Origin of the sequence: Flavobacterium sp., from assembly GCF_031381455.1 — a bacterium.
Classification (GTDB): Bacteria; Bacteroidota; Bacteroidia; order Flavobacteriales; family Flavobacteriaceae; genus Flavobacterium.
The window spans coordinates 1-46,315 of sequence record NZ_JANMXZ010000009.1; the positions used below are offsets into that span (position 1 = coordinate 1).

46 protein-coding genes, 4 tRNA genes, 1 rRNA gene and 1 riboswitch are annotated in these 46,315 nt (G+C 34.4%); of the genes, 24 read left to right on the forward strand and 27 right to left on the reverse strand.

Annotated features, from left to right (window positions below; genetic code table 11):
* Positions 1 to 27 precede the first annotated feature (27 nt).
* Positions 28 to 137 (forward strand): 5S ribosomal RNA (gene rrf, locus RMN97_RS02870).
* A 200-nt stretch (positions 138 to 337) separates the two neighbouring features.
* Here rrf and RMN97_RS02875 read toward each other — a convergent pair.
* A complete protein-coding gene (locus tag RMN97_RS02875; RefSeq protein ID WP_309613023.1) occupies positions 338 to 1,033 on the reverse strand; it encodes a hypothetical protein in 696 nt (231 codons plus the stop codon).
* A 526-nt stretch (positions 1,034 to 1,559) separates the two neighbouring features.
* Complete coding sequence (locus RMN97_RS02880; protein ID WP_309613024.1) at positions 1,560 to 1,778, reverse strand: helix-turn-helix transcriptional regulator; 219 nt, start codon at positions 1,776 to 1,778, stop codon at positions 1,560 to 1,562.
* Between the two features lie 98 nt (positions 1,779 to 1,876).
* Between RMN97_RS02880 and RMN97_RS02885 the strand changes: the two genes are divergently transcribed.
* The 3 genes from RMN97_RS02885 to RMN97_RS02895 all read left to right on the forward strand — a co-directional run bounded on the left by RMN97_RS02885 (position 1,877) and on the right by RMN97_RS02895 (position 4,432).
* Positions 1,877 to 2,152 (forward strand): hypothetical protein, encoded by a 276-nt coding sequence (locus tag RMN97_RS02885; RefSeq protein ID WP_309613025.1) that lies wholly within the window; start codon positions 1,877 to 1,879, stop codon positions 2,150 to 2,152.
* Positions 2,153 to 2,328: 176 nt separating this feature from the next.
* Positions 2,329 to 2,526, forward strand: coding sequence for a hypothetical protein (locus RMN97_RS02890; protein WP_309613026.1), 198 nt, complete (start codon positions 2,329 to 2,331; stop codon positions 2,524 to 2,526).
* 529 nt (positions 2,527 to 3,055) lie between these two features.
* Entirely contained in the window at positions 3,056 to 4,432 is a 1,377-nt protein-coding gene (locus RMN97_RS02895) for an agmatine deiminase family protein (protein ID WP_309613027.1), read from the forward strand.
* Positions 4,433 to 4,746: 314 nt separating this feature from the next.
* Here RMN97_RS02895 and RMN97_RS02900 read toward each other — a convergent pair whose 3' ends face one another.
* Both RMN97_RS02900 and purL read right to left on the reverse strand, forming a co-directional pair.
* Positions 4,747 to 5,187: a hypothetical protein gene (locus RMN97_RS02900; protein ID WP_309613028.1), complete on the reverse strand. Its 441-nt coding sequence runs from the start codon at positions 5,185 to 5,187 to the stop codon at positions 4,747 to 4,749.
* A 10-nt stretch (positions 5,188 to 5,197) separates the two neighbouring features.
* Complete coding sequence (purL, locus tag RMN97_RS02905) at positions 5,198 to 8,863, reverse strand: phosphoribosylformylglycinamidine synthase (RefSeq protein ID WP_309613029.1); 3,666 nt, start codon at positions 8,861 to 8,863, stop codon at positions 5,198 to 5,200.
* A gap of 198 nt (positions 8,864 to 9,061) precedes the next feature.
* On the opposite strand from purL, the gene RMN97_RS02910 reads away from it, so the two are divergent.
* Complete coding sequence (locus tag RMN97_RS02910; protein WP_309613030.1) at positions 9,062 to 11,593, forward strand: T9SS type A sorting domain-containing protein; 2,532 nt, start codon at positions 9,062 to 9,064, stop codon at positions 11,591 to 11,593.
* A gap of 62 nt (positions 11,594 to 11,655) precedes the next feature.
* On the opposite strand, the gene RMN97_RS02915 is transcribed toward RMN97_RS02910, so the two are convergent.
* A complete protein-coding gene (locus RMN97_RS02915; protein WP_309613031.1) occupies positions 11,656 to 13,209 on the reverse strand; it encodes a hypothetical protein in 1,554 nt (517 codons plus the stop codon).
* 158 nt (positions 13,210 to 13,367) lie between these two features.
* Between RMN97_RS02915 and RMN97_RS02920 the strand changes: the two genes are divergently transcribed.
* From RMN97_RS02920 to RMN97_RS02935, 4 genes are all read left to right on the forward strand, one after another.
* Complete coding sequence (locus RMN97_RS02920) at positions 13,368 to 13,790, forward strand: PaaI family thioesterase (RefSeq protein ID WP_309613032.1); 423 nt, start codon at positions 13,368 to 13,370, stop codon at positions 13,788 to 13,790.
* Positions 13,790 to 14,872: a chorismate-binding protein gene (locus tag RMN97_RS02925; RefSeq protein ID WP_309613033.1), complete on the forward strand. Its 1,083-nt coding sequence runs from the start codon at positions 13,790 to 13,792 to the stop codon at positions 14,870 to 14,872. The genes RMN97_RS02920 and RMN97_RS02925 overlap by 1 nt, the downstream gene beginning before the upstream one ends.
* An 80-nt stretch (positions 14,873 to 14,952) precedes the next feature.
* Positions 14,953 to 15,669, forward strand: coding sequence for a bacillithiol biosynthesis deacetylase BshB1 (bshB1, locus tag RMN97_RS02930; protein WP_309613034.1), 717 nt, complete (start codon positions 14,953 to 14,955; stop codon positions 15,667 to 15,669).
* Positions 15,670 to 15,731: 62 nt separating this feature from the next.
* Positions 15,732 to 15,805 (forward strand) — tRNA-His (locus RMN97_RS02935).
* Between the two features lie 45 nt (positions 15,806 to 15,850).
* Here RMN97_RS02935 and RMN97_RS02940 read toward each other — a convergent pair.
* A complete protein-coding gene (locus RMN97_RS02940; RefSeq protein WP_309613035.1) occupies positions 15,851 to 16,885 on the reverse strand; it encodes a M28 family peptidase in 1,035 nt (344 codons plus the stop codon).
* An 8-nt stretch (positions 16,886 to 16,893) separates the two neighbouring features.
* Positions 16,894 to 17,952: a DUF3667 domain-containing protein gene (locus tag RMN97_RS02945; protein WP_309613036.1), complete on the reverse strand. Its 1,059-nt coding sequence runs from the start codon at positions 17,950 to 17,952 to the stop codon at positions 16,894 to 16,896.
* A 73-nt stretch (positions 17,953 to 18,025) separates the two neighbouring features.
* On the opposite strand from RMN97_RS02945, the gene RMN97_RS02950 reads away from it, so the two are divergent.
* The 3 genes from RMN97_RS02950 to RMN97_RS02960 are packed head-to-tail and all read left to right on the forward strand — an operon-like array spanning position 18,026 to position 19,951.
* Positions 18,026 to 18,490 (forward strand): DUF1801 domain-containing protein, encoded by a 465-nt coding sequence (locus RMN97_RS02950; RefSeq protein WP_309613066.1) that lies wholly within the window; start codon positions 18,026 to 18,028, stop codon positions 18,488 to 18,490.
* Positions 18,487 to 18,984, forward strand: coding sequence for a GNAT family N-acetyltransferase (locus RMN97_RS02955; RefSeq protein ID WP_309613037.1), 498 nt, complete (start codon positions 18,487 to 18,489; stop codon positions 18,982 to 18,984). The genes RMN97_RS02950 and RMN97_RS02955 overlap by 4 nt, the downstream gene beginning before the upstream one ends.
* Positions 18,985 to 18,994: 10 nt before the next feature.
* Entirely contained in the window at positions 18,995 to 19,951 is a 957-nt protein-coding gene (locus RMN97_RS02960) for an ion channel (RefSeq protein ID WP_309613038.1), read from the forward strand.
* Between the two features lie 20 nt (positions 19,952 to 19,971).
* Here the strand turns inward: RMN97_RS02960 and RMN97_RS02965 are convergent, their stop codons facing one another.
* Positions 19,972 to 20,613: a YceI family protein gene (locus tag RMN97_RS02965; RefSeq protein WP_309613039.1), complete on the reverse strand. Its 642-nt coding sequence runs from the start codon at positions 20,611 to 20,613 to the stop codon at positions 19,972 to 19,974.
* Positions 20,597 to 20,965: a hypothetical protein gene (locus tag RMN97_RS02970; protein ID WP_309613040.1), complete on the reverse strand. Its 369-nt coding sequence runs from the start codon at positions 20,963 to 20,965 to the stop codon at positions 20,597 to 20,599. Before RMN97_RS02970 ends, RMN97_RS02965 begins: the two co-directional genes overlap by 17 nt.
* Before the next feature lie 76 nt (positions 20,966 to 21,041).
* On the opposite strand from RMN97_RS02970, the gene RMN97_RS02975 reads away from it, so the two are divergent.
* On the forward strand, positions 21,042 to 21,428 hold the full coding sequence (locus RMN97_RS02975) for an OB-fold protein (RefSeq protein WP_309613041.1): 387 nt from the start codon (positions 21,042 to 21,044) through the stop codon (positions 21,426 to 21,428).
* A gap of 34 nt (positions 21,429 to 21,462) precedes the next feature.
* The gene (locus tag RMN97_RS02980; protein WP_309613042.1) at positions 21,463 to 22,302 is read left to right on the forward strand and encodes a DUF5777 family beta-barrel protein; all 840 of its coding nucleotides are present in this window, start codon (positions 21,463 to 21,465) and stop codon (positions 22,300 to 22,302) included.
* A gap of 75 nt (positions 22,303 to 22,377) precedes the next feature.
* Here the strand turns inward: RMN97_RS02980 and RMN97_RS02985 are convergent, their stop codons facing one another.
* The 3 genes from RMN97_RS02985 to rmuC form a co-directional block, all read right to left on the reverse strand.
* A complete protein-coding gene (locus tag RMN97_RS02985; protein WP_309613043.1) occupies positions 22,378 to 24,417 on the reverse strand; it encodes an FG-GAP-like repeat-containing protein in 2,040 nt (679 codons plus the stop codon).
* A 28-nt stretch (positions 24,418 to 24,445) separates the two neighbouring features.
* Entirely contained in the window at positions 24,446 to 25,540 is a 1,095-nt protein-coding gene (locus RMN97_RS02990; RefSeq protein WP_309613044.1) for a hypothetical protein, read from the reverse strand.
* A gap of 120 nt (positions 25,541 to 25,660) precedes the next feature.
* Positions 25,661 to 26,989: a DNA recombination protein RmuC gene (gene rmuC, locus RMN97_RS02995; protein ID WP_309613045.1), complete on the reverse strand. Its 1,329-nt coding sequence runs from the start codon at positions 26,987 to 26,989 to the stop codon at positions 25,661 to 25,663.
* A gap of 83 nt (positions 26,990 to 27,072) precedes the next feature.
* Here rmuC and RMN97_RS03000 point away from each other — a divergent pair, with 83 nt between their 5' ends.
* Together RMN97_RS03000 and RMN97_RS03005 are read left to right on the forward strand one after the other, a co-directional pair.
* Complete coding sequence (locus RMN97_RS03000) at positions 27,073 to 27,639, forward strand: pseudouridine synthase (protein WP_309613067.1); 567 nt, start codon at positions 27,073 to 27,075, stop codon at positions 27,637 to 27,639.
* Between the two features lie 132 nt (positions 27,640 to 27,771).
* Entirely contained in the window at positions 27,772 to 28,236 is a 465-nt protein-coding gene (locus RMN97_RS03005) for a tRNA (cytidine(34)-2'-O)-methyltransferase (protein ID WP_309613046.1), read from the forward strand.
* A gap of 146 nt (positions 28,237 to 28,382) precedes the next feature.
* Here the strand turns inward: RMN97_RS03005 and RMN97_RS03010 are convergent, their stop codons facing one another.
* Genes RMN97_RS03010 through RMN97_RS03020 form a run of 3 tightly spaced genes read right to left on the reverse strand, consistent with a single transcriptional unit; the run spans position 28,383 to position 31,361 of the window.
* Positions 28,383 to 29,168: an ABC transporter ATP-binding protein gene (locus tag RMN97_RS03010; RefSeq protein ID WP_309613047.1), complete on the reverse strand. Its 786-nt coding sequence runs from the start codon at positions 29,166 to 29,168 to the stop codon at positions 28,383 to 28,385.
* Positions 29,168 to 30,196 (reverse strand): iron ABC transporter permease, encoded by a 1,029-nt coding sequence (locus RMN97_RS03015; protein WP_309613048.1) that lies wholly within the window; start codon positions 30,194 to 30,196, stop codon positions 29,168 to 29,170. Before RMN97_RS03015 ends, RMN97_RS03010 begins: the two co-directional genes overlap by 1 nt.
* 28 nt (positions 30,197 to 30,224) lie before the next feature.
* Positions 30,225 to 31,361 (reverse strand): ABC transporter substrate-binding protein, encoded by a 1,137-nt coding sequence (locus RMN97_RS03020; RefSeq protein WP_309613049.1) that lies wholly within the window; start codon positions 31,359 to 31,361, stop codon positions 30,225 to 30,227.
* Between the two features lie 48 nt (positions 31,362 to 31,409).
* A riboswitch (cobalamin riboswitch) is annotated at positions 31,410 to 31,742 on the forward strand.
* 80 nt (positions 31,743 to 31,822) lie between these two features.
* On the opposite strand from RMN97_RS03020, the gene RMN97_RS03025 reads away from it, so the two are divergent.
* Complete coding sequence (locus tag RMN97_RS03025; protein WP_309613050.1) at positions 31,823 to 33,763, forward strand: TonB-dependent receptor plug domain-containing protein; 1,941 nt, start codon at positions 31,823 to 31,825, stop codon at positions 33,761 to 33,763.
* Positions 33,764 to 33,884: 121 nt separating this feature from the next.
* On the forward strand, positions 33,885 to 34,043 hold the full coding sequence (locus tag RMN97_RS03030; protein ID WP_309613051.1) for a hypothetical protein: 159 nt from the start codon (positions 33,885 to 33,887) through the stop codon (positions 34,041 to 34,043).
* Positions 34,044 to 34,121: 78 nt separating this feature from the next.
* Here the strand turns inward: RMN97_RS03030 and RMN97_RS03035 are convergent, their stop codons facing one another.
* A complete protein-coding gene (locus RMN97_RS03035; protein ID WP_309613052.1) occupies positions 34,122 to 35,537 on the reverse strand; it encodes a S41 family peptidase in 1,416 nt (471 codons plus the stop codon).
* 121 nt (positions 35,538 to 35,658) lie between these two features.
* Here RMN97_RS03035 and RMN97_RS03040 point away from each other — a divergent pair, with 121 nt between their 5' ends.
* Genes RMN97_RS03040 through RMN97_RS03055 form a run of 4 tightly spaced genes read left to right on the forward strand, consistent with a single transcriptional unit; the run spans position 35,659 to position 37,703 of the window.
* Positions 35,659 to 36,168 carry a sigma-70 family RNA polymerase sigma factor gene (locus RMN97_RS03040; RefSeq protein WP_309613053.1) on the forward strand — a complete coding sequence of 170 codons (510 nt, stop codon included), beginning with the start codon at positions 35,659 to 35,661 and terminating at the stop codon, positions 36,166 to 36,168.
* Positions 36,155 to 36,616, forward strand: coding sequence for a hypothetical protein (locus RMN97_RS03045; RefSeq protein WP_309613054.1), 462 nt, complete (start codon positions 36,155 to 36,157; stop codon positions 36,614 to 36,616). Before RMN97_RS03040 ends, RMN97_RS03045 begins: the two co-directional genes overlap by 14 nt.
* A gap of 13 nt (positions 36,617 to 36,629) precedes the next feature.
* The gene (locus tag RMN97_RS03050) at positions 36,630 to 37,160 is read left to right on the forward strand and encodes a DUF4252 domain-containing protein (RefSeq protein ID WP_309613055.1); all 531 of its coding nucleotides are present in this window, start codon (positions 36,630 to 36,632) and stop codon (positions 37,158 to 37,160) included.
* Between the two features lie 6 nt (positions 37,161 to 37,166).
* Positions 37,167 to 37,703: a DUF4252 domain-containing protein gene (locus tag RMN97_RS03055; RefSeq protein ID WP_309613056.1), complete on the forward strand. Its 537-nt coding sequence runs from the start codon at positions 37,167 to 37,169 to the stop codon at positions 37,701 to 37,703.
* A gap of 47 nt (positions 37,704 to 37,750) precedes the next feature.
* On the opposite strand, the gene RMN97_RS03060 is transcribed toward RMN97_RS03055, so the two are convergent.
* From RMN97_RS03060 to RMN97_RS03090, 7 genes are all read right to left on the reverse strand, one after another.
* Entirely contained in the window at positions 37,751 to 38,194 is a 444-nt protein-coding gene (locus RMN97_RS03060) for a sterol desaturase family protein (RefSeq protein ID WP_309613057.1), read from the reverse strand.
* A gap of 4 nt (positions 38,195 to 38,198) precedes the next feature.
* The gene (locus RMN97_RS03065; RefSeq protein WP_309613058.1) at positions 38,199 to 39,038 is read right to left on the reverse strand and encodes a phytoene/squalene synthase family protein; all 840 of its coding nucleotides are present in this window, start codon (positions 39,036 to 39,038) and stop codon (positions 38,199 to 38,201) included.
* A gap of 13 nt (positions 39,039 to 39,051) precedes the next feature.
* Positions 39,052 to 40,512, reverse strand: a complete 1,461-nt coding sequence (locus RMN97_RS03070; protein ID WP_309613059.1) for a phytoene desaturase family protein — start codon at positions 40,510 to 40,512, stop codon at positions 39,052 to 39,054.
* Between the two features lie 52 nt (positions 40,513 to 40,564).
* On the reverse strand, positions 40,565 to 41,461 hold the full coding sequence (locus tag RMN97_RS03075) for a MerR family transcriptional regulator (RefSeq protein ID WP_309613060.1): 897 nt from the start codon (positions 41,459 to 41,461) through the stop codon (positions 40,565 to 40,567).
* Positions 41,462 to 41,844: 383 nt separating this feature from the next.
* Positions 41,845 to 41,927: transfer RNA gene (locus tag RMN97_RS03080), tRNA-Leu, on the reverse strand.
* A gap of 41 nt (positions 41,928 to 41,968) precedes the next feature.
* Positions 41,969 to 42,041 (reverse strand) — tRNA-Lys (locus tag RMN97_RS03085).
* A 25-nt stretch (positions 42,042 to 42,066) separates the two neighbouring features.
* Positions 42,067 to 42,139 (reverse strand) — tRNA-Lys (locus RMN97_RS03090).
* 181 nt (positions 42,140 to 42,320) lie between these two features.
* Between RMN97_RS03090 and RMN97_RS03095 the strand changes: the two genes are divergently transcribed.
* On the forward strand, positions 42,321 to 42,839 hold the full coding sequence (locus tag RMN97_RS03095) for a shikimate kinase (protein WP_309613061.1): 519 nt from the start codon (positions 42,321 to 42,323) through the stop codon (positions 42,837 to 42,839).
* Here the strand turns inward: RMN97_RS03095 and RMN97_RS03100 are convergent.
* Positions 42,831 to 43,328, reverse strand: coding sequence for a phosphoribosyltransferase family protein (locus RMN97_RS03100; RefSeq protein WP_309613062.1), 498 nt, complete (start codon positions 43,326 to 43,328; stop codon positions 42,831 to 42,833). The genes RMN97_RS03095 and RMN97_RS03100 overlap by 9 nt on opposite strands.
* A gap of 94 nt (positions 43,329 to 43,422) precedes the next feature.
* Positions 43,423 to 43,806: a S4 domain-containing protein gene (locus tag RMN97_RS03105; protein ID WP_309613063.1), complete on the reverse strand. Its 384-nt coding sequence runs from the start codon at positions 43,804 to 43,806 to the stop codon at positions 43,423 to 43,425.
* A gap of 79 nt (positions 43,807 to 43,885) precedes the next feature.
* On the opposite strand from RMN97_RS03105, the gene RMN97_RS03110 reads away from it, so the two are divergent.
* Positions 43,886 to 44,944 (forward strand): FKBP-type peptidylprolyl isomerase, encoded by a 1,059-nt coding sequence (locus tag RMN97_RS03110; protein WP_309613064.1) that lies wholly within the window; start codon positions 43,886 to 43,888, stop codon positions 44,942 to 44,944.
* Positions 44,945 to 45,005: 61 nt separating this feature from the next.
* On the opposite strand, the gene RMN97_RS03115 is transcribed toward RMN97_RS03110, so the two are convergent.
* Entirely contained in the window at positions 45,006 to 45,833 is an 828-nt protein-coding gene (locus tag RMN97_RS03115; RefSeq protein WP_309613068.1) for an IS3 family transposase, read from the reverse strand.
* Positions 45,830 to 46,153 carry a helix-turn-helix domain-containing protein gene (locus RMN97_RS03120; protein ID WP_309613065.1) on the reverse strand — a complete coding sequence of 108 codons (324 nt, stop codon included), beginning with the start codon at positions 46,151 to 46,153 and terminating at the stop codon, positions 45,830 to 45,832. The genes RMN97_RS03115 and RMN97_RS03120 overlap by 4 nt, the downstream gene beginning before the upstream one ends.
* Positions 46,154 to 46,315: the final 162 nt, after the last annotated feature.

The following is a 46,315-nucleotide window of genomic DNA, read 5'->3' on the forward strand; positions in this document are numbered from 1 at the left end:
ATAGTTGCTGAAGCAATTATAACCTCTTAAGGTGGTTATTGCGTCGGGGCTCACCTCTTCCCATTCCGAACAGAGAAGTTAAGCCCGACTGCGCAGATGGTACTGCAGTTATGTGGGAGAGTATGTCGCTGCCTTTTTTTATGGAATCCTCATCATTTATTTGATGGGGATTTTTTGTTTTGTAAGTAATTCAGACAGATTGAATTAACCACCCCGCCCTTCGGGCACCCCTCAAGAGGGGAATACTCAGTAGTTAATAAGTCAAAAGCATAGAAAAGAAAAACCCTCTCTCCCGAAGCTTCGGGACTGAAAGGGTTTTTGTTTTAATTGTAAAATTTTACGCTGCCGAAGGCGGTGCCGGTGTTTCATCTTCACCACTAATAGTGTTATATAACACATAGTCATTAAACTTCGCTAAATCGGTAGTTTCCCAGATAGACTGCCCTGTGGTGGTGTATTTTACCAAGGTAGTGTAGATGGCGTTACCTGCTTCTACACGGTCTTCCTGTTCTATATCACGTCTGCCGATTTCCATTTTCATTTCTACTATAAGATCGGTGAATTCGTCGGCTAAAATACTAAGAGCATCTAACATTGCTGTTGTTAAACCGTTAACCGAAACCTCGGGCATGAATTCGTTACCTACACGTACCACTCTTTTTGCGGTAATTAACAAATCAGAATCGGTTTGTTCCGATAAGGTATCGGTACCAAACTTTTTATACTTTGGAGTTCCAAAGGCATATACCAAAACTACTCTTGACATTATACTTCTAATTGTGGTGCGAATTTCTTCGGCTTTTGCATCTTTATTTGCCGTTACATTGGTTTGGTCACCCAATGCCTCTATATCGGTAAGACGTTGTGAAAACGCAAGGAGGCTGTTTTTTAAATCGTCTACCAATCTTGTGGTTATGCCATAATCCTCAAACTGAGGTTTATCTCTTAGCATGTAAGCCACTTTTTCTAACCCTTTCGTCACTAGGGTTCCATCCGAAAAATTGTAAATTCGAATTACGTCATTTTTTCTCAAGTTTTCTAATTTTTAAATGATTACTAATGAGAAGGGCAAGCCAAGTTTTATGCCAACAATACTTATAAAATTCTTGAGGTTTGATTAAGATTAATTGTATAAATTGTGAGATATCTATTTGTAAGGTATTGATGCAATCAATTAACTGTCAGATGAATTGTAATTGTGTTCCGATGTAGTAAAACAGACCTTAGAAGATAGGTTAAGGTTTTACGATAAAGAAGTGAAGGCTTCAGAAGTAAGAATCGAATAATCAGAAGACCGTTCCGAAGAGTCCGAAGCTCGTTCCGAGGCTCGGAGGGCTTGGAAATGCTGTAAAGTTGATTTTGGAGGCACGGATTGCAAATCCGCGCTATCTGGGGTTATAGTATTAGCAAGGTAGGCTATTCAAATGGTGAGAAAAGCTATAGTATTGGTGATTGAAGTTATTCAATCATTATGGCTATTTTAATGGGAGACTTTACACAGTTAATTAAACATTGACACTTTGTGCAGCTGGAGTGTTCTATCATTACTCTTTTTTATTTTAAAGTAATTCTTTTATTTCTATTTTAAGAGCTTTACAAATTTTATGAAGCGTTATGATTGAAGTGTTAATTTCTCCTCGCTCTATTCTTCCAATTTGATTTCTTGGGATATTTGCATCAAATGATAGAATTTCTTGAGACAGGTTAAGTTCAATTCTTTTCTGTCTAAGTTTTTCTCCTACGGATTTTAATAAGTTTATTTCTTCATTTTCTATCACGTTTTAAAATTGCACCTATCTCTTAAAATAATACGACACATATTTGTGTCATTTAAATATTTTTATAATATTTGTAAAAATTATAAACTTACTTATTTATGAAAAAAATTTCAATCTTATTTATTTTAGTTATACTATGTTCTTGTGGAGCAGTAAATAGACAAATTATGGGTAACACAGAAAAAGATTTAATAAAACAAGTTTCAATTGAAACAGGATGCTCATCTGAAAAAATCATAATTATTGAAAAAATTAAAAATTTTGGTAATGCCACTTATGCTTTAGATGTTTGTGGTAAACGAGTGGTTTATAAACAAGTTGGTTCTGTGTTTATGACAGCTCTAGAAGCTGACAAAATAATGAAGAAAGGTTAATAGTTATGCCTAAACAACCAAAATTCAGAATCCAGATTATTTATAGAGATTCAATTTCAGGTAAAATTGTTAGTGAAGAGTATGCCAAAACGAACCCAAAAACAACTGTGAAAGAAACCCGTAAGATACCTATTTAGGGGTAATGTTTTTTACTTATAAATCTAATAACTATAATTATGACACCAAAACAATATGAAGAACTCAATGCTTTAGTTTCTGCTAATGTGAATAATACTAATTTATTAGGTAAAGATGTAAAAGAACTTGATAGAAAATCGCAATTTTTAATATCACAAAATAAAATCATCATAGACTATCAGACTATTTTAGATGCTAAACTTAATAGTTTGTTGAATCAGGATTTCAATAAGTGATTTAATCCATCAGTTCGGATTAAGTTGTCTCTAGTATTTTTGAAATTTGAGAATAGCCCTCTCCTTTAAGTTTTACTTTTATTTCTATTGTTGTTTCTGCTAAGTCGTCTTTTTCTATGGTTTCTTTAAGTTGTTTACTACGGTCACTAGGGGACTTTGTCCTTTGGGTTGTTCATCTTGTTACCGATATGTCATCCCTACGGGATTTCACCTTCTATACTTGAAAATATTTCTACTATATACCGTCCCTAAAGGGACTTTTTCTTTTGGGCTGATTATTTTGCTTCCCATATTACATCCCTACGGGATTGTAAAAAGAAACCTTCGCTGCAAACAGAGGGTTTTGTTTTAAATAGGATGAGATTCTTCTCTCGTTCCAAAAGACGAGACGGAATGACAAAAAGAGGAGTTGTTTTTTATCATATAATGCGCTATAGGTATTGACAATCAAATTAATAACAAAAAAACAGTCTCGTTTGTGGCTGCTATTAATTAGATTTCGTTTATTTTAGCGTTAAAATACAACCTTATGAAACATTGTTGTCTAATTTGTATACTACTTTTTGTGACAGTCACTATTAAGGCACAAACCTATACTTTTCCTGATGAGACTGAGACGCACGAAGGTACTTGGTTGCAATGGCCACATCAGTATGAATATGGCAACGCCTATAGAAATGAAAACGACGCTACTTGGGTAGCTATGACGAGTACTTTACAAGCCAATGAAAAAGTACACATCATTACTTACAATACTACAGAGCAAACCCGTATTACTTCTTTATTGACCACAGCGGGTGTGCCTTTAACCAATGTGAATTTTAAAATTGCCCAAACCAATGATGTTTGGGTTAGAGACAATGGACCTATATATGTGAGAAACAACAGCGGTAATCTGGTAATTGAAGATTATGGTTTTAACGGGTGGGGTGGCGATTATGGCTATGCCAAAGACAACGTAATTCCGGCTAGTATTGCGACTGCCAATAGTACTACTATACTAAACCTAAATAGTGTCCTAACGATAGAAGGTGGTGCATGGGAAATGGATAATGGCGGTACTTTTTTGGCTACCAAAACTTCTATACTAGCGCAAAGCAATCCCACTACTCCAACAGGAATTATGGCAGTTAGGAATTTAGGAAAAACCCAGGCGCAAGTAGAGGCAATCTTAACACAATATCTTGGTGTAACAAAATTTATATGGTTAGATGGTTGGTATAGTCAAGAGGACATTACCGATGCGCACATTGATGGCTTTGCTAAGTTTGTACCAGGCAATAATTTGGTAACGATGAACAACGCCGATTTATTGTATTGGGGAGCCTCGCAAACAGACATCAATACTTTATATACCGCAACCAATACTGCTAATGTTGTTTACACCAAAGTGTATTTGCCCCTTACTCAAAACAATGTATCAAAAACCAACGGACAAAATTTAGGATATAAAGGAAGTTATATCAATTATTATGTTGCCAATAATAGAGTGTTGGTTCCAAGCTATAATGATCCGAATGATGCTGTTGCCAATGCTATCATTGCCGGATTGTATCCTGGCAGAACGGTTGTGGGTATTGATGTTAGGAATTTATATAGTAATGGTGGTATGGTGCATTGTGTTACACAGCAACAGCCGTTGGCGAGTGTTCTGGGAACTAATACTTTTGAGTCTAACAAACCAAAAACAATACTATACCCAAATCCGGCTAAGACAAATATTGCCCTGCAAACCAATGAAACCATTAGTAGCATAACCGTTTATAACGAAATAGGTCAAAAAATAAATGTTGCCATTCTTGATAATAATACCTTAGCGATTGAACAACTATCAAGTGGTACTTATTTCATAAAAATTGTTTATACTAATAATCAAACGGAAGCATTAAAGTTTGTAAAAGAATAAGATAAGCTTATTTGTTTTGTTCCACCGCTAGCGCGAGCCTCCTGCTCGTGCCAACAAAAATAGAAGTACGAGCGTGACGCTTGCATCAACAAAGGATAATATAGTTACCTAACCGCACTTTGTCAGGAACGATAAAGAAGATGTAGGCATTTTGGTTATACCGTCTCTAGCGGGACTTTTTTATATTGGATTGGTTATTTTGCTACCGATATGTCATCTCTATGAGATGTAAATAAAAATCCTTGTTATAAAAGTGAGGATTTTGTTTTAAGTTGATGAGATTACTCCTTCGTCGGAATGACAAAAGAGGTGTTCTATTTTTCTACTGGCTCAGTGTAGTCTTTACTTCGTTCTCCTTGAATGAACATTTTTAAAGTATTGAAATGAATAGTAAATTCTACAGCAATCCAATTCATATCGTCATCATCAGATTCTAATTTTGTTGTATATTGATACCAAAGGGTATAGGCTGCGCTATCAAATCCTTTGTTGAATTTTGGTAGTCCAGCTTCGTCACATTCCATTCCCCAAATCATTGCTCTTTTGGGTTGCTCGTGTAACTGATAAAAACCGCTTCCGCCGGCATTTAATTCAACTACAGGTTCAGCTCCCTGAAATGTATATGTTCCAGTTATTGGGTAATCAATAGTGTTTGTGATGTAATGAATTCCGTCTTTGTCTTCAATTTTAGTTTGTGTGAAGCTGTTTGATACAAATAATAATAAAGTAACAAGGAGTAAATTTCTTGATTTCATAATTTTGATTTTATACATTATCAATCCATAATCTAGCATTCACAAACGCCTCAATCCATGGTGAAACTTCATCTTTTTTATCCGTTGGATAGTAAGCCCAATTCCATGGGAAAGTCGAACGCTCAATATGCGGCATCATAACGAGGTGACGACCTGTTTTGTCACACATCATTGCGGTATTATAGCCCGAACCATTTGGATTGGCAGGATAACCTTCATAGGCATATTTGGCCACAATGTTGTATTGGTTTTCCGCTTCCGGAAGCTGGAATTTTCCTTCGCCATGCGAAACCCAAACCCCAAGAGTGCTTCCTGCGAGGGTTTTTAGCATCACTGAATTGTTTTCAGCAACTTTCACTGATGTGAAAATACTTTCGTGTTTATGGCTGTCGTTATGAAGCATTTTTCCGTGTACTTTATGCTCAGGGTGAATCACTTCCAATTCCATGAACAGCTGGCAGCCATTGCAAATTCCGACTGAAAGCGTGTCTTCTCTTTTAAAGAACTTCTTCAATGCAATATTAGCTTTTTCATTGTATTTAAAAGCCCCGGCCCAACCCTTAGCTGAACCTAAAACGTCAGAATTAGAGAATCCACCAACGGCACCAATAAATTGAACATCTTCCAGATTTTCTCTTCCCGAAATCAAATCGGTCATGTGAATGTCTTTAACATCAAACCCTGCTAAATACAATGCATTTGCCATTTCACGTTCCGAATTACTTCCTTTTTCACGAATAATAGCAGCACGCGGTCTAGGTTTAGAATTGTCTATTTCAGGTTTTTTTCCTGTGAAATGAGCTGGGAATTTATATTCTAATTTTTGATTTGAATAGTTGTCAAATCGTTCTTTCGCTTTATTGTTTTTAGATTGTTTTTGGTCGAGTAGAAAAGAGGTTTTAAACCAAATATCTCGAAAACTCGCAATATCCAAATTAAAATTACCAAATTCCAAAGATTCTGAAGAAGTAACTTCTCCTATTTTGAAGAACTCAATTCCTTCTAATGCTTTTTCAAATATTACATCGTCTTTGGCCTGAAGCACCAATCCAATGTTTTCCGAAAATAAAATTTTTACCAAATCTTTTTCGGCAAATGAATTGAAGTCGATTTTAGCACCTAGATTAACATCTGCAAAACACATTTCCAATAAAGTTGTTATCAAACCGCCTGAACCAATATCATGTCCGGCAACAATCTGCCTGTCTTTGATTAAATCCTGAATAGTATTGAAAGCTTTGCTGAAGAAATCAGCATTTTTAATTGTTGGTGTGTCGTTTCCGATTTTATTCAATACTTGGGCAAACGAGCTTCCGCCTAATTTAAATTCATCCTGAGAAAGATTGATATAATATATTGAGCCACCGTTTTTCTGCAAAACAGGTTCCACTACTTTGGTAATATTGGAGCAATTTCCGGCAGCTGAAATGATAACGGTTCCCGGCGCAATCACTTCATCATTTGGATATTTCTGTTTCATCGAAAGCGAATCTTTCCCGGTCGGAATGTTGATTCCAAGTTCAATTGCAAAGTCAGCACACGCTTTTACGGCTTTGTATAAACGGGCATCTTCGCCTTCATTTTTACACGCCCACATCCAGTTGGCAGAAAGTGAAACGCTTTTTAAACCATCTTTTAATGGAGCAAAAACAATATTTGACAACGCTTCCCCAATAGAATTCCGCGAGCCTGCACCTGGATTTATCAAGGCTGAAACCGGAGAATGCCCAATACTAGTAGCGATTCCTTCTTTTCCATTAAAATCTAGAGCCATGACGCCCACGTTGTTCAACGGTAATTGTAACGGTCCGGCGCATTGTTGTTTGGCTACTTTTCCACCTACGCAACGGTCGACTTTATTGGTTAGCCAATCTTTACAAGCGACCGCTTCGAGCTGCAAAACCTGTTCAAGATATTCCTGGATCTTATCTTGGCTGTACTCTATTTCATTATAATTTATTTGAGAACTTGTGTCGGTCATTACCACTTTTGGAGAACTTCCAAACATGTCTTCCAAAGCAAAATCCATTGGTTTGTTCCCAGTTGTTTTGCTCTCAAAAGTAAAGCGGTGATTGTCGGTTACTTCACCCACTTCATACATCGGGGCACGTTCGCGATCTGCAATTTTTCGTAACGTTTCGATATCGTCTTTACCAATAATCAATCCCATTCTCTCTTGTGATTCGTTACCAATAATTTCTTTGGCAGAAAGTGTTGGGTCACCAACTGGTAATTTATCTAAATCAATCAAACCACCGGTTTCTTCAACCAATTCAGAAAGGCAATTCAAATGTCCTCCAGCACCATGATCGTGAATTGAAACAATCGGGTTTACATCGCTTTCCACCATTGCTCTGATAGCATTGGCAGCACGTTTTTGCATTTCGGGATTCGAACGCTGAATCGCATTTAATTCAATTCCGGAACCAAAAGCACCTGTATCTGCAGACGAAACTGCTGCGCCACCCATTCCGATTCTATAATTTTCACCACCAAGGACAACAATTTTATCGCCTTTTTTGGGTGTGTGTTTTTTGGCTTGTTCTTCTTTTCCATAACCAATTCCACCCGCCAGCATAATTACTTTATCAAAACCTAGTTTTCTGCTTGTCCCACTGAGCTTGTCTAAGTGTTCATGTTCGAAGGTTAAAACAGAACCTAAAATTAAAGGTTGCCCGAATTTGTTTCCAAAATCAGAAGCGCCATTTGATGCTTTTATCAAAATATCCATTGGCGTTTGGTACAACCATTTTCTTTCGGTCATTCCGTTTTCCCATGGACGATTTTCGGTTAATCTTGAATAGGAAGTCATGTAAACCGCTGTTCCTGCTAATGGCAATGAACCTTGTCCACCAGCCAAACGGTCACGAATTTCTCCTCCGGAACCTGTAGCCGCGCCATTAAATGGTTCCACCGTTGTTGGGAAATTATGTGTTTCGGCTTTTATTGAAATTACGGAATTGAATTCTTTTTCCTGATAGAAATCAGCTTTGTCTCCGGTTTTTGGAGCGAATTGCGTCACTTTTGGGCCTTTGATAAAGGCTACATTATCTTTATAAGCCGAAACAATATCATTCGGATTTAGTTCTGAAGTTTTCTTTATCATTTTGAATAAAGACATTTCCTTTTCTATACCATCAATTATAAATGTTCCGTTAAAAATTTTGTGTCGACAGTGTTCTGAATTGACTTGTGAGAAACCAAATACTTCTGAATCTGTTAGTTTTCTATTGAGTTTTTTGGAAAGGTTTTCTAAGTAAATGACTTCTTCATCGCTCAACGCCAAGCCTTCCTGTTTGTTGTAAGTTGCAATATTCTCAATTTCCAGAATGGGTTCTGGTTTGATATTGATAGTAAAAATATCCTGATTTAGTTCATTATATTTCTGCGAAAGCATTGGATCAAAATCGGTAAAACCATCAGCAACTTTTCGGAATTCTTCAATTCTGATGATGCCTTCGATACCCATATTTTGGGTAATCTCTACGGCGTTGGTACTCCAGGGCGTAATCATAGCGGCACGTGGGCCAATAAAAAAATCCGTCAGGACGGATTTTTCTATTTTATGGGCGTCAGCGAATAACCAATTAAGTTTTGAGATAGTTTCTGCCGAAAGCTCGTTTTGCGATTGCACGGCAAAAACGGTAGCACTTTCGTTTCCGAAGAAATGAATCATTGTGTTGTTGTTTAATTCCGCTGCGCTCCATTCAGTTCGGCTCGCCTCGGGGTGTTGTTGTTGTGCTGCAAATTTAATATAAATTGAAAGATAAAAAAATGCGTTCTTTAGATACTTTTAAAGGAGTTTTCAACTTTATCTGATACGAGAAGTTTATTTTAAAAATTTGTATACTTTTGGTAAGTTAATATAAATGAAATGAGAAAAATTTATCTTTTTGCTTTCCTCCTGTGTGTTGGATTTTCAACCACTGCACAGATAATTAATTTTGCGGATCCTAATTTTAAATATCGATTGACAGGGTATGGCTATGCAAAAGATGTGAATGGTAATAATATAGAGGTTGACTTGAATCATAATGGCGAGATTGAAGTTAGCGAAACTTCGAATGTGTATCAAATTATTATTTATCAAAACACCAATCTTCCTTATTTGATTTCACTTAGCGGTGTCGAATATTTTACTAATCTAAAAAAATTAGCTTGTAGGGATCAACACTTATCTCAGGTTGACTGCAGTCAATTAGTTAATCTGGAAGAAATTGATTTTGGAAATAATCAATTAGTAAGCCTTAATTTAACGGGGCTAATTCATTTAAAAAAAATTAATTGTTTTTATAACGTTATGACTTCCTTAAATACAAGTGATTTAGTTAGTTTAGAATATTTAGACTGCAGCGGTAATCAGATTCCGGGTCTTAATCTTTCAAATTCCGTAAATCTTCAGAAATTATTCTGTCTTTATAATAATTTAAGTAGTTTAAACATAGCAGGATTAACGCATCTGACAGAAGTTAATTGTGAAACCAATCATCTTCCGACATTAAACTTAACCGGTTTAACGGGCCTGACTGATTTCAGATGCGGTTCCAATGAAATGACAAGTTTAAGTCTTCCCGATTCCAACAATTTAACGGTGTTGTTTTGTGGAGCTAATCAGCTAACTTCGTTAACCTTATCCAACTTGCCTTTGTTAAATTATTTGTCATGTAGTTCTAATTTACTGTCATCTGTTGACTTATCGAATCAGGTAAATTTAGTGACACTTTACTGCAGTAATAACCTGCTGACTCAATTAGATGTTTCTAATACAAATTTGTATGAGTTGAATTGTGCTGACAATAGTCTTGAAAGCATTGATATTTCAAACTGTAGAAATTTATTTCGTTTTACCTGTAATGATAATCCTAATTTGACTTATCTCAATTTAAAAAACGGCTATATAGAAACTTATTATTACTATATGAATAATATTCCAAACATTGCCTATGTGTGTGTTGATGAAGATGAGTATTACTCAATTTACGCTAAGATACAAAACTATTCGGGCAGTTCATATTTTGAAATAAATTCCTATTGTTCCTTTACACCAGGAGGGCCTTTCTATACTATTCATGGCAACCAGAAAATAGATGCTAACAATGATGGATGCGATGTGGATGATTTGGCTTATCCTAATTTAAAGTTTTTAATAACTGATGGTACTCATGTTGGAAATTTTATTTCCAATTCATCCGGAAATTATGTTATTCCTGTTTTTGCTGCAACCCATACCATTACACCGGTTTTGGAAAACCCAACTTATTACACTATTTCACCGGCTAATATTTCTGTTACTTTCCCAACAGAAGTCAGTCCTTATATGCAGGATTTTTGCATGACGCCAAATGGAGTCCACCAGGATTTGGAAACATGGATTATTCCATTAACAGCCGCCAGGCCAGGCTTTGATGCAAGGTACAAGATTATGTACAGGAATAAGGGAAATGTTCCAATGTCAGGCAATGTGACTTTTGCCTTTTATGATGAGTCTATGGACTTTATTTCTGCAATACCTACACAAAACAATCAAAGTTTTAGTTTGTTGAGTTGGAATTATGCCGATTTAAACCCATTTGAAATTCGGGAAATTGAAGTAAAGTTTAATATAAATTCACCGGTAGAAACCCCAGCAGTGAATATAGGCGATGTTCTAAAGTTCGCGTCTACTATTTTTCCACTTGCCGGAGATGAAAACTCAAGTGATAATTCGAATGATTTAAGGCAGGTTGTCGTTGGTTCTATTGATCCTAATGACAAAGTTTGTGTTGAAGGAAACATTGTTGACCCGGAAATGATTGGAGAATACGTTCACTATGTTATTCGTTTTGAAAATACCGGAACTTTTGCAGCAGAGAATATTGTAGTTAAAGATATAATTGATACCAATAAGTTTGATATTTCAACTTTGATTCCGTTGCATGCTAGCCATAGTTATGTAACCAAAATTACTAATGCGAATAAGGTGGAGTTTATCTTTGAGAATATTAATTTGCCTTTTGACGATGCAAATAATGACGGGTATATATCATTTAAGATCAAAATAAAACCTACGCTGGTTGTTGGAGACACCTTCAGTAATAATGCCAGTATTTATTTTGATTATAACTTTCCCATTGTAACCAATACCTACACATCAGTTTTTCAGGAATTGGGTATCCGCGATTTTGATTTTGTAGATTATCTTAGCTTGTATCCGAATCCAGCCAATACTGTTTTAAATATAAAAGCTGTAAATGATATTGCATTGAAATCTATTTCAGTTTATAATACTTTAGGTCAGTTGGTTTTAGCTTTTCCTAATTTAAATCAAATAGATATGATTGATGTTTCCGATTTAAAAACAGGAAGTTACCTCATCAGGTTTGTTACTGATAGAGGAATTACAAGCAGCAAGTTTATCAAGAAATAAAAAACAGGTATAAAAAAAGCTTCCTTTTGGGAAGCTTTTTTTATATCTATCGGATATAAAAATTAATTTGACGGGAAAATAATCGAATTATAAGCACCCAAATCAAAAACACTATTTCTTGGATTTCCTAAAATATCTAATGGAACTCCAACGTCTACTCCAAATCCTTTGGCCGCTGAAAGTTCACCAATAAACAATTTATTTTTACTAATATCTTGAAAATCTACATTTCCGTTTTTAATAATTTCGGTAGCATCATTAAGAAAAGCATACTCTGGAAGATCAGTAAATTGGTTGTTGGTATTGTTAAATCTAATTTGACATTTGCTGAACAATTTATTGAATTGTTTACTGGTGTCCGTACTTTTATTAACAAGCAATTCCACTTGATTAGAACCAAAAATTATACAGTTTTTGAAATCGGCTTTTATCAAATCAAACGCCACTTGTTGGTTAGTCGTTGTGTCCTTATAATAATTATCAACTGTTACAGCAACTTGTTTTGAGCTTGACCAATTGTTATTGAATGTGCAATGTTTAAATTCATAACTTCCGCCCAATGTACAAGCTAATGAAGCTACGCCAGCGGTATTAATGACTATGTTTTTTCCTTTTATGTTTGCCGCTCTTCCCAATAAACCTACATTAGAACAATCATAAATTTGAGTATTTTCAATTTCCATTGGTAAGCCCGCGTTATTTTCTACAAGTAAACCTATAACAGCATTTTTGACAGTTAAATTTTTGATTCTATGATTATACGTTCCACTTCCTTGTCTGAGATAAACGGTTCCCCATTGTCCTGGAACATCAGAGAAATCAGGTTCTAAACGATCGCCTTCAAAAATAACTTCGTTTTCTAATGCCGCAGTTGTTGATGTTGAACCCGTAATGTGTAAAGTTCCACCTTCCTGAACGACCAAACCAGATTCAGCATGAAAATGAACTCTAGCACCGCCAGGTATTGTTAATGTTTCTCCGTTGGGGACACTCGCATAGCCGTAGACGACGTAGGGTTTATCTGTTTTGAATAAGTATTCATTGCCATTATCAGGATGCGAATGACTTAAATTTCGACCATTAGTTTCCAACACAGTTCCGTCTTCATTAAAGCCAATTGGGATTTGACCAATAACACCATTGGTATTATTTGGAAAAATAAAGTAAGCATCTTGTATTAGTGTTACCAATTCTACTTTTTGCAAATTAGCGCCACTATCAAATTCTATCTGATCGGTATAAAGGAAATCCGAAGGATTAGCATCGCCAATTCCCGCTGTGGTTTCTATAAAAATATACATGCTGTCTTTGGCCAACAATTCCACGTCATGGAAAATCCTGTTTTCGTCGCCTGTCATTCCGTCAACCGTAATCCTGTATTTTGTTCCCACGCCTTTAGCTAAACTGATTGTTGGGATTTTGATGTCCTTGCTGCTTTTGTTATAGACTTTCAATGTATACGTACTAGAACCAATATTGGTAAAAACAGTATCTAAATAAATAGTGTCTTTAGAAAAAACTAAATCACCTGTACTAGGTTCAAAAACAAAGTCCTGGCGACATGAACTAACGGTAATAGCTAAACCAACAAAAACAAGAATAATGAGTTTACGCATCTGCAGTATGAATTTTGGTAAATGTAAGTATTAATTTGAAAATTTAAAAATCCTAACATTATAACGTTAAAAATCTCATTTTATTGTTATCACATTCAATTCAGCATGTTTGATTTTTAGATTCTTATAAATAAGTATTATTTTTACAAAAAAAAGCTATGTCATTTGATAAAGATAAAATCCTCCAACTTTGTAATGATTGGTCCAAAAACACGTTGATGGAAACTTTAGAAATAGAGTATATCGATGCTGGAGAAGATTTCTTAACAGCAAAAATGCCTGTCAATTCCAAAGTGCATCAACCAATGGGAATACTTCATGGTGGCGCAACGGTGGCTTTAGCAGAAAGTGTTGGAAGTGCTGCTTCGATGCTGTTTATCAATCCTGAAAAACAAGAAGCTCGTGGCATTGAAATTTCGGCAAATCATTTAAAAAGTAAACGGGAAGGAACTGTTTTTTGTACCGCAAAAATTATTCATCAGGGCAGAAGCATTCATCTTTGGGAAATAAAAATCACCGATGAAGAAGGAAAATTGATTTCGCTTTGTAAACTGTCTAACTTGATTTTACCACGAAGATAATGACGGATTTATTTATAAAAGTCAAAATCCAACAAGGACAAAACTTGCCGTTTGTACTATTTTGCAAGCCCGATTCAGATAAGGTTGTCGGTGTATTTCAGAAGAACGACCACATTTATTTTTTAGAAACCTTCGAGGAAAAAGGCTTTGCTTTTGCACCGTTCGATGCAGAGGAAGTTCCATATATTCCATTGGAGCATTCAGACGTATACGTTGAAACGGTACATAGCAAGAATTATTATTTTGAACCTAAAACTTCCAATCCTAATGGTGTTATAGGCAAGGATTTTTTTGAGGAAATGGTTAGCAAGGCTGTGGAGGCTATAAATGACAAACAATTCCTGAAAGTCGTCCTATCGAGAAAAGAGGAAGTAGCTGTTCCTGATTTTGACATACAAACAACCATGCGGAAGATGATTTATCAGTATCCAAATGCATTTAAATATTGTTTTTCACATCCAAAAATTGGAACTTGGCTTGGAGCAACTCCTGAACAGTTTCTTAATACCAATGGCAATGCTTTAAAAACAGTTGCATTGGCAGGAACTCAGTTGGCGACAAGTTCTAAAAATATTATTTGGCAGGGCAAAGAGGAAATAGAACAGCAGTTAGTAACTGATTTTATTGTAGATAGTTTAGAAGACTTGGTCAAAGAAATCACAATTTCAAGCCCTTATTCAGTTAAAGCGGGAAATTTGTGGCATATCAAAACAGATATTTTAGCAAGATTAAAATCGAAGAAATCATTAAAAAAAATAATAACCGCATTGCATCCTTCTTCAGCGGTTTGCGGATTACCAAAACAAGCAGCAAAGGAATTCATATTGGAAAATGAAGGCTACAACCGAGAATATTATTCGGGTTTTTTAGGAGAATTGAATATTGATTTCGTTACGTTTAGAACGTTGCAAACCGATTTATTTGTCAATTTGCGATGTATGAAAATCATAATTGCTTCAAAGTTCGCAATGACAAAGGCACAACTATTCATTGGTTGCGGCATTACAAAAGATAGTAATCCTGTGGATGAATATATTGAAACGGTCAATAAATCGATGACGATGAAAAAGATTTTGGAATAGAATATAGAATAAAGAGTAAAGAGTAAAGAGTAAAGAGTAAAGAGTAAAGAGGACACTGTTAATTAATAACTTTTAGAGATATGAAACTAGATATATTGGCGTTTGGCGCGCATCCGGACGATGTTGAATTAGGTTGCAGCGGTACCATCGCCAAAGAAATTTCGTTGGGGAAAAAGATTGGCATTATCGATTTAACACGTGGTGAATTGGGAACTCGCGGTTCTGTAGAAATCAGAGATTCTGAATCGGCACTGGCTGCTGAGATTTTAGGAATTTCCGTTCGTGAAAATTTAAATATGCGTGATGGGTTTTTTATAAATGATGAAGAACATCAACTTCAAATCATAAAAATGATTCGGAAATATAAGCCGGAAATTGTGCTTTGCAACGCTATTCGCGACCGACATATTGATCACGGCAAAGGAAGCAAACTCGTTTCGGATGCTTGTTTTCTTTCAGGTTTGAGAAGAATAGAAACTACTTTCGATGGTAAAAATCAAGAAGACTGGCGACCAAAAGTGGTCTATCACTATATTCAATGGGAAAACCTATATCCTGATTTTGTGGTAGATATCACTGGATTTACTGATAAAAAAGCAGCTTCGATTTTGGCGTATGCTTCACAGTTTTATTCTGAAAATTCGAATGAACCGGTAACGCCAATTGCGACTAAAAACTTCTTGGAAAGCATACATTATCGCTCGCAGGATTTTGGGCGATTAGTAGGCGTAGAACACGCTGAAGGTTTCACGGTTGAAAGATATTTGGCTGTCAATAGCTTAAGCGATTTAAAGTAACTTTTTAATTTTTTTTCTTGACAAAAGAAAAGAATTATATATATTTGCACTCGTTAAAAATGGTGGTTGTAGCTCAGCTGGTTAGAGTATTGGTTTGTGGTGCCGAGGGTCGCCGGTTCGAACCCGGTCAGCCACCCTTAACTAAAAAGTCCTGATGATTCAGGACTTTTTTTGTTTTGTATTAATTGGTTTCTGCTTTATCTACCACTAATTTTTGTTCCCTATTTGCAATTTCCCAGGCAATCGCAAAAGCATATTTCGTTCTCACAGTCAAGGCATCAAATTCTATTTTGCTTACTTCATCAGTTGCTCTGTGGTAATCGGCATGTTCGCCGTTATAAAGAAAAACTACCGGAATTCCCTTTTTGGCAAAATTATAATGGTCCGAACGGTAATAATAGCGGTTTGGGTCGCTTTTATCATTGTATTTATAATCAATAGTTAAGAAGTTATTTTTCTTATTCACTTCTTCACATACATTGTATAAATCAGTTGAGAGGTAATCAGAACCAATCAAATAGACATAATTGTTAGTGTTTTCATGAAACGAATCGCGTCGTCCAATCATATCAATATTCACATCGGCAACTGTATTAGCTAAAGGGAATAATGGATTTTGTGTGTAATAACGCGAACCATGCAAACCGTGTTCTTCGCCCGTCATGTGAATAATTAATATGGAACGTTTTGGACCATTACCTTCATTTTTAGCTTTTTGAAAAGCAGCGGCAATTTCCATAATAGCAACTGTTCCTGAACCATCATCATCAGCGCCGTTATAAATTTGCCCATTTTTCATTTTAAGATGGTCATAGTGTGCGGAAACAACCACAATTTCATCGGGCTTTTCTGAACCTTCAATAAAAGCCCAAATATTCTCTGAATCAGGGAGATTTTCATTGTATTTTGCATTTAAAAACGCAGCCGGAATATGTTGGTAATAATCATTGGCTCCTTTTGGGAAACCAACGCCATGCTTTTTGTAGAAATCAATTATATAGCGACCTGCTTTTTTCTGACCTTCGCTTCCGGTGTCGCGACCTTCCATTTCATCCGAAGCAATGATTTCGAGATTTTGCTGTAAGCTTTCTCTAGAAATAACATCAATATAATTATTTTTTGAATGGTTAACAGGTTTTACTCCAACAACAACTTTCTTGCTTGAGCAGTTTATAAATAGAAATATAATAAGTAATAATAGGATTGGCTTCTTCATGTTGATTTTTAATGGATGTTGATAAAGGTATATACGATAAATACTAAAAGCAAGATGCTCATTAAAATAATATTGATAATAAGCATAACGATGCTTTTAAGGAATGAAATGGTTCTGGTTTCGCCATAGAAACGATGATGTGCCGGGAAGAAATAATAGAACATCCAAATATAACCAAAAGCATTGCCAAAACCGGTAATGAAAGTGTTAAACGAATTTTCGACAAAACAGCCCATTATTTTTTTGAAAAAGAAAATAAATAATGCGATAAGTAATAGAAACGAAAAATAGTGTAATGTGAAAATGCCATGATCAAAATAATACCAACGCTTTTTATTATGAAAAAGCCATAGTACTAAAGCAAATAAAGGCATATAGATAAATAATACTTTTGGAGAGTTGCGTTGTGCTTGTTCCAAAAATTTCACCATCATTTCTTTCTTGGTGTTTTTGGCTAATACTATCAATGATTTCTTGACAATAGAATATTCGAAATCAGTTAATCTATCTTCTACTGGACCATATTTTTGTAAGGAATCCAACTCTTTGACATTTTTGTAACCAAAATTAAGAAACCCTTCGTTTTGTTGTTCATTGGTAAGATGCTTCATTTTTTGATCTTCCTCATCGGCTTTTATAATATCAGAAAGCTTAATTTTTTTTGATGCAATGACACTGTCTTTGACAACACCGTTTTTGTCTTTTACGGGGACAGTTGTCGTTTGATCTGAGTTTACCAAATCATCAGGATTAGTTGGGAATATTGCAATCAGAAAGAACGTCACAAAGCTGATGAAAATATACAATCTAACAGGAGCCAAATAAGAAAGACGTTTGCCCGAAAGGTATTCTTTAGTCAGCGAAGCAGGTTTAAGGAATAAGTTTTTTATGGTTTTCCAAAAAGCATTTTCATAATGCGTTAAATCTTCGAAAAAATGAACAAATAAATGATGAAAAGTTTTTCGGGTATCGGTGTTTTCCTGCCCGCAATTGGGACAAAATCTATTTTCTACAACATAATTACAATTCAGGCACGTTTTGTCTTTTCTTAACGGACTTTTAGACATAGGAAATAGTTATAAAAATCAAAATGTAAATCTATTAAAATTATTTCTATTTTTGAAACACAAATACAAAACCATGCAATCAAAGGCTACAACTCCAGAACAATACTTTTCTGAATTACCTGAAGACAGAAAACAAGCTATGCTAAAACTTCGAAATGCCATTAAAGAAAATTTGCCCAAAGGTTATGAGGAAGTCATAAGTTATGGCATGATAGGTTATGTTGTGCCACATTCTATTTATCCCGCTGGGTATCATTGTACGCCAAAATTGCCGCTGCCTTTTATTAATTTGGCTTCGCAGAAGAATTTTATTGCGGTATATCATATGGGAATTTATGGCAATAAAAATTTGTTAGATTGGTTTGTTGCCGAATATCCAAAACATGCTAAAACCAAAATCGATATGGGAAAAGGATGTCTTCGGTTCAAGAAAATGGATGATATTCCATTTGAATTAATTGGTGAATTGGCAACCAAAATCTCAGTGAAAGATTGGATTACTATCTATGAACAAAACTGGAGATCAAGAGTTAAATGATTTTAATACAAAATAATACTGACGAAAATTTTACCGATATTAGAGTTATTGCCGCTGAAGTTTGGCCAATAGCTTATGGTGCCATTTTAAGTCAGGCACAGTTAGATTATATGATGGAAATGATGTACAGCGTTTCGTCATTGCAACTGCAGTCCAATTCCAAAAAGCATCGTTTTATTTTGGCAAAAGAAGGTGAAACAGTTATGGGTTTTGCTTCTTATGAATTTAATTACAATAAAAAACCTAAAACTAAAATTCATAAAATATATATTTTTTCCAATCACCAAGGGAAAGGCATTGGAAAAAAACTCATTAATTTTATAGTCAATGAATCCAAATTGCGTCATCAAAAAGGGTTGATTTTGAATGTGAATAAAAAAAACATAGCTATTCGTTTTTATGAAAGAATTGGTTTTGAAATCAGTTATGAAGAAGTTATCGATATAGGTAATGGTTATGTAATGGATGATTATGTGATGGAAAAATCAATTTAAAAAGCAACCAATGAAGTTTCTAAAAAAAATAAACAGCAAAGCAAAATCAGATGCAAACACCGGTTTTGGAACAAATGCTTCCAGTTATGGTGGTCGATTTATCACTAAAAGCGGAAATGCCAATGTGAAAAAATCAGGAATTGGTCTTTTTGAAAGCATTAGTTGGTATCACACGATGCTGAATATTCCGCGATGGAAATTTTTAGTAATTATAGGCGTATTTTATTTTTTGGTCAATTTTATTTTTGCCAGCTTGTATTATGCCGTTGGTGTCGAACATTTAAATGGAATAACTGCCATAACAACTTTGGATAAATTTGGGCAGGCATTTTTCTTTAGCATTCAAACTTTTACCACAGTTGGTTACGGACATATCAGTCCAAGCGGATTTGCGACTAGTCTTGTGGCTGCAGTTGAAGCTTTATTCGGATTGTTGAGTTTTGCCATTGCTACAGGTTTGTTTTACGGAAGATTTAGCAAACCCAAAGCGCATATTAAATTTTCAGAAAACGCCTTGATTGCACCTTATAAAGATGGAACCGCTTTGATGCTTAGATTATCACCATTTAAAAATACTAATTTGACTGATGCTGAAGCCAAAGTAACGCTTGGAATGAAACTAGATGAAAAAGGTATTTTAGTAAATAAGTTCTATTCTTTGGATTTAGAATTATCAAAAATAAATGCCTTGAATTTGAGTTGGACATTGGTTCATCCTATAACAGAAATTAGTCCGTTATATAATTTGACCAAAGAAGATTACGAAAACATTGACGGTGAATTTCTCGTATTCCTAAAGGTTTTTGATGACATGTTTAGTACGACAGTAGTTAAACGAGCGTCATATTCGTTTGATGAGATTGTTTTTGGAGCCAAATTTTTGCCGATGTTTTCACGAAGTGAGAATCAAAATAAAACGGTTCTTCACATTGATAAACTAAATTTGTATGAAAAAATAAAGCTGTAAAATAATTTACAGCTTCTTTTTTATTTTAGAGTAGCATCTAATTTTACCGCTACTTTCTTGGAGACTTTTTTGCTGACAACACTTGGGATTTCAATACCATAATCATCAGTGTTCAGGCTAAAATCAGAATCAATTTCAATGCCATTACTTGATTTTTTTATACTTGCCGTAATGCTAATGTCTTTTGATTTTCCGTGCATTTCCATTTTTCCTTTTATGGTATAGGCTTTGGCAGTTTCGGTAAGTTTTGAAACATCGAAGTTATCGATTTTGCCTTTAAATGTCGCTTTTGGATACGAATCGCTTTCCATATAATTTTCGTTGAAATGTTCTTCCATCAAAGCTACTTTGAAGCGAAACCCTTTTATTAATACAAGGCTGGCAAATTCTCCAGTACTCGGATTTAGTACACAAGTTACAGATTCGTTTTTTGCTTTTACTTCTTCAAAAGCCGGAACAGAAGCTTCAAATGTTATTTTACCTGTTTTGGTAAGCATTTTGGTTTGTGCAAAACTGCTCAAACTGATTACTATAAGAAGACTTAATAATTTAATTTTGCTCATGGGTTTACTATTTTTTTTTGTTATTGCTTCACCAGTTCGCATTCGCTCGTGTAGTGAATCTTCGATTTCATAATATTTTATTTTATTCTTGTAATCCATTTTGTGCCCATTCAAAAATTTGATCAATTTTAGCTTGTGGTAATCTGGTACCGCCATTTGGCATCATTCCAGGTGAGCCTTGCGCTCTTGAAATTCGATCTAATAATCCTCTTGTTTGAACCGCATTCTTAACAAATTCGTATGTAGTTAAAGACATAGGCGCACCATTTACGGGAACAGTGGCGTGACATGGAATACAATTGTTATCAATTATTGATTTTATTGTATTGGTATAAGTGATTTCGTCAAATTGGCTTATATCAATTAAATCAGAACTGGAATCGTTTGTGCAGCCTATGACAAATACAATACCAAAGGAAATTAGAAGTGGAAAATATAATATCTTTTTCATTTTGGTTTTATTTTAAGTAGTATTTTTAAGTAAATTTACGTAAATATCTACTAAGCAGTTTAATTAATTTTCGATTATGAGAAAAAAGTTGTTTTATATTTTACTATTATTGATTGTAGTAATTTTTGGAGTTTATAAATACATGTATAAAAGTCACAGGGATATTGCTTCTGAAGATGCTGCTTTTTCTAAAACAGTGTCAGAAGTCTTTCAAGCATTTACTGCTAATGATAGTTTGGCAAACAAAACTTATTTAGACAAGACAATTTCTGTAAAAGGGAAAGTAACCAATATTGATTTAGCCAATAAAATTATTACGGTTGACGAAAAGCTGTCAGCTCGATTTACAGATAAGATTCCGGACAATATAAAACTACAAGATTCTATAACTTTAAAAGGACGATTGGTTGGTTTTGACGATTTATTAGAAGAAATTCAAATGGATCAATGCGCTATTGAATAAATTATTTATAACAAAATACAAAAAAAAACATTCTATGAAAAAGATTATTTTATTGCTATTATTACCAATTACCATGATCGCCCAAGAAGATTTACTCATTGGAGTAGACTCGACGTCAATTCAAAAAAGTAAAGTTGAATCCGCCTTCAAAGGATTAAAAATTGTAAATATTGAGTCAACAAAACTAGCCGCCAAAGGCGATTTATATTTTATTGTGGCGCATAGATTTGGCTCTGTAAAAGATGGATTTGAAGGCGCATACGGACTTGATAATGCTGTGACTCAATTGAAATTTCTTTACGGTGTTACCGATTGGTTAACGATTAGTGGAGCAAGAAGTGAATTGGCTTATGATTTTTCGGGGAAATATTTATTGCAATCTCAAGAAACAAATGGTTTTCCGGTCGCTATCGTAGGTTTTACCAGTTTGGCGATTAATAATACATTGAAAGAAAGTAATTATCCAAAAATGAAATTTGAGAACAGACTGATATATGTGGCGCAACTTCTTGTTTCTAGAAAATTCAACAAAAATTTATCGTTAGAGTTGGCTCCGACTTTTTTTCATGAGAACTTTGTAATTGATGATAACCAAGATAATAGCCAATATGCTATTGGAGTTGGAGGTAGATATAAATTTGCAAAACGTTGGTCTTTAAATGTTGATTATGCGGCTCATTTAAATAGATCAAGCACTTCACAGTTTAAAGACCCACTTTCGATTGGAGTTGATTTAGAAACTGGAGGTCATGTATTTCAAATGCATTTTAGTAGTTCACAAGGAATACATGAAGCCGGATTTTTGGGAAATACTACTGGAGATTGGGGTAAAGGAGATATTTTCTTTGGATTTAATCTCTTGAGAGTTTTTTAAGAAAATAAATTATATAAAAAAAGCGTCCCGATTCTTAGAGAGAATTGGGACGTTTTTTTTTAGTTTTGATGCTTGTTATTCTTTAATGAATTTTTGAATGTAATTTCTATCTTGTGTATCAGAAATAGATAAAATATAAGTACCTGTTGCTAATTTCTCAACATTAATTGGTTGATTTAAATCATTAGTCTGCAACACTAATTTACCGGTTAAATCATAAACAAAAGCTGATTTAAGCGTAACATTTAGATTATCTTTAAACTGAATGTTAACCACATTTTTTGTAGGATTTGGATAAACAGAGAAAACAGTATTGTTAAATGAATTTACAGCTAATGTTGCTCCTTCAATTACCGAAATACTTTGATTTGGATTTACACTGTTAATAGTGTCAATGATTCCAGAAGGCCATTTTATAACTACTTGATCAATAGTTGTAGCCTGTCCAAGTCCAAAATGAGCAGTTATGGTACTCATGTTTTGGAATCCAGTACCGCTTTGAACATATCTAATTTGTTGTCCCCATGAACCATAAATTTCAACTCTGGCTCCAATCCCGTTTCTGTTACTCTGAATTCCACGTAAATTAACATTTAACCATTTATTAGTATTACCATTATTAAATAATACATTAGTACCGTTTTGAATGTCTAAAAACCCATCATTATTTAAATCGCCAATTGGTCTGTCAACAGTAGATAAATTGTACGTATTTGGATTAGGGGTGAAGTGAAAATTACCATCACCAAACATAATATTATTGCCAGAACCTAATACGTCCAGAAACCCGTCATTGTCAAAATCTTGAGCTACATATTCTCTACCCAAAGAAGTATTTGTGTCGTAACCTGAACCAGCGGTTACACTTGTAAATGTTCCATTACCGTTATTTCTTTTTACATTCGAATATCCATTAGATGCTGAGTTTACCCCAACGATAACATCCATCCATCCATCGTTATTAAAATCACCGCAAGCTCCAGACCATGTTTGTTCCGGATTTGCCATATTAGCTTCTGTAGCTACATTTGTAAAAGTTCCATTCCCATTATTTCTATGCAGCTGATCAATATTTCCTCCAGTGCCAGAGCCACCTTGACCACATTTTGCTAGATACATATCAATATCACCATCGTTATCATAATCAAACCAATTGGAAGCGTAATTTCCGCCAGATGCAAAATCACCAATCCCGCCTTGAATATGATTTAAATTGACACCATCGTTCATATAATATCGATTTGGAGCATTATCATCACAAGCAAAAGCATCAAGTTTACCATCATTATTAATATCCACAAAGTTTGTTCTTTGTACCAAATAATTTTGTGTTTTTCTGTCAGTTGTATATCCTGTTCCATCGCTGTTTGCTTTTAAAAATACTACACCACTTCCAGAACCATAAACCAAGTCATTGTATCCATTATTGTCATAATCGCCCGCAGCAATACTCCATGAAGGAAGTACAGTTGTATTTGGAACTGTATAAGTTGTGGTAGAAAAAGTTCCTCCAACTTGCTGATAGGTTATGGCTAGTTGAGTTGCAGAAACTGCAGAAACAATATCATCTAGATAGTCTCCATTCATATCAGCAACACAATTGTTATAACCTCCGACTATACCGGTTACAATCTGACTTGTAAATGATAATCTATCAGGACCTGCTGGGGCAGTTTCCATAACTGTAAAATCAAAGCCAGCCGAACTAAATTTATTATCAAAAGCAAATATATAGGTTGTTCCTAGTATCGCCGCAAAAGCTACTTGCGAAGAATTAGTACCATTATAATCATCATTTGAGCCAACGCAAAACAATGCGCTGCAATCTCCTGAATAGACGATTAGACGAGTATCACTATTATTGTTTTGAGCTAAAAGAGTAGAAACCGTTATATTGATATTTTGGGTTGCAGTATACTTGTACCATTTCCCTTTTGATGCTGTTCCATTTCCCATGCTACACAATTGTGTTGGAGCTGCCCCATTTTCACCGCTAAATGCCGGTGCAGTCGTAGTAGAATTTAGCGCAACGCTCAATGCTGTTGCACAACTTGATTGTGCAACAGCAAATGATATGCTAAAAAATAAAACAAGAGCAGATGTAATTTTTTTCATAATGGATTTTATAAAATTATTTTAAAAGTTAGTTGCATGTTTGCGTCAAAGATGAAATATATTCTTCTAAAAGGGCAACACCTTCATCATGAACAACAGTTCTACCTAATAAAGGCATTCTTTCACTTTCATCGTTTGAACTTAATCGAAAATGCATAATCGATTTGTTAAAGTTTCCGGGAGTAATTACTTTTTGTAAAGTCGGACTTATCTCTTCATCTGCTAGTAAACAGATACCAATATTAGAATCAACATTTGTTAGTCCAAAAGCGAATCGAACGGGTCTATAATAACAACGAGCTTCATCCTGATGACAATGTGCACAGTTTGCATCTAAATAAGAACGCAGTCTTAAATCTATTGGTTGCGTTGTGTCATGATAATTTACAGCAGATGCAATAGAAGAGGGAAAATTGTCTAAATAACCTTGATCTACTAATTTTTGTAAAATCTTCTTACTTGTATTACCGTAGGTATGATTGTGATTTAAATTTTGTGGTTTAACGCCAATTGGTGTGGCAGTTTCGTTAATTTTATGACAAGCAAAACACTCAGCATCCGATGGTATTCTGTAGTCTGTTGTGATTATTTCGCCGCTAGGTTTTGCAAACGTAATATTTTTGGTACTTCCATTAGTAAAATCTATACCTGATACTAAATCGGCATCTGTCTGATCATCATTCCATACATATTCATAAAATTTCCAGCCATCACTTTTTCTAATCATTAATCGAGTCTCGATTATTTTTGTTACATTCCCTGGTTGAATCGTGGTGTAATAAAATGTTTTTATCAAAACAGTTCCAACTGGAAGATCAAGAATTCTGTTGTCTGCAACATAGGCAGCTTTTACACCGGCCGGCATCCAAATAAATCTCTTTTTTGAAGCATAGTCAGTGAAAAGAGAACTTGCAGGTTCATACGGAATCACATTCAATGAAGGAATTTGATCCTTGATATCACCGTCAAAAAAATTATAATCCGACAGTTTCGGATAAGGAACTAAAGTTAAGTTGACTATAACTGGAGAAACCTGAATGTAATCATCATCTTTGTCAGAACAAGAAATAAAAATGATAAACGTTAAAAGAACTGCAATGGATAGTAGGTAATATTTTTTCATAGATTTTTGAAATGCAGACCAAATATAATAATTATTTAACAACCTTCTTAAAATTAACACAATTTCTAAAAAGTGAAATCTGGTTATTAATAATTTAATAAAAATTATGCAGTTTAATTTCTACAATTCTTCTTCCTTATTGGCTCTTTGCAAAATGTTTTCGGGCAATGCTTTTTTGGCTTTAGCACCCATTTTCTTGAGGTTTTCAACTCGGTTGATTAGATTTCCTGAACCATCAACAAGCTTGCTCATGGCATTGTCATATTCTGTTTTAGAGTCTTTTATTTTATTTCCAACCTTAACTAAATCAGCTACAAAACCTTCAAATTTGTCGTACAAAGCTCCGGCTTGCCGCGCAATTTCAACCGCGTTTTCCTGTTGTTTTTGATTCGTCCACATGCTGTCAATAGTTCGCAAAGTTGCCAATAAAGTGGAAGGCGTAACAATCACAATATTTTTCTCAAAAGCTTTGTTGTAAAGCGAAGTATCTTCATTCAATGCCAAAGCAAAAGCAGATTCAATCGGAATAAACAACAGCACAAAATCAGGGCTTTCCATATGATATAAATCCTGATAATTTTTCTCGCTTAATTGATCTACATGACGTCTGATAGCCATCACATGTTCTTTTAAATGCTGTGCTTTTTCGCTATCATCTTCTTCATTAATATAACGCTCATAAGCGGTTAAGGTTACTTTAGAATCGACGACCATTTTCTTCCCATCAGGTAAATTAATAACGACATCAGGAAAAACCCGATTGCCATCTTCGGTTACAAAACTTTGTTGCACTTCGTATTCGCGCCCTTTTTCCAAACCTGACTTTTCTAATACGCGTTCCAAAATCAATTCGCCCCAATTGCCCTGCATTTTGCTATCGCCTTTTAACGCTTTGGTTAAGTTCAGGGTTTCCTTGCTCATCTGCTCGTTCATTTCGCGTAATCCCAAAATCTGTTGGCGTAATGCGGCGTGATAATCAATGCTTTCTTTGTGTGTGTCCTCGACTTTCTTTTCAAAAAGCTGAATTTTATCCTGCAACGGTGTTAGTATGTTTTTGAGATTTTCTTTGTTTTGTTCGGTGAATTTAGAGGTCTTTTCTTCGAGGATTTTATTAGCCAGATTTTCGAATTCTTTGGTAAATTTCTCCTGCAGTTTTTCTACTTCTTCCTTTTGTTCTTTGTTGCGTTCCCAAAGATTTTCAAAATCAGTTTCTTTTTTTGATAATTGAATGGCTAACGATTCCTTTTCGGTTCGAATAGTTTCTCGCTCTTGAACGGTTTGATTTAATTGCGATTTGAATTGTTCAATTTGCTGCAACAAACCGTTTATTTTTTCTTCCAACGACGCTTTATCCAATTTTGAATTAGCAGCTAAAAGTGTTTTTCCGATATAAATTCCGATGAATAAAGCAATGACGAAGGCGAAGATGATATATAAAGAAGCTGACATTATACGATTATGTTTTTTGTAAAAATAAGCATTAAATTGAAATTGACTATTTCAAAAATGTATTTTTGTTGCAAATCAAAACTATGCATCATCATTTCCTAATTCATAAACCGCATGGCTATTTAAGTCAATTCGTTTATGAAAAAAAGCGACACAAAAAGTTGCTTGGCGAATTGTATAATTTCCCCAAAGGAACGATGGCAATTGGCCGTTTGGATGAAGATTCCGAAGGCTTACTTTTGCTAACAACCGACGGAATGATGAGCGAAATGGTGCGTAGCAAAACCGTCGAAAAAGAATATTACGCTCAAGTTGACGGAATGATTAATGAAGAAGCTGTTGCCCAAATTAAAAAAGGTGTCGAAATTGGTTTCAAAGGCATTCGATACACAACCAAAGAATGCGAAGCCAAAATCATTTACCAACTTCCAGAAAGCATTGGCGAAGGAAGAAGAATTCGGGATCAACGTCACGGACCAACGAGTTGGGTTTCGATAACGTTGACCGAAGGCAAATTCCGTCAAGTTAGAAAAATGACGGCAGCAGTTGGATTTCCAACACTTCGATTGGTCAGGATCCGAGTTGGTAACTTACATTTGCAAAACCTTAAAGCAGGAGAAGTATTGCATGTTAACAAATTTGAACTCTAAAATAAAAAACAAATAATAAATAGCAAAATACAAATAAGTTCCAAAACTTAAAACTCAAATTCCAAACGTTTAAATTTTTGATTTTTGATATTTATTTGATATTTGTAATTTGCTTTTTGAAATTTAAAAAATATGCTCAACATCGTTTTAGTAGAACCCGAAATCCCAAACAACACCGGAAACATTGGACGATTGTCCGTTGGAACCGAAAGTTGTTTGCATTTAATTCACCCGTTCGGATTTGTAATTAATGACAAGAACTTAAAGCGTTCGGGTTTGGATTATTGGGTGCATTTAGATGTTACCGAATATCAAAATGTAGTCGAATGGATGGAGAAAATTGATGATAAATCAAGAGTTTTTCTGATGAGTTCGCATGCCTCCAAATCTATTTATGAAGCCGAGTTTCAAGATGGCGACTGGTTGGTTTTTGGCAAAGAAAGTGTTGGTTTGAGTCAGGAAGTCTTAGCTCAATTCGAAAACCATTTAACGATTCCAATGTCGAATTTAATTCGCAGTTACAATATTGCCAATTCGGTTGCGTTTGTAGTTGGTGAAGCAAAAAGGCAGTTATCATTAAACAGTCGCAGTGTTTAATGAACAGTTTCATTGCTAGAAATTTTATAAAATTAAACCATTAAGAAATTAAGTTTCATTAAGTGAAATAAGGCTTAATGAAACTTAATTTCTTAATGGTTTCAAAGATTAATTTAGGTGATATTTTTGAAAAACAGAGGTTGAGATTAACTAATAACAAACTTCCCTTTTTCACCATCAAAAGTTATTGATGAATCTCTAAAAAGCGTATTAAAAATTCCTTTCGAAATCAAATTGCATGGATCATCTTGCTCCACTGAACTTTCGGTCATGACAATCATTTCATCCGAAAGTTGTATCGCTAAATCAATATCGTGAGTCGAAAATAAGATGCATTTATTGGTTTCTTGTGAAAGCTTTTTCAAGAGTTTGAAAACCGAAACTTTATGAAACAAATCCAAATGTGTTGTCGGCTCATCCAAAATTATCAAAGGCGTGTCTTGCGCCAAAGCCCTTGCAATTAGAACAATCTGCAATTGGCCATCACTAATTTCGTGATGCTTTTTGTCAAGCAAATGCTCAACATGCGTGAGTGCAATCGCCTGATTTATTTTTTCTAAATCTTCTGCTGAAAGTTTGCCAAGCCAATTCGTATAAGGTTGTCTTCCCAAAGCAATCAATTCAAAAACGGATAAATTACTTGGGGGTAATTTTTCGGTCAATACCAAACTTAAATTCTGTGCCAACTTTAAAGGTTCGTAGTGATGAATAGCTTTCTCGTTTAGATTAACAGTTCCGGCCAACGGTTTTTGAATTCCGGTTACCGTTCGTAATAAAGTCGATTTTCCAATGCCATTTCCGCCAACTAAAGAAATTAATTTTCCTTCTTCAAAAGTCAGGTTGAGGTTTACGGCAATAGTAGTTGCACCCTTTTTGGATTGGTATCCAATGGATAAATTTGAAGTGGAAAGTATGATTTTATTTGAATCCATTACTGTATACTTTTCTTTTTAACGATTAACCAAATCACAATCGGTGCTCCAATAATAGACGTAATCGCATTTATTGGTAACGTAAAATCAAAACCCGGCATTTGTGAAATCGTATCACAAAATAACATGATGATGGAACCAATAAGCAGCGTCGAAAAAAACAAAACTTTATGATTACTCGTTTGAAATAACAATTTTCCCAAATGCGGAACCGCCAAACCAATAAAAGCAATTGGACCGGCAAAAGCCGTGATACTTCCCGCCAAAATACTTGTAGCGAATATGATACTATAACGGGCTTTTTTGATGTTCAAGCCCATGCTTTTTGCATAGTTTTCTCCAAGCAATAAAGCGTCCAAAGGTTTTAAAGAAAATAGGCTGAACAATAATCCAACAAGTGTGCAAACCGCTAAAATAGAAATGTTCTGCCACGATAAATTGCCAATACTTCCCATTGACCAAAACGTATATTTTTGCAATTGTTCCGCTGAACTAAAGTAGGTAAAGACACTGACAATCGCACTTGTAAAACTGCTAAACATCAAACCCACAATCAAAATAGACATAGTGTCGCGCAAGCGTTGGGATACGATTAATATCATTACTAAAACTAACGAACTTCCAATGCAGGAAGCGAATATGATTCCGTAAGACGAAAGCAGAAATTGTGAAAAAACTGCAGGCAAAAAACCGGCGCCAAGAATGACAAAAGCAACGCCTAAACTCGAACCTGAACTCAATCCAAGAACATAAGGTCCGGCTAACGGATTTCTAAACAAAGTTTGCATCAACAAGCCCGAAATCGAAAGTCCAATACCAACAAGAACTGCAGTAATAGCTTTAGGTAAACGGAAATTAACGATAATATATTCCCAAGTTTCTTTAGAAGCGTGACTACCGAATAAGCTTCTGAAAACTTCTTTCATCGGAATCGCAACTTGTCCCATTGAAATGTTTAATAACAATGTCAATAGCAACAGCAATGACAAAGCTGTAAAAAGAAGTGTATTTCGGTTTTGAGTTTTCAAATTTGTAATAATCTGTGAAATCTGTGTTTTATTGTAATTTCTCAAAGAAAAAAGGTTCATAACTCGGCAATAATTCGGGATGCAGAATTTTCACCAAATCTTTCAATACCAAATCAGGTCGGTTTGGTGCTAATTCATAATAGAGAATACCGCCCGTTTTTCCTTTTTTTCCGCTGAACGAATATACATTTTTATTCTTGAAAGCATCAAATTTAGCATAATGCGGATTCATATCGGTCATTTCCTTAAGCGAAGAAAATTGTCCGGAAGTAATCCAAACATCTGCACTTTTAGCCTTTTCAAAAACGGTTTCAAAAGACAATGATAAACTTCCCGTGCCACTGGTTTCCTGCCATAAATAATTGCTATTGGCTTGTTTCAAAAGCAAACTTCCCCAACTGGTTCCTTTTGGCAAATACCATCTGTCTTCAAACATATCGCCAGCCAAAATGGTTGGCGTTGTTTTGGCCATTTTTGCAATGGCTATGGTTTTTAAATAATCGTTTTCAATTTTGGTAAAGAGTTCATCTGCTTGTTTTTGTTTGCCATATAAAGCTCCGAAAAACTTAATCCATTCGGCTTTTCCTAAAGCAGTTTCTTCGTTCCAATCGCCGTTGAGTATTACTTTCAAACCGCTTTTCTGAAGATTATCCAAAGTGGGATTTTTGTTGTCAATGCCGTAGCCAATGATAACATTGGGTTGCAAATCGAGTATAACTTCAGTGTTTAAATCCTTATTATTGCCGAGTTCTTTTATGTTGCCGGCATCAATTCGAGCTCGTACTTTTTCGGAGGAAATATAATCGCAATGCGGAAAACCTAGTAGCGTATTGACTTCATCAAGCATTTCCAACGACGGAATATGCGTGGTTGAGGTTACTACTATTGTTTTTATCGGAACAGAAATAATAGTGTTTTGTTTCAAACTATCGGGAACAATTCCGTTTTTTTCTTTTAGGATGTAAGTATAGGTTTTGGTAGCTTTTGGCCAGGGATTTTTAACCGTTACAACCGAATAACCAAAGTAGTTTTGAATTGAAAAGCCTTTGGCGTAGCGCACTTCATTTTTGGTAGAAATAGTAGTTTCTGATTTTGTTTCGTTTTTGCATTGTACCAGTAAAAAAGAAAGAATAGCCAAAAAGAAAGCATTACAAAAGGTCTTCATCGAATTGTTTTTTGCAAAAGTATTGTTTTGTTTTTAATTTATACTTTACATTTGCACCCGAATTAAGGTTGCGATTTCTGTTTTTCAAAATCGCATTAAAAGGGAATCCAGTGAAGAATTAGGATTTAGGAATTACGAATTAGGAATTAAATCCTAAATTCAAAATCCCAAATCCCAAATCAAAGTCTGGAGCTGTTCCCGCAACTGTAAGCTATCAAGCTTGTTGTTATCTACAAAACCACTGTTGTGGAATTAGGAATTAGGAGTTAGGAATAAGGAATTTAAAAATCCTTAATCCTTTAATCCCAAATCCCGGATCCAAATGGGAAGGTCAACAACAAGACGCAAGCCAGGAGACCTGCCTAATTCATCGAGTAACAAACTTTCGGGAAAAGAGGTTTGGGTATGGGTAAATTCTATGCTTTTCTCCCAAGATTATTAAATTATTGTTGAATTAAAAAATGAAAAAAACAGTAAAAGCAGTAGCTATTTTGGCTATGCTAAACACTTGTGTCTATGCGCAAGAACTGGATTCTACCAAAGTGAATCCATTGAAAGAAGTGGTGATTTCGGACACCAAATTTGCACTCCGACAAGAAAAATCAGGAAAAGTTATCGAAGTAATCACAGCTGAAGATTTAAACAAGAAATCAGGGCAAAGCTTGGCAACAGTTTTGAGTCAGGTAGCCGGAATGGAAATCAACGGAAACCAATCGGCTAATGGAAAAAACCTAGGGTACTACATTCGTGGTGGCAAGAATCGTCAGATTTTGATTTTGATTGACGGAATTCCGGTAACGGATGCATCGGGAATCAGTTTTGAGTATGATTTGAGATTATTGCCAGTAGAACAAGTGGAACGAATCGAAATCATGAAAGGCGCGGCGAGTACGCTTTATGGTACTGGCGCAGCAACAGGAGTGATTACTATTACTTTGAAAAAATCGGCTAAAAAAGAAATCGAAGGCAATGGGTATGTAAGTATTGGCTCGAATAATACAGAGGATAATCACAAATATAAAGGGCAAGATTTTAACCAAGGACTTTCAGTAAATGGCAACCTCAAAAAGCTAAATTATTTTGCCGGATTCAACAGTACTGAGACTAAAGGAATGTCGCAAATTGAAGGTGATAATTATGAACCTGATAGTTTTTCGAGGCAAAACCTTTTGGCAAAATTGGGTTTTAAAGCGACACAGAAACTGACTTTGGATTTCTTCGGGAATTATGATAAAATCAAAAACGATTACGATTTGACGTTTGACAATACAGGTTTTAATGATACGGATACCAATATGACGACTTCGGAACAAATCCGTTTTGGAGTTTCCCCAAAATACAAATACAACAAAGGCGAATTTATACTTAACTCTGGTTTTACCAAAATTACCCGTGATTATAAAGAGTTAAATACGTTTTTAAATACTATTGATTATTCGTTGTATGAATCGAGAAGTGTTGTTTTGGATGGATTTAATAAATACAATTTCAGTAAACAACTGTTCGTAATTTTGGGTGCCAATTATCAGTTTAACGATATGAAGAGTAGTACGCCTTTCAGCAGTATCGAAAAGGAAAGCACTAAGTTCAACATTCTTGATGGTTACACGACTTTGGTGTATAATTCTAACTTTGGTTTGAACGTTAATGCCGGAGCACGATTGAATAATCATAGTACTTATGGTAATAATTTTGTTTACAATGTTAATCCATCATACAATTTCAAGACTTCATTTCCTTTGAAAGTTTTGGCTTCGTATAGCACGGCTTACGTCACGCCAAGTTTGTATCAATTGTACTCTGAATATGGCAATGCCAATTTAACTTCGGAAAAAAATGCTACGGTTGAAGCCGGTTTTGAAACAGAATTACTAAGTAAAAAAGTAAGATTGAATGCTGTTGGGTTTTTCCGTAACCAAACGAATGCCATTGATTTCTATTTTGATTCTTCAACATTTGAAGCATACTATATCAACGTAAACGGAGAAACCAAAGCCAAAGGTGTAGAAACTTCTTTGAGTATTGCGGTAACTTCCAAACTACAACTAAACGGAAATTATACTTTTACGCAAGTTGACAAAGCGCTAGATCGATTAATTCCGAAACACAAAGTCAATAGCGGTTTGGATTTTCAAGCAACAACCAGAGCACTTTTTAGTGTGAATTACCAATATTTTGATGCAAGAAACGATGCGTTTTTTGACGGAAATACTTTTGGAGTTGTGACAACTAAATTAAGTTCTTACCAATTGGTAAATGCTTTAGTGAAATATGAATTGATAAAAAGCAGACTGACCCTATTTGGCACAGCGACTAATATTTTCAATGAAGAATTTGTTGAGAATGTGGGTTATTCCACTCGAGGAAGAAATTTCAAAATTGGGTTAAATATAATTTTGTAAATGAAGGAAAGCACTCGAAAGAGTGCTTTTTTTATTGGATATTGTATAACATTAAAGTATAAATATATAAGGATTATGAGTTTATAAGGAAGTAAATTTATAATAACTCAAATAATTGATTATGAAAACTTTATTCAACATTCGAAAAGGCTCATTGGTATTGATGGTATCATTGATGTTGCTTTCATGTGCAAGCCAATATTCAAACAAGGGAACCGCCTCTGACAGAACGGGAACTAACGGTGCTACAAACGGTACAGGAAAAGTACGAAGAGGATAAAATAGTTTAAGATTCCAGACTAATTTCGGACAAAAGATGTTTTTTTGAAGAATAAAAGCTCTCGAAAGAGAGTCTTTTTTATTTATGTTCAATATACATTTCCGTTCTCAACGGATTAATCGCTTTAGCATCTGTAAAATCACGTTCAATTACATTTGGAACTTGTGGTGGCATTTTTCCGCTGGCGATGATTTGGTTGATGGCAGCATTCAATAAAGGTTCGTCAATATCGCCCAAAACACCAAGGTCATTCAAGTTTTCAGGTAATAAAGTAGATGGTGCAATTCCGGCAGTATAATCACCAAAATTATCTTTATTTACTATTTTCAACACGATGGGTTGCATAGCATATTTATGGTTTTGATTCACATTCGATTTTGCGAAAGTAGGTGAGTCGTACAGTGTTATTGAACCAACATTTTTTCCCGTAGTTATATCGCCAATTTGAACAACATTTATATAGGGTTTTAAACAGTTTATAACTAATTCACTTGCTGAGGCGCTTGCTTTCGTAGTCAGAATATATACTTTGTTGAGGTTCAAACTATTTAAACCGGAAACAAATTTATTTTCTAACGAAGCGGGATTATTGGCTAAATAATAGGTTTGAGCTTTGGCATTCCATTGTTGTTTGGCAAATAATTGCCCAGTGAATTGCCCTGTAATCATACTTGCCAGTTTGGTAGCTGTATTTACCGAACCGCCAGAGTTATAACGTAAATCCAAAACTAAATGGGTTACATTTTGCGAAACAAAAGAGCCAAAGGCGGTGTTTAATTGGTTATCATAGCTTGGGTAAAATCCATTGTACATCAAATAGCCAATGTTGCGTGTGCCTTGTGTGATTACAGTATTAAAAAAAATCGGATTTTCTGCCAAAGCCGTTTTGGTTAATGTAACCGATTGTCCGTTAGGCGTAATAGTAACAAAACCGCTGCTGTCACTACTATAGTTGGCTAAGTTAACAGTGTAGGTTTCATTATTACTAAATAAAAGTGAACGATAATTATCATCGTTTAACGGAATTCCATCAATAGCGTAAAAAATATCGCCACGATGTATGTCTTTAGTAGCAGCATCAGAATTCGGAATAATATACCTTACCCAACCAAATACATCGGTAGTCGCGTTGATGTGCTTTAACCCATAATCCATTCCATTGTTTAAAGTGTTTCCCGAAAGCACGCCTTCCAAAACATTATAGTCACTAAAAATCACGCTAAATCTATCTGTTGGCGAAGGCACACGAAGCGCATTAAACAAATCGGTTGGAGTAGCAAAAGGTTCAAGAAAAGAATTCAATTGTGATTGATTGGCAAATCGGTCATCGGCCAAATCAGGAACATCGGCTTGCCACAGATAGTATAAATTCATACCTTTCCAAACAAAGTCTTTTATTTCAAGACTAGTCGGAACCGCATTGTCATCCATGTCGGAACAACCAAAAGGAATGACAAACAACACTAGCATTAGTGATATAACAATTTTCTTCATAGCAGCTTTTGTTTTAATAAACGTAAATTTACAAAGTTTAGATTAATAATTTTATTTTGTTTGTAACAAATAAAAATATGCATCGTCTTGACCTAACAACCAATAACCAAAATTAGTTTCAATGAACCAAAATGAGTTTATGCAACTTGTGAATCCTTTTAAGGACAAGCTCTTTCGAGTGGCGAAACGATTACTCGTTAGCACAGAAGAAGCGGAAGATGCAACTCAGGAAGTTTTGGTAAAATTGTGGAATAAGAATGAGAGTTTGGATGAATACAGAAGTGTTGAAGCTTTGGCAATGACGATGACAAAAAATTATTGTTTGGATCAATTGAAATCAAAAAGAGCGAGCAACATGAAAATTGTTCACAATAATTTCACCGACAGAGAAGCGAGTTTGCAACAAAAAGTGGAAGACACTGACACTTGGAATTGGGTTGAGAAAATAATGAACAACTTGCCCGAACAGCAAAAACTAATTGTTCAAATGCGAGACATTGAAGAAATGGAGTTTGAAGAAATGAGCACAGTTTTAGAAATGAATGAGCAAGCCATTCGCACCGCATTATCAAGAGCAAGAAAAACGATTAGAGAAAAAATGATAAAAACACATCATTATGGCATTGGATAAAATAGAAAATTTACTAGAAAAATACTTCGAAGCAGAAACCAGTATTGCAGAAGAAAAAGAATTGAAAGATTACTTTGCTTCTTCAGATGTTGCGCAGCATCTGGAACAATACAAACCAATATTTGGTTATGCAGTTCAAGCAAAGCAAGAACAATTTAAAGCAACGATTCCGTTAATTCCGAAGGGTCGGAATATCAAACGCAAACGCGTAGTATGGTTATCAGTTGCTGCATCTGTGGTAGTTTTACTTGGCGTAGGTTTATTTACATTCAACAATTATAATCAACTAAAATCAAACGATTTGGGAACTTATGATGATCCGGAAGTAGCCTTCAGAGAAACGCAAAAAGCGTTGGCTATGATTTCGGAAAGTGTAAATAAGGGCATTGGAAGTATGAAATATTTAAATGAATATGAACAATCAAAAAACAAAATTTTTAAAAAATAAACAATCAGAAATCATGAGAAAATTAATTTTAAGTTTAGTATTAGTTTTAAGCACAAGTACATTTTTTGCACAAAGCGTCTTTGACAAGTTTGAAGACCAAGAAGGAATAACTTCAGTTGTGGTTAACAAAAAAATGTTTGCGCTTTTGAGCAAAATGGAAGTAAAAGACAAAGAGTCACAACAGTATGTGAATTTGATAAAAAAGTTAGACAACTTGAGAGTTTTCGTAACGCAAAGCGACAAGAAAGCTGACGAGATGAAATCGGCTTCAGATAAATATATAAAATCATCAACCCTTGAGGAGTTAATGAAAATAAGCGACAAAGGTAAAAGTGTCAAAATATATGTAAAATCAGGTGCTTCTGAATCACAAATTAAAGAGTTAATGATGTTTGTGGAAGGTTCAGGAAAAGAAGAAACAGTTTTGATGTCGTTGATAGGTGATTTTGATTTGAACGAATTATCGGTTTTGACAGACAAAATGAATTTACCTGGTGGCGATGATTTGAAAAAAGCATCAAAAGGTTCAAAAGGGAAAAAATAATCAGCCATGAAAACGGTACTTTATCTCGCACTATTATTAGCTTCATTATTTCTTTCGAGTTGTAATAATGAACCAACGCTTCAAAAATATTTTGTAGAAAGTTCTGAAAAGAAAGGTTTTATAGAGCTGGATGTTTCACCGAGTATCATTAATATTGATAAAACAAAGCTAACAGCTGAACAAAAAACAGCTTTAGGTTCCCTTGATAAAATGAATATTTTGGCTTTTAATTTGGATAAAAAAAACAAAGCGCAATATGATGTTGAAAGTCAAAAAGTGACTCAAATCTTGAAGAATGAAAAATATCAGGAGTTAATGAAAGTAGGTTCAGGTAAAGATGCTGCATCGGTAAGTTTTGTTGGCGATGAAAATCATATTAATGAGTTTATCCTTTTTGCCAAAAAGAAAGAAAATGGTTTTGCAGTTGTTAGAATTTTGGGTAACGATATGAATCCGAATAATATATTAAACATGATTTCACTATTGCAAAGTTCCAATATAGATATGGAACAATTGAAACCATTACAAGCTTTGATTAAATAAATTTTAGAGGTTAGTTATAAACAGAAAGTCCCAGAAATGGGACTTTTTTATTTTTTAAAATATTTAAACGGAACAAATAACATTCCGAAACATTCACCGTGTCCTTTCCCTATATGTTTGTGATGCATTTTGTGAGCTCTTCTTACGCCTTTTGCATAAAGATTATCAGCATTTCTGAATAGTTTAAAACGTTGATGAATAAAGATATCATGAACAATAAAATAAGCAACTCCGTAGGCAAAAATTCCAAGACCAACGGCAAGTCCTAATTCAAAAATTCCATTTTGCCAAAGCAAAAAGCAACCAATGCTTACCACAGCATAAAAAATAAAGAAAGCATCATTACGTTCAAACCAAGAATCATGATCTTTCTTGTGATGATCGGCATGCAAGACCCATAAAAATCCATGCATGATGAATTTATGAGTGAACCATGCCATGAATTCCATAATGCAAAACGTAAGGATAAAAACTAAAATATTTACTAACATATTTTTATAATAAATTCAAACGATAATTAACATAGCATTTTGCCAGAAGTCCAATTTTTTGATAATCAGGCACACGAATTCGGGTGTTTTTGATTTCTATAGATGGAGTCTTTTTTAACTTCGACAATAACTTTTTATAATAGACAAAAGCCGTGTATACACCGAATTTTGCCTCCAAAGGTAATTTTAAAATCCCTTGAAATCCTGCTTCAAAATCAGCTTCAATTTCTTTAATAATGGCATCTTTTGAATGCTCGTCCAAACGGGATAAATCGGTATTTGGAAAATAAGTTCGGTTTAAATCTTCATAATCGGTTTTTAAATCTCTTAAGAAATTTACCTTTTGAAAAGCAGAACCTAAGCGCATTGCCGCATGTTCCAGATCGCTAAACTTTTTTTCATCACCATTTACAAAAACTTTCAAACACATTAATCCAACCACATCAGCTGAGCCATAAATATAATCATTAAATTCATCGATTGTTGTGTATTCTTTTTTATACAAATCCAATTTCATACTGTTCATAAAAGCGGTAATCATGCTTTGCGGAATAGCATATTTATGGACAGTATGCTGAAAGGAATTCAATACAGGATTCAAACTTATTTTGTTTTGAAGAGCACTTTCCAAATCTTTTTCAAACATTTCGAAAAGGACTTCTTTATCATAATCATGAAAGGTGTCTACAATTTCATCGGCAAAACGCACAAATCCATAAACATTATAGATGTCTTGACGAATAGTTGGAGCCAACATTTTTACAGCAGCAGAAAACGATGTGCTATAGGATTTAGTTACGTTTTTGCTACAATCAAATGATATTTTATCAAAAAGAGACTTCATAATGTTTGGTAATTTAAAGATTTTTTTGAATCAGTTCCGAAACTAGTTTGCCAGAGATTAAAGCTGGCGGAACACCTGGTCCAGGAACCGTTAATTGTCCGGTAAAAAAGAGATTTTTCACTTTTTTACTTTTCAATTTGGGTCTTAAAAAAGCGGTTTGCAATAAAGTATTGGCTAGACCGTATGCATTCCCTTTATACGAATTGTAATCTTTTATAAAATCATTTACGCAAAAAGATTCCTTAAATATAATATTTTCTTTTACACTTTGTTGCGTTAATTTTTCAAATCGGGTAATTATTTTCTCGAAATAAGTTTCTCTTAACTCGTGAGTGTCATTTAATCCAGGTGCTAACGGAATTAAAAATATCCCGGCTTCTTTTCCTTCTGGTGCTGCATTGCTGTCAGTTTTAGAAGGAAAGCTGGCATAGAATAATGGTTCTTCAGGCCATTTTGGAGTGTCGTATATATCACGTGCATGAACATCAAAATCCACATCGAAAAACAATGAATGATGCTCTACATTTTCTATTTTTTTGTCAAAACCAACATAGAATAGGAGCGAAGATGGTGCAAATGTTCTGTTTTCCCAATAGTTCTCAGAATAGGCACGATATTTTTTATCTAACAAACTTTCACTGTGATGATAATCGGCACCACTTAAAATAATGTCTCCATAGACGATTTCGCCATTTACTATTATAGCATTAGCATTCCCTTTATCAACATTAATTTTTTCAATATTTGAGTTTGTATGAATCGTTACGCCGAGTTCTTTGGCCAATTTTTCCATTGCTAAAATCACGCTGTACATTCCATTTTTAGGATGCCAGGTTCCCAAACCAAAATCTGCAAAATTCATAAAACTGTAAAATGACGGAGTGTCTGATGGCTTAGCTCCCAGAAAAAGTACTGGAAATTCAAGGATTTGGACTAGTTTTGGATTATTAAATTTTCTTCGGATGTCTTTTGAGATGTTTCCAAAAAACTGATTTACTTTTTTTGCTGTTTCCAGAGTAACCAACTCTAAAGGTGAAACTCCGGGACGATAAACCAAGTCTTTGATAGCTATATCGTAATTACTTTGGGCTTCCTTCATAAAACCCGCTAATTTTTGTCCGCTCCCTTTTTCAATAGATTCAAAAGTGGTAATAATATCTGGAAGATTGTCTGCTATGGTTACAAATTCTTTTACTCCAAAATATACTTGATATGCGGGAGAAAGTTTTATTAACTGATAATAATCGGAAGGTTTTTTGCCAAAATCAGCAAAGAAACGTTCAAATACATCGGGCATCCAATACCATGTTGGACCAATGTCAAACGTAAATCCATCTTTTTTTAACTGCCGCGCTCTGCCGCCAATGGTTGTGTTTTTTTCGAAAATAGTAACGTTATGTCCTTGTTGTGCCAAATAACAGGAAGCAGCAAGTGACGAAAATCCGGAGCCGATAATTTTGATTTCTTTTTTCATATTGTTTAACAAAAGTAAATAAAAGCTAAACAATAAAAAAACGTTTTAACAATTATATATTGTCCGTCAAATTTTTCATAGAGGTAAAGGTTAAAATAGCGTCAGTGCATAATTTTTTATCAATGCTTTCTACCATTCTACCAATAGCCCAAAATTCCGAATTGTCGGTTAGCAGATCTTTTTTGACTTCTTTTATATACTCATTAACCATTGATTTGTTGGGCTCAACAGTCATATAACAAACATAAATTATATTGTCAAAATATTTTTTTACATCTTTCAGACTCCCAATTGGTACACTTTCTCCCAAATATATTGTTTTGTAACCATTAAATTGTATTTCATAATTTAAATACATTAAGCCAAGTTCATGTACTTCATTATCGGGCAAATACAAAACAAAGACTTTATCATGTTTTGTGGGTTCTTGAATTTGAAGCTTTTCGGTATTGATTAATAATTTCTGCTTAATTAAGTAACTTATAAAGTGTTCATGCGCAATTGAAATAGTATTAGTTTGCCATAAATAGCCAATTTCTTGTATGAAGGGAATGAAAACATCGAAGAAGACTTCACGGAATGATTTTTCAGAAAGTAATTTTTCATAGGTTTTTATAAATAATACCTGATCAAAATTCATCATTGCCATTTTAAATGAACTAATCGCGTGACTTTTGAAACTTTTATCAGATATAATTTCGTTTGCTAGTTGTGGAATTCGTTCTTTAGACAACTTAGAAATTTGTGAAATTTTATAACCGTGATTATGAAGCAATGTGATATTTAAAAGCTTTTGCAGGTTTTCAATATCATATAAACGGATATTGGTTTCGGTTCGCATGGGTTCAAGAACATTATATCTTTTCTCCCATATCCTTATGGTATGCGCCTTAATTCCGGTAAGATTCTCTAAATCTTTTATGCTAAAAGTACTTTTAATGTTGTTCATCTTTTCTGAAGAAATAATAAACAAAAGTAACATAATATTTTTACTAAGTGTAAAAAACTATAAAAAAAACTCAAAAAAGAATTTGTTCTTTCAAACTTTAACAGCCATCCGATTGAAATCGTTTTTCCAATAAACCTCTTCCGAAACTTCGGGATTGAAAATAGCGAGATTGATTTCGTCTTTCCCAACAAAGTTCTCCCGAGACTTCGGGATTGAGAATAAAAAGACACCAAAAAAAAGATTTCAAGCGAGCAGTAGAAGAGTATAATGTAAAACAAAGGGATTGACTTCGTCTTTCCCAACAAAGCTCCGCTTTGAGAATAAAATAGCCAAAAAAATGCTCAAGAAATCTTGGACATTTTTTTGGCTATTTTATTCATTTGTGACCACGATGGGATTTGAACCCACACGCCCTTACGAGCACCACCCCCTCAAGATGGCAAGTCTACCGTTTCTCCACGTGGCCTAAAACAAAAAAAGCCAAACAAAAACTTGTTCGACCTTTTGTGACCCGACTGGGGCTCGAACCCAGGACCCCATCATTAAAAGTGATGTGCTCTACCAACTGAGCTATCGAGTCTTTAGCGAATTAAATAAAAAAAATGTGACCCGACTGGGGCTCGAACCCAGGACCCCATCATTAAAAGTGATGTGCTCTACCAACTGAGCTATCGAGTCTTTTTCTTTTCTTAAACACTTCACTGGCGTCTATTTTATAGGAGTTCAGTGATTCGCCTTGCGGCTTAATTGCGGGTGCAAATATAAGACCTTATTATTTATATTTCAAAGCAATTTTATTATAAATTTGCCTTTTTTTGACAAAGGGTGTTAACGTCTTAATATATAAGGTTTTATTGTAATGAAGAAAGTTATTTTGATTGGTTATATGGCTGTTGGTAAGACCACAATCGCTCAGTTGCTATCGAAACAAATAGGGCTTAAATATGTAGACTTAGACAATTTAATTGAAGAAAAAACTAATTTAAGTATTAGCGAAATCTTTAAACTAAAAGGTGAAATTTACTTTAGAAGAATTGAACATGAAATTTTCAAAGAAATTACAGCCAATGAAGAAAATTTAATTATCAGTACCGGAGGAGGAACACCTTGTTATGCTGATAATCATTTACTTCTTAATGGCAAAAATTGTATTTCGATTTATTTAAATGCTTCATTACCGGTTATCATAGAAAGACTTATCTCAGAAAAGAAAACGAGACCTCTAGTTGCCAATCAATCCGAAGAAGAATTAAAAGAATTTGTTGCTAAGCACTTATTTGAAAGAAGTTATTTTTATAACCAAGCCACTTTTAAAGTAAACATCGACAATAAAACTCCAGAACTAATAGTTCAAGAAATACTTCAGTTTTTAGACTAAATAGGCGTGATTATTTTTGTCTTCAAATACAACATGTACATGTTCTTTTAATGAAGTAGAAAGTGAGATTCCTTTGAAGTCAGCTTTAACCGGAAATTTTTTATGATTTCGGTCAACCAAAACAGCTGTTTTAATTTTTTTTACTGGTATTTCTAAAAAATGTTTTACACCATATATTAGTGTGGTACCAGAGTTTAATACGTCATCGACCAAGACTATACTTTTGTTTGTGTATATTTCCTTTGGAATTGAAGTCGTGATTTTGGCAGAAGGATTTTGTTTGTCAATCTTAACCTCACATAAGGTAACTTTTAAACTTGAGATGGTTTTTAAAACGGCGCCTATTTTTTCTGCAAAAACATAACCATTATTTGCAATGCCAGCTATAATCACTTCGTTTTCTTCAGAAAAGGTCTCGTAAATTTGATAGGCTATTCTTTTGATTTTGTGATCTATTTCCAAGTGGTTAAGAATTATATTTTGGCTCATTGCATTATTTTTTTTCAAAGATAAAAAAACAGTTTGTTTATTAATCTGTATCGATTATTTAGGACTAGTCAGTATTAAAAAAAAGTTAGTAGTATTATAATTCAGTTGAATCGGTTCCCAACTCAAGATCATCTAAATCTCTTCTGTCCTTTTTTGTGGGTCTTCCGGTTCCTGTTTTTCGATAATGTTCTTTGGAAAGTTTAAGCAATTCAAGATGTGCAAAAGTTTCAGGAGGCGTTTCATCTTTTCGATACATATCAACCAACTTTGCGCCAACACGATTTTGTGGTATGTCTAGAACCGTTATTAAAAAGGTAATCTGGTCTTTTCTAAAGGTAATTTTGTCCATTGGGAAGACTTCTCTAGAAGCCTTTGCAACTTGACCATTAACGGTGATTTGATTTTTGCGGCAAGCTTCCGTAACCATGTTTCGGGTTTTGTAATAACGAACACACCATAAATATTTATCTACTCTCATTTTTTTTCCAAAATCAACGTTAAATTGTTCACAAAAATAAATCAATATTGTATATTGCGGGCTTAAAATTCAAACAATAATGAATAATTTTTTCAAAATTATATTTCTTTTTTCTATGGGTTTAACTGTTGTTTCTTGTTCTAAAAACGATAGTAGTCCAGAACCTCTTCGCGATTTTACAGAGCAATACACAAAAGATTTAGCCAATATCGAAACCTACATGCATACGCATTATATGGAAGTAGTTAATAATCCCGGAGCTACAAATGATCAAGACGTAACTTTTACTTTAATCCCTTTAGGAGGAATGCAAACTTCGATTTGGGATCAAACAACTTATCCAATACTAACAAGATATGTTACCGTTAAACAAAACGATGTTGATGTTACTTATAAAATTTATTATATTCAATTAAGACAAGGTTCAGGTGCAACCAGTAAGTCACCATGTAATGTGGATAGAGTACTAACGTCTTACAGAGGAGAATATATTTATAGCAATACCGTAACCGAAGGAACTCCGCCGGTATCAACTACAACAATAAAATCTACTGAGTTTGAAGAATCAATTGATCCACAAAACTATTTTAGTTTAACAGGTGTTATTAGAGGTTGGAGCGAAATTTTTCCACAGTTCAAAACCGGAAGCTATTCAGGAAATCCGGATGGCACAACATCGTATTATGATTTTGGAGCCGGAGTAATGTTTCTTCCATCTGGAGTAGGTTATTACGGTACTTCAACTGGAGGAATCCCAGCATATTCGCCACTTATATTTAGTTTCAAATTATATGAAATTCAAAGAATGGATCAAGATGCTGATGGAATTTATACCTATCAAGAAGACTTGGCAACTTCAACTGTAAATAGTGATGGTACTGTTACTGTAATTAATGGTGTTCCTGATGGATATGTTTATAATATGGCAGCAGGTATAGTAAATCCTGATGACACAGATGGCGACGAAGTTCCTGATTTTCTCGATGTGGATGATGATGGGGATTTCTATACTACCAAAAGCGAAATAAAAAATCCTATAACAGGGCAATCCTATCCTTTTGCAGATATTCCAACTTGTGGTGGCTCAGGAAATGGAAAGAAAAAATATTTAGATCCAAGTTGTCATTATCAACCATAATTAATTCATAAAAAATCCTGTTCAATTTAGACTGCACCCAAAATTTTAGACAAATTTATAATTAATTTTGATAATAATGAGCTCGATATTGTATCGGGCTCATTTTGTTTAAATTTGATTTAATTCTTTCGTTATTGTAATAGTTGATATATTGTTTGATTTCATACTTTAGTTCTTCAACACTTGCAAATTTCTGTATGTAAAAGAGTTCTGATTTTAATATTCCAAAGAAGTTTTCAATTATAGCATTATCCAAACAATTTCCTTTTCTTGACATACTTTGAGTAATTCCTTTCTGCTTTAATAAATATTGATATTGTTTCATTTGATATTGCCAGCCTTGATCAGAGTGTAAAGTGAGATTGGTATTATTTGGTATTTTCTTAAAAGCTTTTTTAAGCATCATCGCCACTTGATTAAACACTGGTCTTTCCGTTAGTTCATAACTTATAATTTCTTGGTTAAACAAGTCAATTATTGGTGATAAATATAATTTCTTTCCAGACACATTAAATTCAGCAGCCCATTTTTGATTTGGTGCTGTTGCTTTAAAATTGCGTTCTAAAATATTTGGAGCAATTTTGCCCTGTTCTCCTTTATAAGAATTGTATTTTTTGATTCTTATAACGCTCTTTAACCCTAATAGGTTCATTAATCTTAAAACCGTTTTATAATTGATAATTATTCCTTTATTATTAAGTTCGTCTGTGATTCTTCTATAACCATAACGCCCTTTGTGCTGCTGATAAATGGATTTAATCAATTCTTTAATTGTTTTATATTTATCAGGTAATTTACCTTGCTTTTGATGGTAATAAAAACTACTTCGTGCTATATTATTCTGACTTAAAAGGAGATTTAAATCAAAATCATGCCTTAACTCTATTATAGCTTGCGCTTTTTGGCTTCTTCTTCGGCTTGAATTAAGGCTTGTAACTTTTTTAGCAAAGCATTTTCACAACGCAATGCTTCATTCTCTAAAAGAAGTTCTTCTTCTCGGGTTTGAGGTTTGTCTGATTTACGTTTTTTTCGTTTAAAATTATTCATAGATTTTGGTCTGCCTTTAGGTTTTTTAGTTAAACCTTCAATCCCAAAGTTAGTAAAATCTCTTTGCCATTTTGCAATGATACTCCGTGTGGGAATATTAAATTTTACATAAGCTTGGAGCAATGATAGATGTTGCTCAGTAATAGCTTTTAAAACCTTCAATTTAAAATCAATAGAATAATCCTGATTTTTTCTTGGCAATAAACCATCCAGGCCATAAGCATTGTAAAACTTTAACTACATACGAATAATCGTTTCATGAACGCCTTTTTGCACTGAAACCAATTCACAGGAATGATCCTATTCGATAATTAATTTTACACA

Coding starts and splice junctions, on each gene's coding strand:
- RMN97_RS02885 (WP_309613025.1), top strand. CDS start 1,877: ATGAAAAAAATTTCAATCTTATTTATTTTAGTTATACTATGTTCTTGT.
- RMN97_RS02890 (WP_309613026.1), top strand. CDS start 2,329: ATGACACCAAAACAATATGAAGAACTCAATGCTTTAGTTTCTGCTAAT.
- RMN97_RS02895 (WP_309613027.1), top strand. CDS start 3,056: ATGAAACATTGTTGTCTAATTTGTATACTACTTTTTGTGACAGTCACT.
- RMN97_RS02900 (WP_309613028.1), bottom strand. CDS start 5,187: ATGAAATCAAGAAATTTACTCCTTGTTACTTTATTATTATTTGTATCA.
- purL (WP_309613029.1), bottom strand. CDS start 8,863: ATGATTCATTTCTTCGGAAACGAAAGTGCTACCGTTTTTGCCGTGCAA.
- RMN97_RS02910 (WP_309613030.1), top strand. CDS start 9,062: ATGAGAAAAATTTATCTTTTTGCTTTCCTCCTGTGTGTTGGATTTTCA.
- RMN97_RS02915 (WP_309613031.1), bottom strand. CDS start 13,209: ATGCGTAAACTCATTATTCTTGTTTTTGTTGGTTTAGCTATTACCGTT.
- RMN97_RS02920 (WP_309613032.1), top strand. CDS start 13,368: ATGTCATTTGATAAAGATAAAATCCTCCAACTTTGTAATGATTGGTCC.
- RMN97_RS02925 (WP_309613033.1), top strand. CDS start 13,790: ATGACGGATTTATTTATAAAAGTCAAAATCCAACAAGGACAAAACTTG.
- bshB1 (WP_309613034.1), top strand. CDS start 14,953: ATGAAACTAGATATATTGGCGTTTGGCGCGCATCCGGACGATGTTGAA.
- RMN97_RS02940 (WP_309613035.1), bottom strand. CDS start 16,885: ATGAAGAAGCCAATCCTATTATTACTTATTATATTTCTATTTATAAAC.
- RMN97_RS02945 (WP_309613036.1), bottom strand. CDS start 17,952: ATGTCTAAAAGTCCGTTAAGAAAAGACAAAACGTGCCTGAATTGTAAT.
- RMN97_RS02950 (WP_309613066.1), top strand. CDS start 18,026: ATGCAATCAAAGGCTACAACTCCAGAACAATACTTTTCTGAATTACCT.
- RMN97_RS02955 (WP_309613037.1), top strand. CDS start 18,487: ATGATTTTAATACAAAATAATACTGACGAAAATTTTACCGATATTAGA.
- RMN97_RS02960 (WP_309613038.1), top strand. CDS start 18,995: ATGAAGTTTCTAAAAAAAATAAACAGCAAAGCAAAATCAGATGCAAAC.
- RMN97_RS02965 (WP_309613039.1), bottom strand. CDS start 20,613: ATGGATTACAAGAATAAAATAAAATATTATGAAATCGAAGATTCACTA.
- RMN97_RS02970 (WP_309613040.1), bottom strand. CDS start 20,965: ATGAAAAAGATATTATATTTTCCACTTCTAATTTCCTTTGGTATTGTA.
- RMN97_RS02975 (WP_309613041.1), top strand. CDS start 21,042: ATGAGAAAAAAGTTGTTTTATATTTTACTATTATTGATTGTAGTAATT.
- RMN97_RS02980 (WP_309613042.1), top strand. CDS start 21,463: ATGAAAAAGATTATTTTATTGCTATTATTACCAATTACCATGATCGCC.
- RMN97_RS02985 (WP_309613043.1), bottom strand. CDS start 24,417: ATGAAAAAAATTACATCTGCTCTTGTTTTATTTTTTAGCATATCATTT.
- RMN97_RS02990 (WP_309613044.1), bottom strand. CDS start 25,540: ATGAAAAAATATTACCTACTATCCATTGCAGTTCTTTTAACGTTTATC.
- rmuC (WP_309613045.1), bottom strand. CDS start 26,989: ATGTCAGCTTCTTTATATATCATCTTCGCCTTCGTCATTGCTTTATTC.
- RMN97_RS03000 (WP_309613067.1), top strand. CDS start 27,073: ATGCATCATCATTTCCTAATTCATAAACCGCATGGCTATTTAAGTCAA.
- RMN97_RS03005 (WP_309613046.1), top strand. CDS start 27,772: ATGCTCAACATCGTTTTAGTAGAACCCGAAATCCCAAACAACACCGGA.
- RMN97_RS03010 (WP_309613047.1), bottom strand. CDS start 29,168: ATGGATTCAAATAAAATCATACTTTCCACTTCAAATTTATCCATTGGA.
- RMN97_RS03020 (WP_309613049.1), bottom strand. CDS start 31,361: ATGAAGACCTTTTGTAATGCTTTCTTTTTGGCTATTCTTTCTTTTTTA.
- RMN97_RS03025 (WP_309613050.1), top strand. CDS start 31,823: ATGAAAAAAACAGTAAAAGCAGTAGCTATTTTGGCTATGCTAAACACT.
- RMN97_RS03030 (WP_309613051.1), top strand. CDS start 33,885: ATGAAAACTTTATTCAACATTCGAAAAGGCTCATTGGTATTGATGGTA.
- RMN97_RS03035 (WP_309613052.1), bottom strand. CDS start 35,537: ATGAAGAAAATTGTTATATCACTAATGCTAGTGTTGTTTGTCATTCCT.
- RMN97_RS03040 (WP_309613053.1), top strand. CDS start 35,659: ATGAACCAAAATGAGTTTATGCAACTTGTGAATCCTTTTAAGGACAAG.
- RMN97_RS03045 (WP_309613054.1), top strand. CDS start 36,155: ATGGCATTGGATAAAATAGAAAATTTACTAGAAAAATACTTCGAAGCA.
- RMN97_RS03050 (WP_309613055.1), top strand. CDS start 36,630: ATGAGAAAATTAATTTTAAGTTTAGTATTAGTTTTAAGCACAAGTACA.
- RMN97_RS03055 (WP_309613056.1), top strand. CDS start 37,167: ATGAAAACGGTACTTTATCTCGCACTATTATTAGCTTCATTATTTCTT.
- RMN97_RS03060 (WP_309613057.1), bottom strand. CDS start 38,194: ATGTTAGTAAATATTTTAGTTTTTATCCTTACGTTTTGCATTATGGAA.
- RMN97_RS03065 (WP_309613058.1), bottom strand. CDS start 39,038: ATGAAGTCTCTTTTTGATAAAATATCATTTGATTGTAGCAAAAACGTA.
- RMN97_RS03070 (WP_309613059.1), bottom strand. CDS start 40,512: ATGAAAAAAGAAATCAAAATTATCGGCTCCGGATTTTCGTCACTTGCT.
- RMN97_RS03075 (WP_309613060.1), bottom strand. CDS start 41,461: ATGAACAACATTAAAAGTACTTTTAGCATAAAAGATTTAGAGAATCTT.
- RMN97_RS03095 (WP_309613061.1), top strand. CDS start 42,321: ATGAAGAAAGTTATTTTGATTGGTTATATGGCTGTTGGTAAGACCACA.
- RMN97_RS03100 (WP_309613062.1), bottom strand. CDS start 43,328: ATGAGCCAAAATATAATTCTTAACCACTTGGAAATAGATCACAAAATC.
- RMN97_RS03105 (WP_309613063.1), bottom strand. CDS start 43,806: ATGAGAGTAGATAAATATTTATGGTGTGTTCGTTATTACAAAACCCGA.
- RMN97_RS03110 (WP_309613064.1), top strand. CDS start 43,886: ATGAATAATTTTTTCAAAATTATATTTCTTTTTTCTATGGGTTTAACT.